49 protein-coding genes (2 of these 49 only partly in view) are annotated in these 57,671 nt (G+C 54.3%); 28 read left to right on the forward strand and 21 right to left on the reverse strand.

Annotated features, from left to right (window positions below):
* From nuoC to nuoN, 11 genes are all read left to right on the forward strand, one after another.
* Positions 1-1,177, forward strand: the 3' portion of a protein-coding gene (gene nuoC, locus F4V72_RS16435; RefSeq protein WP_000247861.1) for an NADH-quinone oxidoreductase subunit C/D. Its footprint begins 626 nt before the window's first position; only the last 1,177 of its 1,803 coding nucleotides appear in the window; its start codon lies off the left edge, out of view; it ends in the stop codon at positions 1,175-1,177.
* A 2-nt stretch (positions 1,178-1,179) separates the two neighbouring features.
* A complete protein-coding gene (gene nuoE / locus F4V72_RS16440) occupies positions 1,180-1,680 on the forward strand; it encodes an NADH-quinone oxidoreductase subunit NuoE (RefSeq protein WP_000545038.1) in 501 nt (166 codons plus the stop codon).
* Positions 1,677-3,014 (forward strand): NADH-quinone oxidoreductase subunit NuoF, encoded by a 1,338-nt coding sequence (gene nuoF / locus F4V72_RS16445; protein ID WP_000800048.1) that lies wholly within the window; start codon positions 1,677-1,679, stop codon positions 3,012-3,014. The genes nuoE and nuoF overlap by 4 nt, the downstream gene beginning before the upstream one ends.
* A 30-nt stretch (positions 3,015-3,044) precedes the next feature.
* Positions 3,045-5,771: an NADH-quinone oxidoreductase subunit NuoG gene (gene nuoG, locus F4V72_RS16450; RefSeq protein WP_063390652.1), complete on the forward strand. Its 2,727-nt coding sequence runs from the start codon at positions 3,045-3,047 to the stop codon at positions 5,769-5,771.
* Complete coding sequence (gene nuoH / locus F4V72_RS16455) at positions 5,768-6,745, forward strand: NADH-quinone oxidoreductase subunit NuoH (RefSeq protein WP_000118518.1); 978 nt, start codon at positions 5,768-5,770, stop codon at positions 6,743-6,745. Before nuoG ends, nuoH begins: the two co-directional genes overlap by 4 nt.
* Positions 6,746-6,759: 14 nt before the next feature.
* A complete protein-coding gene (gene nuoI / locus F4V72_RS16460) occupies positions 6,760-7,302 on the forward strand; it encodes an NADH-quinone oxidoreductase subunit NuoI (RefSeq protein ID WP_000172742.1) in 543 nt (180 codons plus the stop codon).
* Between the two features lie 10 nt (positions 7,303-7,312).
* Positions 7,313-7,867 carry an NADH-quinone oxidoreductase subunit J gene (gene nuoJ / locus F4V72_RS16465; RefSeq protein WP_000393520.1) on the forward strand — a complete coding sequence of 185 codons (555 nt, stop codon included), beginning with the start codon at positions 7,313-7,315 and terminating at the stop codon, positions 7,865-7,867.
* Positions 7,864-8,166: an NADH-quinone oxidoreductase subunit NuoK gene (gene nuoK, locus F4V72_RS16470; RefSeq protein ID WP_000612687.1), complete on the forward strand. Its 303-nt coding sequence runs from the start codon at positions 7,864-7,866 to the stop codon at positions 8,164-8,166. The genes nuoJ and nuoK overlap by 4 nt, the downstream gene beginning before the upstream one ends.
* Complete coding sequence (nuoL, locus tag F4V72_RS16475; protein ID WP_023248507.1) at positions 8,163-10,004, forward strand: NADH-quinone oxidoreductase subunit L; 1,842 nt, start codon at positions 8,163-8,165, stop codon at positions 10,002-10,004. Before nuoK ends, nuoL begins: the two co-directional genes overlap by 4 nt.
* A gap of 313 nt (positions 10,005-10,317) precedes the next feature.
* Positions 10,318-11,847 carry an NADH-quinone oxidoreductase subunit M gene (gene nuoM, locus F4V72_RS16480; RefSeq protein WP_000926430.1) on the forward strand — a complete coding sequence of 510 codons (1,530 nt, stop codon included), beginning with the start codon at positions 10,318-10,320 and terminating at the stop codon, positions 11,845-11,847.
* Positions 11,848-11,853: 6 nt separating this feature from the next.
* Positions 11,854-13,311: an NADH-quinone oxidoreductase subunit NuoN gene (gene nuoN / locus F4V72_RS16485; RefSeq protein WP_000156669.1), complete on the forward strand. Its 1,458-nt coding sequence runs from the start codon at positions 11,854-11,856 to the stop codon at positions 13,309-13,311.
* Positions 13,312-13,451: 140 nt separating this feature from the next.
* Here nuoN and F4V72_RS16490 read toward each other — a convergent pair whose 3' ends face one another.
* Together F4V72_RS16490 and rbn are read right to left on the reverse strand one after the other, a co-directional pair.
* Complete coding sequence (locus F4V72_RS16490; RefSeq protein ID WP_080168477.1) at positions 13,452-14,456, reverse strand: chemotaxis protein; 1,005 nt, start codon at positions 14,454-14,456, stop codon at positions 13,452-13,454.
* Positions 14,457-14,521: 65 nt separating this feature from the next.
* A complete protein-coding gene (gene rbn / locus F4V72_RS16495) occupies positions 14,522-15,439 on the reverse strand; it encodes a ribonuclease BN (RefSeq protein WP_023248505.1) in 918 nt (305 codons plus the stop codon).
* Positions 15,440-15,499: 60 nt separating this feature from the next.
* On the opposite strand from rbn, the gene F4V72_RS16500 reads away from it, so the two are divergent.
* The 9 genes from F4V72_RS16500 (at position 15,500) to pmrD (ending at position 23,782) form a co-directional block, all read left to right on the forward strand.
* Positions 15,500-15,961: a GNAT family N-acetyltransferase gene (locus F4V72_RS16500; RefSeq protein ID WP_023248504.1), complete on the forward strand. Its 462-nt coding sequence runs from the start codon at positions 15,500-15,502 to the stop codon at positions 15,959-15,961.
* 54 nt (positions 15,962-16,015) lie between these two features.
* Complete coding sequence (gene elaB, locus F4V72_RS16505) at positions 16,016-16,321, forward strand: stress response protein ElaB (RefSeq protein WP_001519663.1); 306 nt, start codon at positions 16,016-16,018, stop codon at positions 16,319-16,321.
* A gap of 101 nt (positions 16,322-16,422) precedes the next feature.
* On the forward strand, positions 16,423-17,718 hold the full coding sequence (gene menF / locus F4V72_RS16510) for an isochorismate synthase MenF (protein WP_063390650.1): 1,296 nt from the start codon (positions 16,423-16,425) through the stop codon (positions 17,716-17,718).
* An 85-nt stretch (positions 17,719-17,803) separates the two neighbouring features.
* Positions 17,804-19,474, forward strand: coding sequence for a 2-succinyl-5-enolpyruvyl-6-hydroxy-3-cyclohexene-1-carboxylic-acid synthase (menD, locus tag F4V72_RS16515; protein ID WP_053530047.1), 1,671 nt, complete (start codon positions 17,804-17,806; stop codon positions 19,472-19,474).
* Positions 19,471-20,229, forward strand: coding sequence for a 2-succinyl-6-hydroxy-2,4-cyclohexadiene-1-carboxylate synthase (gene menH, locus F4V72_RS16520; protein ID WP_136058168.1), 759 nt, complete (start codon positions 19,471-19,473; stop codon positions 20,227-20,229). Before menD ends, menH begins: the two co-directional genes overlap by 4 nt.
* Before the next feature lie 14 nt (positions 20,230-20,243).
* Positions 20,244-21,101: a 1,4-dihydroxy-2-naphthoyl-CoA synthase gene (menB, locus tag F4V72_RS16525; protein WP_000640011.1), complete on the forward strand. Its 858-nt coding sequence runs from the start codon at positions 20,244-20,246 to the stop codon at positions 21,099-21,101.
* Positions 21,101-22,063: an o-succinylbenzoate synthase gene (menC, locus tag F4V72_RS16530; protein WP_023248500.1), complete on the forward strand. Its 963-nt coding sequence runs from the start codon at positions 21,101-21,103 to the stop codon at positions 22,061-22,063. The genes menB and menC overlap by 1 nt, the downstream gene beginning before the upstream one ends.
* Entirely contained in the window at positions 22,060-23,427 is a 1,368-nt protein-coding gene (gene menE / locus F4V72_RS16535) for an o-succinylbenzoate--CoA ligase (protein ID WP_150342475.1), read from the forward strand. The genes menC and menE overlap by 4 nt, the downstream gene beginning before the upstream one ends.
* Before the next feature lie 97 nt (positions 23,428-23,524).
* Positions 23,525-23,782 carry a signal transduction protein PmrD gene (gene pmrD / locus F4V72_RS16540; protein ID WP_023248498.1) on the forward strand — a complete coding sequence of 86 codons (258 nt, stop codon included), beginning with the start codon at positions 23,525-23,527 and terminating at the stop codon, positions 23,780-23,782.
* On the opposite strand, the gene arnF is transcribed toward pmrD, so the two are convergent.
* The 7 genes from arnF to arnB are packed head-to-tail and all read right to left on the reverse strand — an operon-like array spanning position 23,777 to position 31,129.
* Positions 23,777-24,154: a 4-amino-4-deoxy-L-arabinose-phosphoundecaprenol flippase subunit ArnF gene (gene arnF / locus F4V72_RS16545; RefSeq protein WP_000538691.1), complete on the reverse strand. Its 378-nt coding sequence runs from the start codon at positions 24,152-24,154 to the stop codon at positions 23,777-23,779. The genes pmrD and arnF overlap by 6 nt on opposite strands.
* A complete protein-coding gene (gene arnE / locus F4V72_RS16550; protein ID WP_023248497.1) occupies positions 24,154-24,489 on the reverse strand; it encodes a 4-amino-4-deoxy-L-arabinose-phosphoundecaprenol flippase subunit ArnE in 336 nt (111 codons plus the stop codon). Before arnE ends, arnF begins: the two co-directional genes overlap by 1 nt.
* Positions 24,486-26,132: a lipid IV(A) 4-amino-4-deoxy-L-arabinosyltransferase gene (gene arnT, locus F4V72_RS16555; RefSeq protein WP_044136404.1), complete on the reverse strand. Its 1,647-nt coding sequence runs from the start codon at positions 26,130-26,132 to the stop codon at positions 24,486-24,488. Before arnT ends, arnE begins: the two co-directional genes overlap by 4 nt.
* The gene (arnD, locus tag F4V72_RS16560; protein ID WP_070802101.1) at positions 26,129-27,028 is read right to left on the reverse strand and encodes a 4-deoxy-4-formamido-L-arabinose-phosphoundecaprenol deformylase; all 900 of its coding nucleotides are present in this window, start codon (positions 27,026-27,028) and stop codon (positions 26,129-26,131) included. Before arnD ends, arnT begins: the two co-directional genes overlap by 4 nt.
* Complete coding sequence (gene arnA / locus F4V72_RS16565) at positions 27,025-29,007, reverse strand: bifunctional UDP-4-amino-4-deoxy-L-arabinose formyltransferase/UDP-glucuronic acid oxidase ArnA (RefSeq protein WP_079796507.1); 1,983 nt, start codon at positions 29,005-29,007, stop codon at positions 27,025-27,027. The genes arnD and arnA overlap by 4 nt, the downstream gene beginning before the upstream one ends.
* Complete coding sequence (gene arnC / locus F4V72_RS16570; protein WP_080070349.1) at positions 29,004-29,987, reverse strand: undecaprenyl-phosphate 4-deoxy-4-formamido-L-arabinose transferase; 984 nt, start codon at positions 29,985-29,987, stop codon at positions 29,004-29,006. Before arnC ends, arnA begins: the two co-directional genes overlap by 4 nt.
* Before the next feature lie 2 nt (positions 29,988-29,989).
* Positions 29,990-31,129 carry a UDP-4-amino-4-deoxy-L-arabinose aminotransferase gene (gene arnB, locus F4V72_RS16575; RefSeq protein WP_053507755.1) on the reverse strand — a complete coding sequence of 380 codons (1,140 nt, stop codon included), beginning with the start codon at positions 31,127-31,129 and terminating at the stop codon, positions 29,990-29,992.
* A 299-nt stretch (positions 31,130-31,428) separates the two neighbouring features.
* On the opposite strand from arnB, the gene pmrG reads away from it, so the two are divergent.
* Positions 31,429-32,034, forward strand: coding sequence for a lipopolysaccharide core heptose(II)-phosphate phosphatase PmrG (pmrG, locus tag F4V72_RS16580; protein WP_023248491.1), 606 nt, complete (start codon positions 31,429-31,431; stop codon positions 32,032-32,034).
* 44 nt (positions 32,035-32,078) lie between these two features.
* Here the strand turns inward: pmrG and nudI are convergent, their stop codons facing one another.
* Positions 32,079-32,504, reverse strand: coding sequence for a nucleoside triphosphatase NudI (gene nudI, locus F4V72_RS16585; protein ID WP_023248490.1), 426 nt, complete (start codon positions 32,502-32,504; stop codon positions 32,079-32,081).
* 278 nt (positions 32,505-32,782) lie between these two features.
* On the opposite strand from nudI, the gene F4V72_RS16590 reads away from it, so the two are divergent.
* Both F4V72_RS16590 and F4V72_RS16595 read left to right on the forward strand, forming a co-directional pair.
* Positions 32,783-33,325: a YfaZ family outer membrane protein gene (locus F4V72_RS16590; protein WP_023248489.1), complete on the forward strand. Its 543-nt coding sequence runs from the start codon at positions 32,783-32,785 to the stop codon at positions 33,323-33,325.
* 114 nt (positions 33,326-33,439) lie between these two features.
* Positions 33,440-34,636 (forward strand): nicotinamide mononucleotide deamidase-related protein YfaY, encoded by a 1,197-nt coding sequence (locus tag F4V72_RS16595; RefSeq protein WP_053530054.1) that lies wholly within the window; start codon positions 33,440-33,442, stop codon positions 34,634-34,636.
* 80 nt (positions 34,637-34,716) lie between these two features.
* Here the strand turns inward: F4V72_RS16595 and F4V72_RS16600 are convergent, their stop codons facing one another.
* The 4 genes from F4V72_RS16600 to glpA all read right to left on the reverse strand — a co-directional run bounded on the left by F4V72_RS16600 (position 34,717) and on the right by glpA (position 39,945).
* On the reverse strand, positions 34,717-35,652 hold the full coding sequence (locus F4V72_RS16600; RefSeq protein ID WP_053507752.1) for an Rpn family recombination-promoting nuclease/putative transposase: 936 nt from the start codon (positions 35,650-35,652) through the stop codon (positions 34,717-34,719).
* Positions 35,653-35,880: 228 nt separating this feature from the next.
* Positions 35,881-37,071, reverse strand: a complete 1,191-nt coding sequence (gene glpC / locus F4V72_RS16605) for an anaerobic glycerol-3-phosphate dehydrogenase subunit GlpC (protein WP_023248486.1) — start codon at positions 37,069-37,071, stop codon at positions 35,881-35,883.
* Complete coding sequence (gene glpB / locus F4V72_RS16610; protein WP_023248485.1) at positions 37,068-38,327, reverse strand: glycerol-3-phosphate dehydrogenase subunit GlpB; 1,260 nt, start codon at positions 38,325-38,327, stop codon at positions 37,068-37,070. Before glpB ends, glpC begins: the two co-directional genes overlap by 4 nt.
* Positions 38,317-39,945, reverse strand: a complete 1,629-nt coding sequence (glpA, locus tag F4V72_RS16615; protein ID WP_136058170.1) for an anaerobic glycerol-3-phosphate dehydrogenase subunit A — start codon at positions 39,943-39,945, stop codon at positions 38,317-38,319. Before glpA ends, glpB begins: the two co-directional genes overlap by 11 nt.
* Positions 39,946-40,217: 272 nt before the next feature.
* On the opposite strand from glpA, the gene glpT reads away from it, so the two are divergent.
* Positions 40,218-41,576 (forward strand): glycerol-3-phosphate transporter, encoded by a 1,359-nt coding sequence (gene glpT / locus F4V72_RS16620; protein WP_000948741.1) that lies wholly within the window; start codon positions 40,218-40,220, stop codon positions 41,574-41,576.
* A gap of 5 nt (positions 41,577-41,581) precedes the next feature.
* The gene (glpQ, locus tag F4V72_RS16625) at positions 41,582-42,652 is read left to right on the forward strand and encodes a glycerophosphodiester phosphodiesterase (protein ID WP_000858946.1); all 1,071 of its coding nucleotides are present in this window, start codon (positions 41,582-41,584) and stop codon (positions 42,650-42,652) included.
* A 115-nt stretch (positions 42,653-42,767) separates the two neighbouring features.
* Here glpQ and F4V72_RS16630 read toward each other — a convergent pair whose 3' ends face one another.
* Positions 42,768-43,646: a LysR family transcriptional regulator gene (locus tag F4V72_RS16630; RefSeq protein ID WP_023248483.1), complete on the reverse strand. Its 879-nt coding sequence runs from the start codon at positions 43,644-43,646 to the stop codon at positions 42,768-42,770.
* A gap of 161 nt (positions 43,647-43,807) precedes the next feature.
* Between F4V72_RS16630 and F4V72_RS16635 the strand changes: the two genes are divergently transcribed.
* Positions 43,808-44,998 carry an MFS transporter gene (locus tag F4V72_RS16635; protein WP_053507749.1) on the forward strand — a complete coding sequence of 397 codons (1,191 nt, stop codon included), beginning with the start codon at positions 43,808-43,810 and terminating at the stop codon, positions 44,996-44,998.
* Between the two features lies 1 nt (position 44,999).
* On the opposite strand, the gene yfaE is transcribed toward F4V72_RS16635, so the two are convergent.
* From yfaE to ubiG, 4 genes are all read right to left on the reverse strand, one after another.
* Positions 45,000-45,254, reverse strand: coding sequence for a ferredoxin-like diferric-tyrosyl radical cofactor maintenance protein YfaE (gene yfaE / locus F4V72_RS16640; protein ID WP_000533921.1), 255 nt, complete (start codon positions 45,252-45,254; stop codon positions 45,000-45,002).
* On the reverse strand, positions 45,254-46,384 hold the full coding sequence (gene nrdB / locus F4V72_RS16645; RefSeq protein ID WP_023248481.1) for a class Ia ribonucleoside-diphosphate reductase subunit beta: 1,131 nt from the start codon (positions 46,382-46,384) through the stop codon (positions 45,254-45,256). The genes yfaE and nrdB overlap by 1 nt, the downstream gene beginning before the upstream one ends.
* A 112-nt stretch (positions 46,385-46,496) precedes the next feature.
* On the reverse strand, positions 46,497-48,782 hold the full coding sequence (nrdA, locus tag F4V72_RS16650) for a class 1a ribonucleoside-diphosphate reductase subunit alpha (protein WP_063390642.1): 2,286 nt from the start codon (positions 48,780-48,782) through the stop codon (positions 46,497-46,499).
* Between the two features lie 355 nt (positions 48,783-49,137).
* Entirely contained in the window at positions 49,138-49,866 is a 729-nt protein-coding gene (gene ubiG / locus F4V72_RS16655; protein ID WP_023248479.1) for a bifunctional 2-polyprenyl-6-hydroxyphenol methylase/3-demethylubiquinol 3-O-methyltransferase UbiG, read from the reverse strand.
* 146 nt (positions 49,867-50,012) lie between these two features.
* Between ubiG and gyrA the strand changes: the two genes are divergently transcribed.
* Together gyrA and rcsC are read left to right on the forward strand one after the other, a co-directional pair.
* On the forward strand, positions 50,013-52,649 hold the full coding sequence (gene gyrA / locus F4V72_RS16660; protein WP_001281275.1) for a DNA topoisomerase (ATP-hydrolyzing) subunit A: 2,637 nt from the start codon (positions 50,013-50,015) through the stop codon (positions 52,647-52,649).
* A 117-nt stretch (positions 52,650-52,766) separates the two neighbouring features.
* The gene (gene rcsC / locus F4V72_RS16665) at positions 52,767-55,613 is read left to right on the forward strand and encodes a two-component system sensor histidine kinase RcsC (protein WP_053530057.1); all 2,847 of its coding nucleotides are present in this window, start codon (positions 52,767-52,769) and stop codon (positions 55,611-55,613) included.
* Positions 55,614-55,716: 103 nt separating this feature from the next.
* On the opposite strand, the gene rcsB is transcribed toward rcsC, so the two are convergent.
* Together rcsB and rcsD are read right to left on the reverse strand one after the other, a co-directional pair.
* The gene (gene rcsB / locus F4V72_RS16670; protein WP_001061919.1) at positions 55,717-56,367 is read right to left on the reverse strand and encodes a response regulator transcription factor RcsB; all 651 of its coding nucleotides are present in this window, start codon (positions 56,365-56,367) and stop codon (positions 55,717-55,719) included.
* 16 nt (positions 56,368-56,383) lie between these two features.
* Positions 56,384-57,671: the 3' portion of a phosphotransferase RcsD gene (gene rcsD / locus F4V72_RS16675; RefSeq protein ID WP_023248477.1), read on the reverse strand. Its footprint extends 1,382 nt past the window's final position; only the last 1,288 of its 2,670 coding nucleotides appear in the window; its start codon lies off the right edge, out of view — the gene reads right to left on this strand; the stop codon is at positions 56,384-56,386.

Here is a 57,671-nt window from a genome sequence, read left to right on the forward strand (position 1 = left end):
GACTGACAACGAGGACTTTATGTTCCTCAACCTCGGCCCGAACCACCCGTCTGCACACGGTGCGTTCCGTATTATCCTGCAACTTGACGGCGAAGAAATCGTCGACTGCGTGCCGGATATCGGCTATCACCATCGCGGCGCCGAAAAAATGGGCGAGCGCCAGTCCTGGCATAGCTACATTCCCTATACCGACCGTATCGAATACCTTGGCGGCTGCGTCAATGAAATGCCGTACGTGCTGGCGGTGGAAAAACTGGCAGGGATCACCGTCCCGGATCGCGTTAACGTCATCCGCGTGATGCTCTCCGAGCTGTTCCGCATTAACAGTCATCTACTGTACATCTCGACCTTTATTCAGGACGTCGGCGCGATGACGCCAGTCTTCTTTGCGTTTACCGACCGGCAGAAGATTTATGACCTGGTGGAGGCGATCACCGGTTTCCGTATGCACCCGGCCTGGTTCCGTATCGGCGGCGTCGCGCACGACTTGCCGCGCGGTTGGGATCGCCTGCTGCGAGAGTTCCTTGAGTGGATGCCGAAGCGTCTGGATTCTTACGAGAAAGCCGCGCTGCGTAACACCATTCTGAAAGGGCGTTCGCAGGGCGTTGCCGCTTACGGCGCGAAAGAGGCGCTGGAGTGGGGCACCACCGGCGCAGGGCTGCGCGCGACCGGGATCGACTTCGACGTACGTAAATGGCGTCCATACTCTGGTTATGAAAACTTTGACTTTGAAGTGCCGGTGGGCGGCGGCGTTTCCGACTGCTATACCCGCGTGATGCTGAAAGTGGAAGAGCTGCGCCAGAGTCTGCGCATTCTTCAGCAGTGCCTTGATAACATGCCGGAAGGCCCGTTCAAAGCGGATCACCCGCTGACCACGCCGCCGCCGAAAGAGCGCACGCTGCAACATATCGAAACCCTGATCACCCACTTCCTGCAGGTCTCCTGGGGCCCGGTGATGCCGGCGCAGGAGTCCTTCCAGATGGTGGAAGCGACTAAAGGGATTAACAGTTACTACCTGACCAGCGACGGCAGCACTATGAGCTACCGTACCCGCGTGCGCACGCCGAGCTTTGCGCACCTGCAGCAGATTCCCTCGGCGATCCGCGGTAGCCTGGTCTCCGACCTGATTGTCTATCTGGGTAGTATCGATTTTGTTATGTCAGATGTGGACCGCTAATTATGCACGAGAATCAACAACCACAAACCGAGGCTTTTGAGCTGAGTGCGGCAGAGCGTGAAGCGATAGAGCACGAGAAGCACCACTACGAAGACCCGCGTGCGGCGTCCATTGAAGCGCTGAAAATCGTTCAGAAGCAGCGTGGCTGGGTGCCGGACGGCGCGATCTACGCTATTGCCGATGTGCTGGGTATTCCGGCGAGCGACGTCGAAGGCGTCGCCACATTCTACAGCCAGATCTTCCGTCAGCCGGTCGGTCGCCACGTGATTCGCTACTGCGACAGCGTGGTGTGCCATATCACCGGCTATCAAGGGATTCAGGCCGCGCTGGAAAAAAATCTCAACATCAAACCGGGGCAGACGACCTTTGATGGTCGCTTTACGCTGCTGCCGACCTGCTGCCTGGGGAATTGCGATAAAGGGCCGAACATGATGATTGATGAGGATACTCACAGCCATCTGACCCCGGAAGCCATTCCTGAACTACTGGAGCGGTATAAATGAAAAACGTTATCCGTACTCCCGAAACCCATCCGCTGACCTGGCGTTTGCGCGATGACAAACAGCCGGTCTGGCTGGACGAATATCGTAGCAAAAACGGCTACGAAGGCGCGCGTAAAGCGTTGACCGGCCTGTCTCCGGATGAAATCGTCAGCCAGGTAAAAGACGCTGGTCTGAAAGGACGCGGCGGCGCGGGCTTTTCCACCGGTCTCAAGTGGAGTCTGATGCCGAAAGACGAATCCATGAACATCCGTTACCTGCTGTGTAACGCTGATGAAATGGAGCCGGGCACTTATAAAGACCGTCTGCTGATGGAACAACTGCCGCACCTGCTGGTGGAAGGGATGCTGATCTCCGCGTTCGCGCTGAAAGCGTATCGTGGTTACATCTTCCTGCGGGGCGAATATATCGAAGCGGCTGTACATCTGCGCCGTGCGATTGCTGAAGCAACCGAGGCCGGGCTGCTTGGCAAAAATATCATGGGCACCGGGTTCGACTTCGAACTGTTTGTCCACACCGGGGCAGGGCGTTACATCTGCGGTGAAGAAACTGCGCTTATCAACTCCCTCGAAGGCCGCCGCGCGAACCCGCGCTCCAAGCCGCCCTTCCCGGCGACCTCCGGCGTATGGGGCAAGCCGACCTGTGTGAACAACGTCGAAACGTTGTGCAACGTCCCGGCAATCCTCGCCAACGGCGTGGAGTGGTACCAGAACATCTCGAAAAGCAAAGATGCGGGTACCAAGCTGATGGGCTTCTCGGGCCGCGTGAAGAATCCGGGCCTCTGGGAATTACCGTTCGGCACTACCGCGCGCGAGATCCTCGAAGATTACGCGGGCGGTATGCGCGATGGCCTGAAATTCAAAGCCTGGCAACCGGGCGGGGCGGGAACCGACTTCCTGACCGAGGCGCATCTTGACCTGCCGATGGAATTCGAAAGCATCGGTAAAGCGGGGAGCCGTCTGGGGACCGCGCTGGCGATGGCGGTAGACCACGAAATCGGCATGGTATCGCTGGTGCGTAACCTGGAAGAGTTCTTTGCCCGCGAATCTTGCGGCTGGTGTACGCCATGCCGCGACGGGCTGCCGTGGAGCGTGAAAATTCTGCGCGCGCTGGAGCGCGGCGAAGGCCAGCCGGGGGATATCGAGACACTTGAGCAACTGTGTCGTTTCCTCGGACCGGGTAAAACCTTTTGCGCACATGCGCCGGGCGCGGTTGAGCCACTGCAAAGCGCAATTAAGTATTTCCGCGAAGAATTCGAAGCTGGCATCAAGCAGCCGTTCAGCAATACCCATTTAATCAATGGTATTCAGCCGAACCTGCTCAAAGAGCGCTGGTGAGTTAACGATTTTTAATTTGGAAGCATGCTAATGGCTACGATTCATGTAGACGGCAAAGAATACGAGGTCAACGGCGCGGACAACCTGCTACAGGCATGTCTGTCCCTCGGCCTTGATATTCCGTATTTTTGCTGGCACCCGGCGCTGGGAAGCGTCGGTGCTTGCCGCCAGTGTGCGGTGAAGCAATACCAAAACGCGGAAGATACGCGTGGTCGCCTGGTGATGTCCTGTATGACGCCAGCCACCGACGGTACTTTTATCTCTATTGACGACGAAGAAGCGAAACAGTTCCGTGAAAGCGTGGTGGAGTGGCTGATGACCAACCACCCGCACGACTGTCCGGTCTGTGAAGAGGGTGGTAACTGCCACCTTCAGGATATGACTGTGATGACGGGTCACAGCTTCCGCCGCTACCGTTTCACCAAACGTACCCATCGCAACCAGGATCTGGGGCCGTTCATCTCTCACGAAATGAACCGCTGCATCGCCTGCTACCGTTGCGTGCGTTACTACAAAGATTATGCCGACGGCACCGATTTGGGCGTCTATGGCGCGCACGACAACGTCTACTTCGGGCGCCCGGAAGACGGCGTGCTGGAAAGCGAATTCTCCGGTAACCTGGTAGAAATTTGCCCGACCGGCGTCTTCACCGATAAAACGCACTCCGAGCGTTACAACCGTAAATGGGACATGCAGTTTGCGCCAAGCATCTGCCAGCAGTGTTCCATCGGTTGTAACATCAGCCCGGGCGAGCGCTATGGCGAATTGCGCCGCATCGAAAACCGTTACAACGGCACCGTTAACCACTACTTTCTCTGTGACCGCGGTCGTTTCGGCTATGGCTATGTGAACCTGAAAGACCGTCCGCGTCAGCCAGTTCAGCGCCGCGGCGATGACTTTATTACTCTCAACGCCGAGCAGGCGATGCAGGGCGCGGCGGATATCCTGCGCCAGTCGAAGAAAGTGATCGGTATCGGTTCGCCACGCGCCAGCATTGAGAGTAACTTTGCGCTACGCGAGCTGGTCGGCGCTGAGAATTTCTACACCGGTATCGCCCAGGGCGAGCAGGAACGTCTGCAACTGGCGCTGAAAGTGCTGCGAGAAGGCGGAATTTACACCCCGGCGTTGCGTGAGATCGAATCTTATGACGCGGTACTGGTATTGGGTGAAGATGTCACTCAGACCGGCGCGCGCGTTGCGCTGGCGGTACGCCAGGCGGTGAAAGGTAAAGCGCGTGAAATGGCGGCGGCGCAGAAAGTGGCCGACTGGCAGATTGCGGCCATCCTTAACATTGGCCAGCGTGCAAAGCATCCGCTGTTTGTCAGCAACGTCGACAGCACCCGTCTGGACGATATCGCCGCCTGGACCTATCGCGCGCCGGTTGAAAATCAGGCGCGCCTGGGGTTTGCGATTGCCCATGCGCTGGACAATACCGCGCCTGCGGTTGACGGCATCGACAGCGATCTGCAAAACAAAATTGATGTCATTGTTCAGGCGTTGGCCGGCGCGAAAAAACCGCTGATTATCTCCGGCACTAACGCCGGTAGCAGTGAGGTGATTCAGGCGGCCGCCAACGTGGCGAAAGCGCTGAAAGGCCGTGGCGCCGACGTCGGTATAACTATGATTGCCCGTTCCGTGAACAGTATGGGCCTGGGCATGATGGGCGGCGGTTCGCTTGACGATGCGCTGACCGAGCTGGAAACCGGCAGGGCGGACGCGGTGGTGGTGCTGGAAAACGATCTCCATCGTCATGCTTCCGCCACCCGCGTGAACGCTGCGCTCTCCAAAGCGCCGCTGGTGATGGTGGTTGACCATCAGCGCACGGCGATTATGGAAAACGCTCATCTGGTGCTTTCCGCGGCGAGCTTTGCTGAAAGCGATGGTACGGTTATCAACAACGAAGGCCGCGCGCAGCGCTTCTTCCAGGTTTATGATCCGGCCTACTACGATAACAAGACGATTATGCTGGAAAGCTGGCGCTGGCTGCATTCGCTGCACAGCACCGTCGAAAACCGCGAAGTGGACTGGACGCAGCTTGACCACGTGATCGATGCGGTCATTGCCGCCATGCCGCAATTTGCCGGCATTAAAGACGCCGCGCCGGATGCGACCTTCCGCATTCGTGGGCAGAAGCTGGCGCGCGAACCGCATCGTTACAGCGGTCGTACGGCGATGCGTGCCAATATCAGCGTGCACGAACCACGTCAGCCGCAGGATAAAGACACCATGTTTGCCTTCTCCATGGAAGGGAATAACCAACCGACTGCTCCGCGATCTGAAATTCCGTTCGCCTGGGCGCCGGGCTGGAACTCCCCGCAGGCGTGGAACAAATTCCAGGATGAAGTGGGCGGCAAACTGCGTCACGGCGATCCGGGCGTGCGTTTGATTGAAGCGACTGAGGGCGGTCTGGATTATTTCACTACCGTTCCGGCAAGCTTCCAGGCGCAGGACGGTCAGTGGCGTATTGCGCCGTACTACCACCTGTTTGGCAGCGACGAATTGTCTCAGCGTTCTCCGGTCTTCCAGAGCCGTATGCCGCAGCCGTATATCAAACTTAACCCGGCGGATGCCGCGAAGTTGGGGGTTAATGCCGGGACGTGCGTTTCCTTTAGCTACGATGGCAATACGGTGACGCTGCCGGTTGAAATCTCTGAAGGGTTAGCGGCAGGGCAGGTAGGGCTGCCGATGGGTATGCCTGGCATCGCGCCGGTTCTGGCTGGCGCGCGTCTTGAGGATCTGCGGGAGGCGCAACAATGAGTTGGATTACACCGGATCTGATTGAGATCCTGCTGAGCATTCTCAAAGCGGTGGTGATTCTGCTGGTGGTCGTCACCTGCGGGGCCTTCATGAGCTTTGGCGAACGTCGTCTGCTGGGTCTGTTCCAGAACCGTTATGGACCAAACCGCGTTGGCTGGGGCGGCTCGCTCCAGTTAGTCGCGGACATGATCAAGATGTTCTTTAAAGAAGACTGGGTGCCGAAATTCTCGGATCGCGTCATCTTTACCCTGGCGCCGATGATCGCGTTTACTTCGCTGCTGCTCTCCTTCGCCATTGTGCCGGTTAGCCCCAACTGGGTGGTGGCCGATTTAAACATCGGGATTCTGTTTTTCCTGATGATGGCGGGTCTGGCGGTGTACGCGGTGCTATTCGCCGGTTGGTCGAGCAACAACAAATACTCGCTGCTGGGCGCGATGCGCGCGTCTGCCCAGACGGTGAGCTACGAAGTGTTCCTTGGTCTTTCCCTGATGGGCGTGGTGGCGCAGGCCGGTTCATTTAATATGACCGACATCGTCAATAACCAGGCACATCTGTGGAACGTGATTCCACAATTCTTTGGGTTTGTTACTTTTGCCATCGCGGGCGTAGCGGTCTGTCACCGTCACCCGTTTGACCAGCCGGAAGCCGAGCAGGAACTGGCGGACGGTTACCACATCGAATATTCCGGTATGAAATTCGGTCTGTTCTTCGTGGGGGAGTACATCGGCATCGTCACCGTTTCCGCGCTGATGGTAACGTTGTTCTTCGGTGGCTGGCATGGCCCGTTCTTACCGCCATTCGTCTGGTTCGCGCTGAAAACCGCGTTCTTTATGATGATGTTCATTTTGATTCGTGCGTCGTTACCGCGTCCGCGTTATGACCAGGTAATGTCCTTCGGCTGGAAAGTCTGCTTGCCGCTGACGCTCATCAACTTGCTGGTAACGGCGGCTGTCATTCTGTGGCAGGCGCAATAAGGGACACAAAGACCATGACCTTAAAAGAATTATTAGTAGGTTTCGGCACTCAGGTACGCAGTATCTGGATGATCGGCCTGCATGCGTTCGCGAAACGCGAAACGCAGATGTATCCGGAAGAGCCGGTCTATTTACCGCCCCGTTACCGTGGCCGTATCGTGCTCACGCGCGACCCGGACGGTGAAGAGCGCTGCGTTGCCTGTAACCTGTGTGCGGTAGCCTGTCCGGTAGGCTGTATCTCTCTGCAAAAAGCGGAGACCAAAGATGGCCGCTGGTATCCGGAATTTTTCCGCATAAACTTCTCACGCTGCATCTTCTGCGGCCTGTGCGAAGAAGCGTGCCCGACCACGGCGATCCAGTTGACCCCGGACTTCGAACTGGGCGAATACAAACGTCAGGATCTGGTGTACGAAAAAGAGGATCTGCTGATTTCCGGTCCGGGCAAATACCCGGAATATAACTTCTACCGGATGGCGGGTATGGCAATCGACGGCAAAGATAAAGGCGAAGCAGAGAACGAAGCCAAGCCTATCGACGTCAAGAGCCTGTTACCGTAAGGAGAGGGCAATGGAATTCGCTTTTTATATCTGTGGCCTGATAGCCATCCTCGCGACCCTGCGAGTGATCACCCATACCAATCCGGTACACGCGCTGTTGTATCTGGTGATATCGCTACTGGCGATTTCCGGGGTGTTCTTTTCGCTGGGCGCTTACTTTGCCGGTGCACTGGAAATTATCGTCTACGCAGGCGCCATCATGGTGCTGTTTGTTTTCGTGGTGATGATGCTCAACCTCGGCGGCAGCGAAATCGAACAGGAACGCCAGTGGTTGAAGCCGCAGGTGTGGATTGGTCCGGCGATTTTGTCGGCCATCATGCTGGCGGTCATTGTGTACGCCATTCTGGGCGTTAACGACCAGGGTATCGACGGCACGCCGATTAGCGCGAAAGCGGTAGGCATTACGCTGTTCGGGCCCTATGTTCTGGCGGTCGAACTGGCGTCTATGCTGCTGCTGGCAGGCCTGGTGGTGGCGTTCCACGTCGGTCGTGAAGAGCGTGCGGGCGAAGTGCTGAGTAATCGCGCCGATGACCGTGCGAAAAGAAAAACGGAGGAGCGCGCATGATCCCTTTAACACATGGACTGATCCTCGCTGCGATTTTATTCGTCCTGGGTTTAACCGGTCTGGTTATCCGCCGCAATCTGCTGTTTATGCTGATCGGGCTGGAAATCATGATTAACGCCTCCGCGCTGGCCTTTGTGGTCGCCGGGAGCTACTGGGGCCAGACCGATGGTCAGGTGATGTACATTCTCGCCATCAGCCTTGCGGCTGCGGAAGCGAGTATTGGACTTGCGCTGTTGCTGCAACTCCATCGCCGTCGCCAGAACCTGAACATCGATTCAGTAAGTGAGATGCGTGGATGAACATGCTTGCCTTAACCATTATTCTGCCATTGATTGGCTTTGTACTGCTGGCGTTCTCTCGCGGACGCTGGTCGGAAAATCTCTCCGCGACCATCGGCGTGGGCTCCGTTGGTCTGGCGGCGCTGGTGACGGCGTTTGTCGGGATGGATTTCTTTGCCAACGGTAAACAGACGTTCAGCCAGCCGCTGTGGACGTGGATGTCGGTCGGTAACTTCAACATCGGTTTTAACCTGGTGCTGGATGGTCTGTCGCTGACCATGCTCTCTGTGGTCACCGGTGTCGGCTTCTTGATCCATATGTTCGCCTCCTGGTACATGCGCGGGGAAGAGGGCTACTCCCGCTTCTTCGCTTATACCAACCTGTTTATCGCCAGCATGGTCGTTCTGGTGCTGTCCGATAACCTGCTGTTGATGTACCTCGGCTGGGAAGGCGTGGGCCTGTGTTCCTATCTGTTGATCGGCTTCTACTACAGCGATCCGAAGAACGGCGCGGCGGCGATGAAAGCGTTTGTCGTCACTCGTGTGGGCGACGTCTTCCTCGCCTTTGCGCTGTTCATTCTGTACAACGAACTGGGCACGCTAAACTTCCGCGAAATGGTGGAGCTGGCGCCAGCGCACTTTGCTGACGGCAACAACATGCTGATGTGGGCGACGCTGATGCTGCTGGGCGGCGCGGTCGGTAAGTCTGCGCAGCTACCGTTGCAGACCTGGCTTGCCGACGCGATGGCTGGTCCGACGCCGGTCTCCGCATTGATCCACGCCGCAACCATGGTGACTGCGGGCGTTTACCTGATCGCCCGTACTCATGGCCTGTTCCTGATGACCCCGGAAATTCTGCATCTGGTGGGCATTATCGGGGCGATTACGCTGGTAATGGCGGGTTTCGCCGCGCTGGTGCAGACCGACATCAAACGCGTGCTGGCCTATTCCACCATGAGTCAGATTGGCTACATGTTCCTGGCGCTGGGCGTGCAGGCGTGGGATGCGGCGATTTTCCATTTGATGACTCACGCCTTCTTTAAAGCGCTACTGTTCCTGGCGTCCGGCTCGGTGATTCTGGCCTGCCATCACGAACAGAACATCTTTAAGATGGGCGGTCTGCGTAAGTCCATTCCGCTGGTGTATGCCTGCTTCCTGGTGGGCGGCGCGGCGCTGTCGGCGCTGCCGCTGGTCACTGCGGGCTTCTTCAGTAAGGATGAGATCCTGGCCGGCGCCATGGCGAACGGTCATATCAATCTGATGGTGGCAGGTTTGGTCGGCGCGTTCATGACCTCCTTGTACACCTTCCGGATGATTTTCATCGTATTCCACGGTAAAGAACAAATTCATGCTCATGCAGGGAAGGGGATTACCCACCATCTGCCGCTGATTGTCCTGATGATCCTGTCCACCTTCATTGGCGCGCTGATTGTGCCGCCATTGCAGGGGGTGCTACCGCAGACAACTGAACTGGCGCATGGTCGTGTGTTGAGCCTGGAAATTACCTCTGGCGTGGTGGCGATTGCGGGCATCCTGATTGCCGCATGGCTGTGGCTGGGCAAACGCACGCTTGTGACGTCGATCGCCAACAGCGCGCCGGGCCGTCTGCTGGGTACCTGGTGGTATAACGCCTGGGGTTTTGACTGGCTGTACGACAAAGTATTCGTCAAGCCATTCCTCGGTATCGCCTGGCTGCTGAAGCGCGACCCGCTTAATGCGTTGATGAACATTCCGGCTATCCTTTCCCGTTTTGCAGGCAAAGGCCTGGTACTGAGCGAGAACGGTTATTTGCGCTGGTATGTGGCATCCATGAGCATCGGCGCGGTTGTGGTGCTGGCGCTGCTGATGGTACTGCGTTGAGTTTGTTGGCTGGATGAACGACTGCCGGATGGCGCAGTGCTTATCCGGCCTACAAACCCAAAAATAATTTTTAGAATTCGTTGAAAATCTGTTCCTGAAGTACAGGCGTCATCGGCGAAGTCAGACCGGATACCGCCAGCGCACAGCAACCGGAGCGTACTGAAGTACGTGAGGATGATTCGCGAAGCTCACCCCTACGGGGCCGTCCTTACGGACGTTCAAAACGCGATGCGTTTTGTGCGAGCACTGGCAGGATTCGGGCTGGCAAGTGAGATAGCCTGAGCAGGAGTAAATATAAGGGACATACTTAGCTATGTTATTACCCTGGTTGATACTAATCCCCTTTATCGGCGGCTTTCTGTGCTGGCAGACCGAACGCTTTGGCGTGAAGGTGCCGCGCTGGATCGCGCTGATTACTATGGGACTGACGCTGGCGCTCGGCCTGCAACTGTGGTTGCAGGGCGGCTATTCACTGACGCAATCTGCCGGTATTCCACAGTGGCAATCTGAATTTGTCCTGCCGTGGATCCCGCGTTTTGGCATCTCTATCCATCTGGCGCTTGACGGACTGTCGCTGCTAATGGTGGTGCTGACCGGCCTGCTCGGCGTTCTGGCGGTACTTTGCTCCTGGCGAGAAATCGAAAAATATCAGGGCTTTTTCCACCTGAACCTGATGTGGATTCTGGGCGGCGTTATCGGCGTGTTCCTGGCCATCGACATGTTCCTGTTCTTTTTCTTCTGGGAAATGATGCTGGTGCCGATGTACTTCCTGATCGCGCTGTGGGGCCACAAAGCCTCTGACGGTAAAACGCGTATCACGGCGGCCACCAAGTTCTTCATCTACACCCAGGCGAGTGGTCTGGTGATGCTGATTGCCATCCTGGCGCTGGTCTTTGTGCATTACAACGCGACCGGCGTCTGGACCTTCAATTACGAAGAACTCTTGAATACGCCGATGTCTCATGGCGTGGAATATCTGCTGATGTTGGGCTTCTTCATCGCTTTTGCGGTGAAAATGCCGGTGGTTCCGCTGCATGGCTGGCTGCCGGATGCGCACTCCCAGGCGCCGACCGCCGGTTCCGTCGACCTGGCCGGTATCTTGCTGAAAACTGCCGCTTACGGTCTGCTGCGTTTCTCCCTGCCGCTGTTCCCGAACGCGTCGGCGGAGTTTGCGCCCATCGCCATGTGGTTGGGCGTCATCGGCATCTTCTACGGCGCGTGGATGGCCTTTACCCAGTACGACATCAAGCGCCTGATCGCTTATACCTCCGTTTCCCACATGGGCTTCGTGCTGATCGCTATCTACACCGGCAGTCAACTAGCGTACCAGGGCGCGGTGATTCAGATGATTGCGCACGGTCTGTCCGCGGCGGGTCTGTTTATTCTGTGTGGCCAGTTGTACGAACGTCTGCATACGCGTGACATGCGTATGATGGGCGGCCTGTGGGGCAAAATGAAATGGTTGCCTGCGCTGTCAATGTTCTTTGCGGTGGCGACGCTCGGGATGCCGGGCACCGGTAATTTTGTCGGCGAATTTATGATTCTGTTCGGCAGCTACCAGGTGGTGCCGGTGATTACCGTTATCTCCACCTTTGGGCTGGTATTCGCTTCTGTATACTCGCTGGCGATGCTGCATCGCGCTTACTTTGGTAAAGCGAAGAGCCAAATTGCCAGCCAGGAACTGCCAGGGATGTCGCTGCGCGAGCTGTTTATCATTCTGTTGCTGGTGGTGCTTCTGGTACTGCTTGGCTTCTATCCGCAGCCGATTCTGGATACCTCGCATTCTGCGATGAGCAACATCCAGCAGTGGTTTGTTAATTCCGTTACTACTACAAGGCCGTAAATCGCCATGACAATAACTCCACAACACCTGATTGCGCTGCTACCGCTGCTGATCGTCGGCTTGACGGTGGTGGTTGTGATGCTCTCCATTGCGTGGCGACGCAATCACTTCCTCAATGCCACGCTGTCGGTCATTGGGCTTAACGCTGCGCTGGTTTCGCTTTGGTTTGTCGGTCAGGCCGGGGCAATGGACGTCACGCCGCTGATGCGCGTTGACGGCTTTGCGATGCTCTACACCGGGCTGGTTCTGCTGGCGAGCCTCGCTACCTGCACCTTTGCCTACCCGTGGCTTGAAGGCTATAACGATAACCAGGAAGAGTTCTACCTGCTGGTGTTAATCGCCAGCCTGGGGGGAATTCTGCTGGCAAACGCCAACCACCTGGCGGCGCTGTTCCTCGGTATTGAACTGATCTCGCTGCCGCTGTTTGGCCTGATTGGTTATGCTTTCCGCCAGAAACGCTCTCTGGAAGCCAGTATCAAATACACCATCCTCTCCGCTGCCGCCTCGTCTTTCCTGCTGTTCGGGATGGCGTTGGTCTATGCGCAGTCCGGCAACTTGTCTTTCGAAGCGCTCGGTAAGAGCCTTGGTGATGGTATGCTGCACGAGCCGTTGCTGCTGGCGGGCTTTGGCCTGATGATTGTCGGTCTGGGCTTTAAACTCTCTCTGGTGCCGTTCCACCTGTGGACGCCAGACGTTTACCAGGGCGCGCCTGCGCCGGTTTCCACCTTCCTGGCGACAGCGAGCAAAATTGCTATCTTCGGCGTGGTGATGCGTCTGTTCCTGTATGCGCCGGTAGGCGACAGCGAAGCGGTACGTGTGGTGCTGGGCATTATCGCCTTTGCCTCTATCATCTTCGGTAACCTGATGGCGCTGAGCCAGACCAACATCAAACGTCTGCTCGGTTACTCTTCTATCTCTCACCTCGGTTATCTGCTGGTGGCGCTGATTGCCCTGCAGAGCGGCGAAATGTCGATGGAAGCGGTAGGCGTTTATCTGGCCGGTTATCTGTTCAGCAGCCTCGGTGCGTTTGGCGTGGTCAGCCTGATGTCCAGCCCGTTCCGTGGCCCGGATGCCGATTCCCTGTACTCTTATCGTGGTCTGTTCTGGCATCGTCCGGTTCTTGCTGCGGTGATGACGGTGATGATGCTGTCGTTGGCAGGTATCCCGATGACGTTGGGCTTTATCGGCAAATTCTACGTGCTGGCGGTTGGCGTTCAGGCCAGCCTGTGGTGGCTGGTCGCCGCGGTGGTGGTCGGTTCCGCGATTGGTTTGTACTACTACCTGCGCGTTGCCGTGAGTCTTTACCTGCACGCGCCGCAGCAACCGGGGCGCGACGCGCCGACAAACTGGCAATACAGCGCAGGCGGTATCGTGGTGCTGATCTCCGCGTTGCTGGTGCTGGTACTGGGCGTCTGGCCGCAGCCGTTGATTAGCCTTGTGCAGTTAGCGACGCCGTTGATGTAAGCAATAAGTAAAAACGAAAAACCCGCTTCACGAAGCGGGTTTTTTATTATCTGATGTAATGCTTTGAAATGACTATGGACTGTAGGTCGGATAAGGCGCTTGCGCCGCCATCCGGCATGTAAGGCCTCAGCGACCGGAATTTAACTTTGCAACTGTCGGCTCACCAGCGGGCCGCTGATGTTTTGCGCCGCGCGTTCCATCACTTCCTGTATCACTGAAGAGAGTTCATTGATTTCAAACTTTGCGACGTAGCCGTCGGCCTTCACCTTACGTACATGATCTTCGTTGGCGCTGCCGGAAAGGGAAGAGTGAATAACGACCGGGATCTTTTTCAGCCGTTCATCGGTTTTAATTTTACGTGTTAACGTAAAGCCATCCATCTCCGGCATCTCAAGATCTGTCAGGACCAGCGCGATTTTTTCGCTAATGGGCTTACCTTCGGTTTCCGCTTCCTGCGCCAGTTGCTGGATTTTCTCCCATGCATCCTTGCCAGTCACATGCATTTGATGCGGAATTTCCATCGCATTCAGCCCTTTTTCCAGCATCGCGCGGGCGACTTTGGAGTCTTCCGCCACAATGGCTACCGCGCCTGGGGTAATAGTAAATTTATTGGTTTTCAGATTAGTAGCGCGAAGATCGTGGCTGGAGGGCACAATATCATAAAGGATCTGTTCGACATCAAGCACCAGCGCCAGATTATTGGTCTCTTTGTCTTCGTCCAGACAGGCGATGCTGGTGATATAACGTCCGTTGACGGCTTTCTCGGCGGTATGCACCTGCTTCCAGTCAAGACGCATAATATTTTCCACCGACTCGACGGCAAATGCCTGTACGCTGCGCGCATATTCGGTGATCAGCAAAATATTCAGTCCGGTTTCCGGCTTGCAGCCCGCTACCGCAGGCAAATCAATTACCGGAATCACCTGATTCCGAATATTGACCATACCCAACAGTGGCGCTTTCATGCCTGCCGGGCGCGTAAAGGCGGGCATCGGTACGATTTCGCGCAGCTTAAATACATTGATGCCGAACAGCTCTGACTTCTGTTCATGCAGCGATGTACCAAGACGGAATAACAGCAGTTCAAAACGGTTGGACAGGGTTAAATTCGCCCTGTCATCAATATCTTTCTGGAAATTGTCCATCCTAACCTCATTATGAAAGCCTGCCTTTTTTAGTGTTATCGGCAATGAGAACAAAAAATGGAGCGCTAAACCGGGAAAACAGAAAAATCGTAAGCCAGTTCCGTCGCCGGGAAAATAGCGCGGCATTCCGCCAGTAATCGCTGACAGCCTTTATCGTCATAGCGTGAGCTAATGTGGGTCATGATCAGTCGACCGACGGCGGCTTCCCGCGCCAGCGTCGCGGTTTGACGTGTGGAGCTGTGTCCGCGAGCGTTGGCTTTCTCCTCCATTGACGCATCCAGCGTGGTTTCATGTACCATCACATCCACACCCTGCGCCAACGCGAGGGCGGCCTCGCAGGGCGCGGTATCGCCGAAAATCGCCACTGATTTCCCGGCCACGGCGGGAGCAAGGTAGTCGGCGCCATTGATCTGCCTTCCATCGGCAAGCGTGACGGTTTTTCCTGCCTTCAACGCCTGAAACAGCGGGCCGGGCGTAACGCCTGCGGCTTTTAACGCCCTGGCATTCAGCGCGCCGGGCTTGTCATGTTCAACAACGCGATATCCGTAGCACTCCAGGGGATGCTCCAGCCTGAACGCGGTCACTTTACGCAGGCCGTCGTCAAGAATATCGCCTGCGCTAATTTCTTCAATTTGCAACGGAAAATCGGTCCATGAACCGCTAAGGCGCAGCGTGGTTGCAATAAACTCACGCACGCCCTGAGGTCCGTATACGGTGAGCGGATGGGGATTACCCGCCATCGACCGGCTGCATAGCAGACCCGGCAGGCCAAACAGATGATCTCCGTGAAGATGGCTGATAAAAATGCGCTCAAGCTTACCGGGATGAAACGCGGTATTAAGCATTTGATGCTGTGTTCCTTCGCCGCAATCAAAAAGCCATACTCCCGGCTGTGTTGGATGTTGCAGATGTAATAAAATTGCCGTTACATTGCGTGAGCGCGTGGGAACGCCTGCGGACGTACCTAAAAAAATGAATTCCATCTTGTCCATACACGTTTGGTTATCGTTTAACCCAAGATTACCACAACACAGGAGCGCATCATGATTCACTGGCAGGATCTTCACCATAGCGAACTTACCGTTCCTCAACTTTACGCGTTACTCAAATTGCGCTGCGCGGTCTTTGTGGTAGAACAGCGCTGTCCTTACCTGGATGTGGATGGCGATGATTTAGTCGGCGACAATCGTCATATTCTGGGCTGGCATCAGGATGAGCTGGTGGCGTATGCGAGGATTCTGAAAAGCGATAACGAATCAGACCCGGTTGTCATTGGCCGGGTGATCGTCAGCGACGCCTGGCGAGGGGCGAAACTGGGCCAGCAATTAATGACGAAAACGCTGGAGTCCTGTGGGCGGTACTGGCCGGATAAGCCGCTATATCTGGGAGCGCAGGCGCATCTGCAACCTTTTTATGCGCGGTTTGGTTTTATTCCGGTCACCGATGTTTATGACGAAGACGGCATTCCGCACCGGGGAATGGCGCGGGAGGTTCATCAGGCATAAACCGAAACCGTTGACTATAGTTAGGAGCAGGTGTTAACACAACGGAGAATGAGAATGTCATATCAATTTGGTGAATCACGCGTTGATGATGATCTGACTTTGCTCAGCGAAACGCTGGAAGAGATTTTACGTTCCTCAGGCGATCCCGCCGATCAAAAATACATTGAGCTGAAAGCCCGCGCGGAACAAGCGCTGGAAGAGGTGAAAAACCGCGTAAGCCATGCGTCGGATAGCTATTATTACCGGGCAAAGCAGGCCGTTTACAAAGCGGATGACTACGTTCATGAAAAACCCTGGCAGGGTATTGGCGTAGGCGCGGCGGTAGGGCTGGTGCTTGGATTGCTGCTGGCGCGGCGCTAAATCCCCCCAACTGAACAGAATCGCAACCCTCCCTAAATGAGGTACTGCTTTTTTAGGGCAGTACCCCGTATAATGTGGGGTTTTTAACAGGGAGGGTCCGCGTGCATTCTATTACTACAGCGCTGGAAAATCTGACGCGTCAGCTATCGCAAGAGATACCGGCGACGCCAGGCCTTTGCGTTTTCGATGCGCCTTTCCCTTTAAACGATGCCTTTGATGCATTGAGCTGGCTGGCCAGCCAGTCATCCTTTCCCCAATTTTATTGGCAACAGCGCAATGGTGACGAAGAAGCTGCCGTTCTCGGAGCAATCACCGTATTTTCATCGCTCGATCTGGCGCAACGGTTTTTACGTCAGCACTCGCAGCCTGACCTGCGTATTTGGGGGCTGAATGCGTTCGAGCCGAAAGAGGGCTACTTATTGCTGCCGAGGCTGGAGTGGCGTCGTAGCGGTGGTACGGCGACCTTACGCTTACATCTGCATAGTGACGTTTCGCTACGCGATGATGCGCGCCAGGCGAAAGCGTTTCTTGCTTCTCTGGTCGGTATTAAGCCTGTTCCGGCGTTGCGCCTTTCGCTAACGGGCGAGCAGCACTGGCCGGATAAAGACGGTTGGGTGAAGCTGATTCAGCAGGCCACCCATACCATTGCGCAAGAGGCGTTTGATAAAGTTGTGCTGGCACGGGCCACCGACTTACAATTCTCCCGTCCGGTCAATGCCGCCGCGATGATGGCGTCCAGTCGTCGTTTAAATCTCAACTGCTACCACTTTTTTATGGCCTTTTCCGCCGATACCGCCTTTCTGGGATCATCGCCGGAACGGCTCTGGCGGCGTCGTGAAACGGCGCTGCGTACCGAAGCGCTGGCCGGGACAGTGGCGAACCATCCGGATAACCATAAAGCCTGGCAGCTTGGCGAATGGTTAATGAAAGACGATAAAAACCAGCGAGAAAATATGCTGGTTGTCGAAGACATCTGCCAGCGACTGCAAAACTGCACCCACTCGCTGGATGTGCTGCCGCCGCAGGTGCTCAGGCTGCGGAAAGTACAGCATTTGCGCCGCTGTATCTGGACGGCGCTTAATCAGGCGGACGACACGCTCTGCCTGCATCAATTACAGCCTACCGCGGCGGTTGCCGGGATCCCTCGTGAACCCGCGCGTTGTTTTATAGAACAACATGAGCCGTTCGAACGTGAATGGTATGCCGGGTCGGCAGGCTATCTCTCCACGCGGCAAAGTGAGTTTTGCGTGACGTTACGTTCAGCTAAAGTGACGGCCAATGTGGTGCGATTGTATGCCGGCGCGGGAATCGTCCGGGGGTCCGATCCGGAACAGGAATGGCAGGAAATAGATAATAAAGCGGCCGGGTTACGTACCTTATTGCAGATGGATGCGTAATGAGTCACATATTCCCGACCCATATCAATAATCCATTTTTGCAGCTCTTTATACTTAGTCCCAATGATTGATACCGGACAAACTCATGTCAGTAAGTGCATTTAACCGGCGCTGGGCGGCGGTCATTCTGGAAGCCTTAACCCGTCATGGTGTCAGGCATGTTTGTATCGCCCCTGGTTCCCGTTCCACGCCGCTCACGTTGGCGGCGGCAGAGAATCCTGCTTTTATTCACCATACGCACTTTGATGAGCGTGGGCTTGGTCATCTGGCGTTAGGTCTGGCGAAAGTCAGCAAACAGCCGGTTGCCGTTATTGTCACTTCGGGTACCGCCGTGGCGAACCTCTATCCGGCGTTGATTGAAGCGGGTCTGACGGGCGAGAAGCTTATTTTACTTACCGCCGATCGTCCGCCGGAGCTGATTGACTGCGGCGCCAACCAGGCGATCCGTCAGGCGGGGATGTTTGCCTCACACCCCTCCCAAACGCTGTCGTTGCCGCGTCCCACGCAGGATATTCCGGCACGCTGGCTGGTGTCGACCATCGACAATGCGTTCGCCATGCTTCATGCGGGCGCGCTGCACATTAACTGTCCTTTTGCCGAACCGCTGTATGGCGATATGAATGATACCGGTCTGGTCTGGCAGCAGCGTCTCGGCGACTGGTGGCAGGATGAAAAACCCTGGCTGCGCGAAGCGCGTCGACGGGAAAGCGACAAACAGCGCGACTGGTTCTTCTGGCGACAAAAACGCGGCGTCGTTGTAGCCGGGCGTATGAGCGCGGAAGAAGGCAAAAAAGTGGCGCAGTGGGCGCAGACTCTGGGCTGGCCATTAATTGGCGACGTATTGTCGCAAACCGGGCAGCCGCTGCCGTGCGCCGACCTGTGGCTCGGTAACGCCAAAGCGGTGACCGAACTGCAACAGGCGCAGATTGTCGTCCAGCTTGGCAGCAGCCTTACCGGAAAACGCTTACTGCAATGGCAGGCAACCTGCGAGCCGGAAGAGTACTGGGTAATCGACAATATTGAAGGTCGTCTGGACCCGGCGCACCATCGTGGGCGCAGACTGGTGGCGAAAATCGCCGACTGGCTGGAACTGCATCCGGCGGAAAAACGTAAACCCTGGTGTGTGGAGATTCCGCGTCTGGCGGAACTGGCGTGGCAACGGGTGGTCGCGCAGCGAGACACCTTTGGCGAAGCGCAGCTGGCGCACCGTATCCGCGACTATCTGCCGGAGCAGGGGCAATTGTTCGTGGGCAATAGTCTGGTGGTACGTCTGATCGACGCGCTGTCACAGTTGCCGGCCGGCTATCCGGTATACAGCAATCGCGGGGCGAGCGGCATTGACGGCCTGCTTTCCACGGCGGCGGGCGTGCAACGCGCCAGCGCCAAATCGACGCTTGCTATCGTCGGTGATTTATCCGCGCTGTACGATCTTAACGCGCTGGCATTACTACGTCAGGTATCCGCGCCGTTTGTGTTGATTGTGGTCAATAATAACGGCGGGCAGATCTTTTCCCTGCTGCCGACGCCGCAAAGCAAACGCGAGCGTTTTTATCTGATGCCGCAAAACGTCCATTTTGACCATGCGGCCGCCATGTTTAACCTACGCTACCATCGCCCGGAAAACTGGGAAGAACTGGAGTCGGCGCTGGCTGGCGCGTGGCGAACCCCCGCGACGACGGTGATTGAGCTGGTGGTAAACGATACGGACGGCGCGCAGACGTTGCAGCAGCTTTTGGCGCAGGTAAGCCATCTATGATTTTGCACGTGCAGAACATGCCCGGACCGTCTGGGGCACCCTGGCTGGTTTTCCTGCACGGTTTTTCTGGCGATTGCCGCGAATGGCAGCCGGTTGGTGAACAGTTTCACGGCTGTTCGCGGCTCTATATTGACTTACCGGGACATGGCGAATCTGCGGCTATTCCGGTCAGCGGATTTGCTGATGTCATCAGATTACTACGCGCCACTTTAATTAGTTACAACATACTAAAATTTTGGCTGGTGGGATACTCTCTTGGCGGCCGGGTGGCGATGATGGCGGCCTGCCAGGGAATACCTGGACTGTGCGGCCTGGTGGTCGAAGGAGGTCATCCGGGGCTGCAAAATGAACAGGCGCGCGCTGAAAGACGCTTGTCCGACGGGCGCTGGGCAGAGCGTTTTCGTCGTGAACCATTGAGTGCGGTTTTTCACGACTGGTATCAGCAGCCGGTGTTCGCCTCGCTGACGGCGCAGCAAAGGCAGGCGCTGACGGCGCTGCGTAGCCAGAATAACGGCGAAACGCTGGCTGCGATGCTGGAGGCGACATCGCTTGCCGTCCAGCCGGATTTACGCGAGGCGCTCAATGCGCTGACATTTCCGTTTTATTATTTATGTGGCGAACGCGACAGCAAATTCCGCGCCCTGGCGCAGGAAGTGGCGGCGACATGCCATATCATTCGTAACGCCGGACACAACGCGCATCGGGAAAATCCCGCTGGCGTAGTAGACAGTCTGGCTCAGATTCTGCGTCTCTGACTAAAGGACACACTATGATCTATCCTGATGAAACAATGCTTTACGCACCGGTAGAATGGCACGACTGCTCGGAGGGTTACACCGACATTCGTTATGAGAAATCCACCGACGGTATTGCAAAAATTACCATTAATCGTCCGCAGGTGCGCAATGCATTTCGTCCGTTGACCGTCAAAGAGATGATTCAGGCGCTGGCGGATGCCCGTTACGACGACAACGTGGGCGTGATTATTCTGACCGGCGAAGGCGATAAAGCGTTTTGTGCGGGCGGCGACCAGAAGGTGCGCGGCGATTACGGCGGATACCAGGATGACTCCGGCGTGCATCACCTGAACGTGCTGGACTTCCAGCGCCAGATTCGCACCTGTCCAAAACCGGTTGTCGCGATGGTCGCGGGTTATTCTATCGGCGGTGGTCATGTGCTGCACATGATGTGCGACCTGACCATCGCGGCGGAAAACGCCATCTTCGGCCAGACCGGTCCGAAAGTCGGCTCCTTTGACGGCGGATGGGGCGCTTCGTATATGGCGCGTATCGTTGGTCAGAAGAAAGCGCGTGAAATCTGGTTCCTGTGCCGCCAGTACGATGCGAAACAGGCGCTGGATATGGGGCTGGTTAATACCGTCGTTCCCCTGGCGGATCTGGAAAAAGAGACCGTGCGCTGGTGCCGCGAAATGTTGCAAAACAGTCCGATGGCGCTGCGTTGCCTGAAAGCGGCGCTGAATGCCGATTGTGACGGTCAGGCCGGGCTGCAGGAGCTGGCGGGCAACGCCACCATGCTGTTCTACATGACGGAAGAAGGGCAGGAAGGCCGTAACGCCTTTAACCAGAAGCGTCAGCCTGACTTCAGCAAATTCAAACGGAACCCATAATGCGTAGCGCGCAGATATACCGCTGGCAGATCCCCATGGACGCGGGGGTGGTTTTGCGCGACAGGCGGTTAAAAACTCGCGACGGGCTGTATGTTTGTCTGCGTGATGGCGAGCGTGAGGGGTGGGGAGAAATCTCCCCGCTTCCGGGGTTCAGTCAGGAAACGTGGGAAGAGGCGCAAACTGCGCTACTGGCATGGGTGAACGACTGGCTTCAGGGGCGCGAGGTATTACCGGAGATGCCTTCGGTCGCGTTTGGCGCAAGCTGCGCGCTGGCGGAACTGACTGGCGTATTGCCGGAGGCGGCGGACTATCGCGCTGCGCCGTTATGTACTGGCGATCCTGACGATTTGGTGCTGCGGCTTGCCGATATGCCCGGCGAGAAAATCGCCAAGGTCAAAGTGGGTCTCTATGAAGCAGTACGTGACGGCATGGTGGTTAATTTGCTGCTGGAGGCGATCCCGGATCTGCATCTGCGTCTGGATGCGAATCGCGCCTGGACGCCGCTAAAAGCCCAACAGTTCGCAAAGTATGTTAATCCGGACTACCGCGCTCGTATCGCCTTTCTCGAAGAGCCGTGTAAGACGCGGGATGATTCCCGAGCTTTTGCCCGTGAAACCGGCATCGCGATTGCCTGGGATGAAAGCCTGCGTGAGCCGGATTTTGTTTTCGAGGCCCAGGCGGGCGTCAGCGCCGTGGTGATTAAACCTATGCTGACCGGATCGCTTGATAAAGTGCGTGAGCAAGTCGCTGCCGCCCATGCGTTGGGACTGACGGCGGTCATCAGCTCTTCGATCGAGTCCAGCCTCGGCCTGACGCAACTGGCGCGGATTGCCGCCTGGCTGACGCCGGGAACGCTGCCCGGACTGGATACTTTGCATCTGATGCAGGCGCAACAGATTCGCCTCTGGCCCGGTAGCGCGTTGCCTTGTCTGAAGCGTGATGAGCTGGAACGACTGTTATGACATTAACGGACTGGCCGTGGCGCCACTGGCGTCAGGTTCGCGCTCAGGCACCCGCTCTGCGCCTGAACGATGAGGTGTTAAGCTGGCGTGTGCTCTGTGAGCGTATTGATGCGCTGGCGGGCGGGTTTGCCGCGCAGGGCGTACGGGAGGGCGACGGTGTCCTGCTGCGCGCCGGGAATCAGCCGCGCACTCTGTTGGCATGGCTTGCGCTGATGCAGTGTGGCGCGCGGGTTCTGCCCGTCAACCCGCAGTTGCCCCAGACATTGCTGGAGGCGCTGGTACCGGATTTAACGCTGCGTTTTGCGCTGACGTTGGAAGGCGAAAACGCATTTTCCGGGTTAACCGCGCTGCAGATGCGGAAAAGTACCGCGGCGTATGCCGTGGCCTGGCAACCGCAGCGCCTGGTTTCCATGACGCTGACATCGGGTTCCACAGGATTGCCAAAAGCTGCCGTACATACGAGTCAGGCACATCTTGCCAGCGCGCAGGGCGTGCTTTCGCTAATGCCGTTTGGCCCCCAGGATGACTGGCTGCTATCGCTGCCGCTGTTTCACGTATCCGGGCAGGGTATTATGTGGCGTTGGCTCTTCGCCGGGGCGCGAATGACGGTACGTGATAAGCAACCGCTGGAGCAGATGCTGGCGGGGTGTACCCATGCTTCGCTGGTGCCGACGCAACTGTGGCGGCTGCTGGCGAATCAGGCGGCGGTGACGCTGAAAGCCGTTTTGCTCGGCGGTGCGGTGATTCCGGTTGAACTCACCGACCAGGCCAGCAAACAAGGGATTCGTTGCTGGTGCGGGTATGGGCTTACAGAGTTCGCTTCTACGGTATGCGCCAGGGAGGCTGATGGTTCGGATGACGTTGGCGCGCCGCTTCCCGGCAGAGAGGTCAGAATCGTCGATAATGAAGTCTGGCTGCGCGCCGCCTGCATGGCGGAAGGCTACTGGCGTGATGGCAAACTGATCCCGTTGGTTAATGACGAGGGCTGGTTTGCCACGCGCGATCGCGGCGAGCTGAACCACGGCAGGTTAACCATCGCCGGGCGGTTGGATAACCTGTTCTTTAGCGGCGGCGAAGGCATTCAGCCGGAGGAAGTCGAACGCGTTATTAACGCGCATCCGCTGGTGCAACAAGCCTTCGTCGTGCCGGTAGAGGATAAAGAGTTTGGTCACCGTCCCGTTGCGGTCGTGGAGTATGCATCGCAGGCTGGAGAAGTGAACCTCGCTGAATGGGTTCGCGATAAGCTGGCGCGTTTTCAGCAGCCGGTTCGCTGGCTGACGTTGCCGGCAGAACTGAAAAACGGAGGGATTAAAATATCTCGCCGTGCGCTCCAGCAGTGGGTGTGTGAGATCTGTAAAAATTAATGTTAGGTTAATATACAACCATTCTATCGCTATTGCCGTTTTGTTTACCCGTTGATGTGTAGCGTGTTATGAATAATCAGCGTGAAACGGGGGCGCTATGGAATGGTTGGTTAAGAAATCGCATTATGTCAAAAAGAGGGCTCGCCATGTTCTGGTGCTGTGCGATAGTGGCGGTTCGCTAAAAATGATCGCCGAGGCGAATTCCATGATATTACTGAGTCCCGGCGATATCCTGTCGCCTTTAAAAGATGCGCAGTATTGTATCAATCGGGAAAAACACCAGACTCTAAAAATCATTGATGCTCGATGTTATTCTTGCGACGAATGGCAGCGATTGACGCGCAAGCCCTCATGATCTGGCGGGCAGAAAAATCAGCATGACCCCCGCCATAATGCACAATACGCCGAGCATCGCTTTTAGGCTGAAAGCCCCTTGCAGACCGGGTAACAGCATTGAGGCTACCCAAACAAGCACATAGCTGAGACTCAGCAGCGCATAGGCTTTGCTTAGCGCGAGCGTGTGTAAGGTTTTATGCCAGCAGAAGACGGAAACCAGATACCCCGCTAAACCGGCGAATAGCGCCAGGGTCGCGGCATTAAATGCGCCCAGCCCGGCAATAAACGCCAGTGGATGCGCTATCGATGGTAGCCGCATCATGGCGAACCCCAAACTCAACTGGGCGAGGGAGGCAATCGCGACGCTTATCAGTCCCCACATTACGCCCATTATGCCGCGCTCCCCAGAATGATAATGCCGCTGATAATCAATGCGACGCCAAACCAGTGGCGGAGCGGAACCTGCTCATGCCAGATTTTCCATGCCGCCAGCGTGACCCAGACAAAATTCAGGCTTAACATTGGGTAAGCAATCCCTACCGGCAGGGTTTGTAGCACCAGCAGCCACAACACCATCGCTGCGCCCATGCATATCAGCGCCAGGCCCAGCCACAGCATCAGGTGGCGGCGGCGTCCGCCCGCCGTCAATGGCCGTGTCGCTTGCTTCTGACAGAGCTGACCGCCAACGCTGAGCAGACTGGCAAGCACCAGAACGACGCCGATCATTTAGGCCGATACTGAATTAACACCAGACGCCCCTGATAATCAATATTGTCCGCAGGGGGAATGTCAAGAGTGCTGATGTCTTCATCTTTGGCTATTGAAAGTACCAGCGTAATAATGCCCTCCTGACGATGTTGGTTGAGCCAGGCGTTAAAATCGTCGGCTTTAACGAATTTATCCTGTACATCAGGATAGCTAAGACCATACCTGAGTTCGCCCGCGTTCCCGTAGAGCATAATATCGTCTCGTTTCAGACTCCAGGCCAGCCCGGCTGCGACGCCGACGCTGTCGGCCAGAATATAGCGGCTTGATGTCAAAGGCGCCCGGGTCATTTCGACAAAAAACTGCGGCTGTTTGGACTCCATGACCCTGTCGGGAATGGAGAAGCCGAACAACAGTGCCAGCCCCAGCGGACAAAACGCGGGTAATATGTATTTTTGGCTATGACAGAGGCTATACCAGCCCACAAACGCCCAAACAGTAAAGAAGCCCCAGACGCAAAAAACTTTATACGTTTCGATATGCGTCCAGATCGGCGATTTCAGCGGTCCCCATGAGGAGACGACAAACGTTGCGACGATCCCGATTAACCCAAACACCAGGTTGATCCCGCCGTTGACACGTAGCGCGGCGACGCCTTCTTTCACGTTATGCAGGACGAAGCGCGCCATTAGTATTGCTATCGGTGCGAAACAGGAAAGAATATAGGTGGGCAGTTTCCCTTTCGCAATACTGAATAAGAGAAACGGCATGATCGTCCATCCGAGCAAATAGAATGCGCCGTTTCGCTCGCGCCAGCCCAGTTTAAGCGCGCCAGGCAGTAACCCCAGCCACGGTAAACTTCCCGCGACTAGTACCGGCAGGTAGTACCAGAAAGGGGATTTATGCTGGGCATCGCTCATAGCAAACCGCTGGATATGCTCCACCCAGAAAAAGTAATGCCAGAAATCGGCTTCGCGTCGGGCAATGGCAAGCGCCCAGGGAAGGACAACCACAAGGCAGCTCAATACCGCCAGCCAGCCGTAAAGCAAAAAGTCTTTCCAGCGTTTCTGAACAATGACCCATGGCAACACGCTCACCACGGGTACGGCCAGGGCGAGGAAGCCTTTGGTTAGCACCCCCAGTCCGCAGGTTACGCCCAGTAACAAAAACATCCCAATCTTGCCCGTTCGGGTCGTGGCCTGCATCCCCTGCCAGAAACAGCACATACCGGCCGTAAGCCAAAGCGCGATCATCGGATCGAGCACCGCATACGTCCCGATGCTGTAAACGGCAAAGAGTGATAGAAAGATAACGGCGGCGAGCAACGCGGTACGTTTATCCCGCCATAAGCGGAACGTCAGCCACGCCACCAGCGCCGCGGCCAGCAATGTCGTTAAAATAGCGCCAGCCCGCACGCCAAAATTGGTGGCGCCAAAAAGCCACTGACCCAGACTGTTTATCCAGTAACCAGCTATCGGTTTTTCAAAATAACGTAATCCCAGAAAATGCGGCACGATCCAGTCGCCAGACGCCAGCATCTCCCGACTTATTTCGGCATAGCGCGTTTCATCCGGCTGCCAGAGCAGGCGGCTGTTGACAGGAATAACATAGTAGAGCGCGATAAACGCGGCGAAAGCCAGATAATAGCGTATCGATTTCATCATGAGACGCTCACTGCCTGTTGACACCCCAGCCAACCTTCACGGCCAGGGATGTGTCCACGTACAATTTGCCCCAACGGCAGAGTCTCAGGCGATGTCGGCAGCAGTTCGCCCAGAGGACAAAAGGTGATCCCCGCGTCGCGTGCGCGAACGAGCAGATCTTCAAACAGCGGTTGATGGACAATGCCTTCGACTTCCGCATGGATGGTGTATACCGGCGTGCCTTTGTCCTGCAACATGCGGGAGATTATCCAGGTATTGAACGACTGCGCCTGAACGGTGGGGCCGATAACCTCATCCCACGTGGGTAAGGTGACGGGGATTTGCGGCGTCCCTGTCTGGCCCGGCATCAGTAGCGGACGGAATAAGGTGGTTCCACGGCAATCGCTGTTATACCGCAGGTTGAACGGCTCCTTCGCGCGAACAACGCGCCCATCCGCTCGCCAGCCGGCTGCGGCTGAGCAGGTGACAGGTTTGCCGATAATGGTTTCAAGCGCCGTCATGCCGCGTGCGATATCTTCTTCAAGCTGGCGGATACTCCAGTGGCCGCTGTGAGTCTGCCACGCATGGTGATCCCAGGCATGTAGTCCCGTCTCATGGTATGTTGCCGCTTCACGAATAATTCCGGCATTGGCGTTGCCGATATTTTTTCCCGGCCAGGCGGTACCGGCCAGCAGGATATCCCAACCGTAGAGCGAGGCGGCGTTTGAACGTAGCATTTTCCATAAAAATCGCGGCCTTATCAGACGCCAAAGATGACGACCCATATTGTCCGGCCCGACGCTGAAGAAAAAGCTGGCCTGAACGCCGTGGCGATGCAATATCGCCAGCAGCCGGGGGACGCCTTCCCGCGTTCCCCGCAAGGTATCAACGTCAATGCGTAAACCGACTTTTGTCATGATGCGCGTTCCGCGATATCTACGCTGCGCAGGAAGAAGTCCAGCGTTTCTTCAACCGTATCACGCATCGCAATAGAGGGTTCCCAATCCAGACAGCGTTTGGCATTGTTGATACTGGGTTTCCGGTGTGCAACGTCCTGATAACCCTTGCCGTAGTAACTGCCACTTTCGACGATCTGGAAACCGGCAAACGGTGGGAAATGGCAGCGCAGCGGATGTTTATCAAAACTGTCGAGCAACAGCGTTGCCAGTTCCTGAATACTGGCTTCGTTGTCAGGATTACCGATATTAATGATTTTTCCATCGCACCGATCGCCATCATTCACAATAATGCGGAATAATGCTTCGATTCCGTCGCGAATATCGGTAAAACAGCGCTTCTGCTGGCCACCGTCGATGAGTTTGATCGGCGACCCCTCCACCAGATTCAGGATCAACTGAGTAATAGCGCGTGAACTGCCGATACGCGCCGCGTTCAGGCTATCCAGCCGCGGCCCCATCCAGTTAAAGGGACGGAAAAGCGTGAAGCGCAGCCCCTCTTTTTCGCCATAAGCCCAAATCACCCGGTCGAGAAGTTGTTTGGAAACGGAGTAAATCCAGCGAGGCTTATTCACCGGCCCGACGATCAGATTCGATTTGTCCTCGTCAAAAGAGGCGTCCGTACACATGCCGTACACTTCAGAGGTAGACGGGAAAACCACGCGTTTACGGTATTTCACGCAGTAACGGATAATCCGCAGGTTCTCTTCAAAATCGAGTTCAAAAACGCGCAGTGGGTTACGGGTATATTCAATCGGGGTAGCAATCGCTACCAGCGGCAGTATTACATCGCATTTTTTGACATGATATTCAATCCATTCTGAGTGGATGCTGATATCACCCTCCACGAAATGAAAGCGTGGGTGGAGCAGGAATCGGCTAATGGCGTTGCTGCCAATATCCATACCGTAGACGTCGTAATTCTCTTCATTCAGTAACCGTTCGGTCAAATGATTGCCGATAAAACCGTTGACGCCGAGGATGAGAACGCGAATGCGACGTTTACCGCTAGCCGCTGATGGACGGTTCAAACGTGCGCCTGCCACCAGACCAAGCGTCTGTGCAAGCTGCGAGCCCTGCACGGTAATGCCGTCTCCGACCTGGCCGGTAATAATCTCCAGCGCGCCATCGGCGCAGGCGACCCGCAGCGGAGAGACTGAAATCACCGAGCCGGGAAGCGCGCCCTGAGCATCCGGACAAATTCGGGAAGACCAGATGGTAAATTTTTGCGAGCCGCTATAGCTGAACGCGCCGGGCCAGGGGGCGGCTACTGCCCGCACCAGGTTATGCACCGTGGAAACCGGTTTGTGCCAGTCGATAAGACCATCTTCCGGCCTGCGGCGACCATAATACGTAGCGTCAGACTCACGCTGGGGAACAGAAGGTATATCGCCACATTTCATGGTGGGCAGGATGCTACCAAGCAATTGGCGCGCGGCCTGGCATAGCTTATGATGCAGGGTAATCGCAACATCGTCCTGCGCAATAGCGACGCGTTGACTGGCGACAATCTCTCCGGCGTCGGCACGTTTGACCATACGATGCAGCGTTACGCCCGTTTCGCTTTCACCGTTAACCAGAACCCAGTTTAGCGGCGCGCAGCCCCGATATTCAGGCAATAGAGAACCGTGCAGATTGAACGCGCCAGTCGGGGCGAGTTGCAGAATTTCTTCGCTTAACAGGTTGCGGTAATAGAACGAAAAAATAATATCCGGCGCAAGTTCAGCGATACGGTCGATCCAGATAGGATGATTTACGTTATCCGGCGCATAAACAGGAATCCCTAATCCTGCCGCCAGCCGGGAGACGGAGCCAAAAAAGGTGTTTTCCGCAGGATTGTCGGCATGAGTGAAAATCGCGGCAATCTCATACCCGGCATCCAGTACGGCCTGCACGCCCTGACATCCCATATCGTGATAGGCAAAAATAACGGCTTTCATTGGTGACTTTCCTCAGTAAACGGCGTGCTTTCCGGATAGATAACCTGTTGAACAAAATAGCGGGGGCGGGCGCGGACATCGTTATAAATACGACCAATATATTCGCCCAGCAGCCCCATACCGATGAATTGCGCGCCGATAAAGGTAAACAGGACGGCAAAGAGCATAAATACGCCTTCCGCCGCCCACTGCGACCCCAGCGCCAGGCGAAGTACAATGAGCAACACCGACAGGCTAAACCCGCCGATGGCGATAACGCTTCCCAGCAGGCTTAACAGGCGCAGCGGCGTCGTCGTCAGGCAGGTCACCAGGTCATACATCAGGTTAATGAGACGCATAAAACTGTATTTAGAGTCGCCAAATTCACGTTCAGCGTGATGCACCGGGATCTCAGTAGCCCGACGAGCGAAAATGTTGGCCAGAATAGGAATAAAGGTGCTGCGTTCATGGCAGCGCAACATGGTATCGATAATAGGGCGGCGATAGGCGCGTAACATACAGCCGTAATCGCCCATCGCTTTGCCCGTCGTGCGCTGGATCAGCAGATTAATGATTTTTGACGCCGATTTGCGAAACAGGCTGTCCTGTCGGTTTTGGCGCACTGTGCCTACCACATCGAACCCTTCATCGGCTTTCGCCACCAGGCGCGGGATCTCTTCCGGCGGATTTTGCAGATCGGCATCCAGCGTAATGATAAGATCGCCGCTTACATGACTAAATCCCGCCATAATCGCTGCATGTTGACCGTAGTTACGGTTGAGTAAAATAGAGATGATATGGCTACCGGCCTCCTGGGACGCCTTAACCATCAGCTCAGCCGAGCTATCGCTGCTACCATCATCTATCAATAAAATCTCCCACGCTTTGCCCAGACTCTCGCAGGCGGCGGTGGTGCGTCTTATCAGTTCCGGCAGGCTTTCCTGTTCGTTATAGACAGGAATAACCACCGAGACTTTTTTTATCGGTGCGGCGTCAAACATGTTTATTGTCCTGCTATCTGATGAAGGGCGCTAATGACCCGATCAAGGTCACTCTCGGTCATGTCGGGGAAGAGCGGCAGTGAGCAGATCCGCTCGCTGTTCCACTCGGTGTCAGGCAGCGTGAGTGTTGGGAAACGCTCGCGATAGTATTTTTGCGTATGCGCGGCGCGGAAATGCAGCCCTGTGCCGATGCCTTTCGTTTTCAGCGATGCCATCAGAGCATCCCGGGTAATGCCGCAGCGGGCTTCATCGATCCGGATAATGAATAAATGCCAGGCGTGGATATGTTCCCACGGAGGAAGGCTCAGAGGCTGAAAAGGCAGGTCTGCCATTGCCTGGTGGTACTGCGCTGCGATGGCGGCGCGACGAGCGTTAAGCGCATCCAGTTTCTGTAACTGAGCAAGCGCGATAGCGGCGTTGAGGTCGGGCAGATTATATTTGTAGCCCGGCGCCAGGACTTCCGCCTGCGGTGCGCGTCCTCCGCTCTGTCGATCCCAGGCATCAACGCCAAGCCCGTGAAACTTGAGACTGCGTAGTTTATCCGCCAATTGCGGGTTATCCGTGACGACGATACCGCCTTCAGCGCAGGTAATATTTTTAATGGCGTGGAAGGAGAAAATCGCGGTTCCCCGGGCACCAATGTGGCGACCTTTGTATCTGGTTCCTGTCGCGTGCGCCGCGTCTTCAATCACCGGAATGCCATAACGCTCGCCAAGAGCGTAAATAGCGTCCAGATCGGCAGGCGCGCCGGCGTAATGGACGGGGATAATGGCTTTGGTTCGTGGCGTAATGGCGGCTTCGATATGTTCAGGCGTGACCATCAGCGTATCGCGATCAACATCGATCATGACGGGTTTCGCGCCGAGTAAAACGATCATATTTAGCGTAGAAACCCACGTCATTGACGGTGTAATGACGTCGTCGCCTTTGCCAAGGCCCAGCGCCATCAAAACGATGTGCATACCGGCGGTGGCTGAACTGACGGCAACGGCATATTGATTGCCTGTTAGCCGACAAAATTCCGCTTCCAGTTCGTGATTTTTTGGGCCGGTTGTTATCCAACCTGAGTCCAGTACGGTCTTAACGGCAGCGAGTTCTTCCGCGCCCATCGCCGGGCGGGAGAACGGCAAAAAGTCCGACATTATTTTTCCTTCAGCCATTGAAAGCCGCTTTTCAAATATTCGGGGAATAGAAAAGGGCTTATTTTTTAACGCATTTAGCTGAACCCTACTGGATGAAGATTAAATTAACATTAAGAAATTAAGGTGAAGTAAAAATATAATTTTTAATGGGGGTATGCTTTGCTTTTGCCGAAACTTTAAGGCATTTTATACGCGCCTGGAAGCTGTTTTTATGTTTCTGGCCTGCGTCTTCCGTCATGGAATTTTATTTTAATCTTATGGCTATTAAGTTAGCTGCTCTGTCTGCCTGAGAGGTTAATGTGTTGGCATTTACCCTACGCTTTATTAAAAACAAACGCTATTTCGCGATCGTGGCGGGGGCGTTGGTTATTATCGCCGGGTTGACCTCGCAACATGCCTGGAGTGGTAACGGTCTGCCGCAGATTAACGGTAAGACGCTGGCGGCGCTGGCGAAGCAGCATCCGGTAGTGGTGTTATTTCGCCATGCCGAGCGGTGCGATCGCTCCGATAACACCTGCTTGTCAGACAGTACGGGGATTACGGTTAACGGCGCGCAGGATGCCAGATCGCTGGGTAAAGCCTTTAGTGCCGATATACAAAATTACAATCTCTATTCCAGTAATACGGTGCGTACCATCCAGTCGGCAACCTGGTTTTCCGCGGGCAGGCCGCTTACAGTGGATAAAAAAATGATGGATTGCGGCAGTGGTATTTATGCTTCAATCAAGACGTTACTGAAAAAGTCGCAGAATAAAAATATAGTTATTTTTACCCATAATCATTGTTTGACATATATTGCAGAAAATAAGCGCGGCGTAAAGTTTGAACCGGACTATCTCAATGCTCTCGTCATGCATGCGGAAAACGGAAAACTTTTTTTAGATGGCGAATTTGTTCCCGGTTAGCTGGGGTGGTAAAAACGTAAAGACAGCCTGGGGGGCTGTCGTCATTATAATAACCCTTTCAATGTTAACGTGTGGCGTGTTGCTACATTCAAATCATACAGCGCAAGTTCTTCTGGCTTGACCCAGGCGTAGTCCTGAAACTCGTCGTTAATACATATATCGCGATTGGCGGAAACACAGTCGAAGATGAGATAAATCATATAAATCTCTTCCTGTCTGCCATCAGCATACGTTTTAACGCGGATATCGTCGCGGAAGGTCCACGGCGTAATATCGCTCAGAATCAGTTGCTCGCCGAGTTCCTCCCGAATTTCCCGACGCAGCGCCTCTTCAATACGTTCGCCTGGCTCGACCCCGCCGCCCGACAGCGCCCACTGACCGGGAAAGACGCCGCGGTTGTCGGCCATTTTGCACAGCAGGTAACAGCCATCATTTTGAATCAATGGGCAAACTATAGTTCGTTGACGCATAAGTCGCTTCCTTAAACAGATAAGTCATTAGCTTAACAAATCATTCTGCGAAATTCTTTGCGAAAAATGGAAGCGATAACGCAGACTGCGTTTTTTGTTAATCTTGTTGTTGCAGGCCTCGCCATGTGATGGCGCAGTGATGCGCCACGGCGAAAGTAGTATTTCGTTACAATATGTTTTTGGAATGGTTTTTTAGTACATTGATTCCTCAGCGTCTGGCAGTACAATTCTGCCGTTTTAGGGAGTTTTTCTTTATGTGCTTGCTGGAAAGGGTAAAAATGAAAAAAAGCATATTGTTAGGTTTTGCCGGAATGCTGTTCGTTTCTGCATCGGCGCAGGCCATAAGTATTAGCGGCCAGGCGGGTGAAGATTACACCAACATTGGCGTGGGTTTCGGTACGGAATCAACGGGACTGGCGCTAAGCGGCAACTGGATGCACAATGATGATGATGGCGACGCCGCGGGCGTTGGTCTGGGGCTGAACATTCCGGTTGGACCGCTGCTGGCGACTGTCGGCGGTAAAGGTATTTATACCAATCCGAAAGACAGCGATGAAGGCTATGCGGCGGCTGTCGGCGGTGGGTTACAATGGAAAATCGGCGACAGCCTCCGTCTGTTCGGCGAGTATTATTACTCACCGGATTCGCTGTCCAGCGGTATCGACAGTTATGAAGAAGCGAACGCAGGCGCGCGCTTCACCATTATGCGCCCGCTGAGCATTGAAGCCGGTTATCGTTACCTGAATCTGGCGGGTAAAGATGGCAATCGTGATAACGCGATTGCTGATGGCCCTTACATTGGCGTCAACGCCAGCTTCTGATGCTAACGGCGCGGCAATCGTCGCGCCATATTCCTCCTTTTCCCATCATTCTTCTTTCTATATCCTGTCCGGCTTTGCGTTATAGTGTTTTCATCATAAGAGCAGGAGAACACGATGCTAAATGTGGAAATGCTATCCACCGGGGATGAGGTGTTGCACGGACAAATCGTTGACACCAATGCCGCCTGGCTGGCTGATTTTTTCTTTCATCAGGGCGTTCCGTTATCACGGCGAAATACGGTGGGCGATAATCTGGACAGTCTGGTCGCTATCTTGCGTGAACGCAGTCAACATGCTGATGTTTTGATTGTTAATGGCGGGTTAGGGCCGACCAGCGATGATTTAAGCGCGCTCGCCGCGGCAACGGCAAAAGGCGAAGAATTGGTAATGCACGAAGCGTGGCTGGCCGAAATGGAACGCTACTTTCAGCAGCGTGGTCGCGTGATGGTGCCGAGCAACCGTAAACAGGCGGAACTGCCTGCCAGCGCGGAGTTTATTAATAATCCGGTCGGCACTGCCTGTGGATTTGCGCTACAGCTCAACCGCTGCCTGATGTTTTTCACCCCCGGCGTACCATCGGAATTTAAGGTTATGGTGGAGCAGGAAATCTTACCGCGGTTACGCGCACGTTTTTCGCTGCCAGAGCCGCCGCTTTGTCTGCGGTTAACGACTTTTGGACGTTCAGAAAGCGACCTGGCGCAGCGCCTCGATTCACTGTCGTTGCCGTCCGGCGTAACGATGGGGTATCGCTCATCAATGCCGATCATTGAACTGAAGTTGACCGGCCCGGCTACGCAGCGGGAGGCGATGCTGGCGTTGTGGCCAGAGGTTAAGCGGGTTGCCGGGCAGAGCCTGATTTTTGAAGGTACGGAAAACCTGCCGGCGCAAATAGCCCGCCGTCTGCAGGAAAGGCAGCTTAGCCTGACATTGAGTGAGCAATACACCGGCGGCTTACTGGCGCTACAGCTTTGCCGTGCCGGGGCACCTGTTCTTGCCAGCGAAGTTGTTCCTTCGCAGGAAGAGACGCTGGCGCAAACGGCGCACTGGACGACAGAACGGCGCAGCAATCATTATGCCGGTCTGGCGCTGGCCGTGTCGGGACTGGAAAACGAACATCTTAATTTCGCGCTGGCGACGCCGGATGGCACCTATGCCTTACGCGTGCGTTTTGGCGCTAACCGTTATAGTCTGGCAATATGTCAGGAAGTCTGTGCGATGATGGCGCTCAATATGCTGCGCCGCTGGCTTAATGGCGAGGACATTACCAGCGAGCATGGCTGGATAGACGTGGTTGAATCATTGACGGCATAACGACTTTATCGCCTGTCGGCGATAAAAACGAAATCGCAGGCCGGATAAGGCTTATCCGGCCTGTATGTCGACATTATTTATCAATGGTTGTTAGCCGCTTCCTCGACGGAAAGCCCGGTAATGGCCAAAATCGCATCGCGATCGATACCTTTTTCCTGCATCATGCGCGCGATACGCAGCGCTTCTTCTCGCGTTCCTTGTTGTCGACCTTGCTGTAGTCCTTGCTGCAATCCTTCCTGTAGCCCATTGTGGTGGCCCTCCTGCCGCAGCCTCTCTGCAATCGTCATCAATCTCTCCTTGTGATGGGGGGAACGTTTAGCAACTTCACGGATAAAATCGCTTGCCCGGGAAGTATCGCCGTATTGTACCAGGTAATTAAACAGCGTTTGCAACTGGCTGTCATTAGCGATATCGGCAATTAAAAGTGAGGTGAGTTTGTCAACCATACTCATCCAGTCACGATCGCGGATATGTTTTTGCATCAGTTCCAGCAACGCGACGCGTCGGTGTTGCATGATTTCATCGTCTGGCGTTACCGTAATATCCACCAGAGGAAAGGTTTGCGAATAAAGTTGCCGCGCGAGCTGTGGAGAGTCAAATTCATCCAGCCAGTTAAGCGAAAATGGATAAGGACTTTGTTCGCCATGATAAAAGAGTATCGGGATGACTAAAGGCAATGTTTTATTTCCGGCATCAAGATGATATTGCATTGCGGCAGTGGCATAACGCATCAGCCGGAATGCCATATGCTGTACTGCCGTGCTCTGATGCTCTATAACACAATAAATATATCCTTCACCTTTATTGGTTTTCAGCGACCACACTATATCGGAATAATAGGCGCGAAGGTCGTCTTCAATAAAGGAGGTTGACTCCAGATTAAGCGTGGTTAAATCGCAAATTGCGCGTAATGGGGCTGGAAGGTGGCTATCAAGAAAATCCCGTGCTACCTCAGGATAAGACATCATTTTTTTAAAAATCGCATCATGGGGCGTTGAAGTGGTCGATTTGGCCATGGTAATCCGTCACCTGCAGCATAAGTTAGCATGACGGTACGCACCTAAAACGCCGGTTGCATGCGCAGAATTTCTTCTTTGCGAAAAACGATGAGAAATAAATACGCCATACTGCAACAGATACAATTTTGCGGAAGGGCATACGCAAAAGAGCGGGACGCAGCTTACGCTTATCGGCGCCTGTGGTCTTTACAGGGCTGATAAGCGTAGGCCGCACCCGGGAATGCTTTAACCCAACGCTTTTGCCAGTAGCGTAATGGGATGTTCGCAGCGTTTGCTTGTAGACATCTCAATCTGCCACTTACAGGTTTCACAATCGGTGACAACAAGGTCGGCGCCGCTCTCTTCAATCTGGCGGAACAGCGGTGCGCCGATGGATTGCGATGTCGGATAGTTTTCCTTTTTAAATCCGTACGTACCGGCAATGCCGCAGCACTGTGAATCAAGTACTGTCAATTCAAGCCCCGGAATTTGACGCAACAGTTCAAGCGTGTAAAGCGTCCAGCCCATTTTTTCCATATGACACGGCGTATGGTAGACCACTTTCAGCGGCAAAGGGTTAAGCGGCAGCGTTTTCCCGGCATCCAGTTTGCGCCATAGCCAGCGGGTGGCCAGCTCGATATGTTCGCGTAGCCCGGCGTTGTCCACGTCCAGCACTTCAGGATATTCATCGCGCAACGCAAACGTACAGGTCGATGACGTGGCGATGACCGGAATACCTTTGACGGCAATCGCCTCGCGTAGCGATTCCACATTGCTGATAGCCTGTTTGCGAGCTTTATCCGTAAAACCGTTAGCGATCAGCGGCACGCCGCAGCACTTCTCTTTACTCAGTAGTTGTACGCCGGTGCCCATTGCGTTCAGCACTTTAATCAGATCTTTTCCAAGTTGCGGATGGTTGTAATTCACAAAACAGCCGTGAAAAAAGGCGACCTGATCTTTGTATGTGGCCTGTTGCGCCGCCACGCTACGATACCAGCGGCGGAAGGTGCCGAAAGAGTATTTTGGTAAGGTGCGGCGATGATCGATTTTTAGCGCATAATCAAGCAACTGGCGCACCGGCTTTAATGCGGTGGCGGTATTGACCACCGGCGCGAACGGCGTTGAAACGCTGCCCATGAGATCGGTATGGCTGAGAATAAAGTTACGCAATGACGGGCGCGTTGTATCGTATTTCGCGCGGGCGCGCTGGATGATATCGCCGATCTTCACGTCCGACGGACAGGCGACCTCACAACGTTTGCAGTTAATGCAATATTTCAGCGCCTCATCATACAGTGTACCGTCTTTCAGACGCAGACGCTCGCCATCCGGTCCGGCCTGTTTAGGACCAGGGTAGCCAGGATTAACGCGGCTGACCGGGCACGCGGTGGTGCACACCGTACATTTAATACAACTTTCAAAACGTGTGTCGCTCATTGCTGTTCTCCTGCACGCTCGGCGATATGGTGCGCGGCGTGGAGGGCGCTGACTGCGCAGACGCCGCCGCCGCATCCCTGGGCTATAGGGTCGAACCCCGCCAGCACAGAACCTATTGCATACAGATTTTCTACCGTGTTACCCGCAAGGGAGGGGCGGAAAGCGTCATCCGTCACGACGCCAAACTGCTGCCAGGGCTGTGGGTCGAAGAAATGTTGTTGATACCATTCGGCGCGGGTGGCCGTTTGTTGTACGTCGAGTCCTAAAATAGGTTCGCGGATCTCTTTACGCTCAGCAACCAGGCCGCTACTAAAGAAGCTACCGCTGGCAAGTACGGCAAAACGCGGACGCAGTGGGATATCGGCATGGTTTCGTGTCCATATTTCGCTCACGATACCGTGACGGCAGGTGACTTTCTTCACTTCATCGCCTGGCATCCAGATGCCGCCCTGACGAGCAAACTGGCGCTGGAGCTGATTGTGCAGACGTATACCGAGCACCGACGGCGGCAGCGTCGGCAACAGCGTGAGCGCGCAGGGCAGGCGTTCGTTAAGCCAGCGCCACAGCCTATCGTTCGCCAGCCCGAAACAGGCGGGCATGATGATCATGTCGCAGTTTGTCGCTATCGGTGATAGCGCGTCGTAAAGCAGTGGCCATTTTTCTTCGTTATCAAGCAGACGCGCGATATTGACCGCACGAAATTCCGTCGGGTTATCACGCAGTACGTCCAGTTCCGGAAGGTCGATTTCTGCGGTTTCGACGTTGAGATCGCGTTGGCGCAGCGACGCTGCCGCAAGGTGCGCCTGGAAATCCAGTAATCCACTAACGCCGACGACGCAAATTCGCTGTGCGGATAACGGCCAGACCGGCACTTCAGGCGAGCTAAGCCAGGTTGAACGCAATGTGCCAAGCGGTGTTACACGCTGGTGCGCCTGCTGTACGTCACCGTATAACTGCGCGCCGCTGGCGTTAAGTAGCGTTTGCGCCTGTTGCGCCAGCGTAAGGACTTTTTGCGTGCCCAAACGCGAATAAGGATGTTCAGGCGCCTGGCGGCGCAGCGCATCAAGCCCGGCGGTAATCTCGGTCACCGGTTGGCCGTCGGGCAGGGCGCTGAGCAGATCCAACGAGCCAGAGGAAAAATGCAGCGCGCTTTGTCCGCGAGTGACAATGGCGCAACGTAATCCATGCTGCTGGAGTTGCAGTCCGCATAGCAAACCGGCGAGACCGCCGCCCATAATAACCGTATCAAATTTCATCCTGGTGCTCCTTCTCCAGACCGCATAATCCCTGATAAACCCAGCGCGTGAATTCGCTTTCGCGCAGTGCGTCTCCCCAGGCGACAGGTTGTACGCCCTTCCAGCGTTCATTCAGAAACTCAGAGAGTTGCGTAATAGATTGCGCCGCGGTCGTCACATTAAAACGCTGCAGCAGCCCGGCTGCGCGGCAGGCGCACAGTTCGCCCTGGCAAGTGCCCATGCCTACGCGGGTGCGACGACGCAGATCCAGCAGGCTATTCACGGTTAAGTTTTCGACGGCATACTGCACTTCACCGGCCGTGACGGCCTCGCATTCACAGACCAGGCTACGGTGTTGGCGGCCTTCACTCAGCCATCCCGGCGTGCGATCGCCATGCCGATAAACCGCCGATCCGCGTAGCGGCGCGGGAAGCGAGATAATGCGTTTCAGCGTATGTTCCGTAGACTCTTTTGAGCCAGGCAACGGCGTATCCGCCGTGATGCAGGGGCGTGTATTGCCCAACTTGCGGCACACGGCGTCGGTGGCCCATTCCGCCATCAGGCGGTAAGTCATTAGCTTCCCGCCGGTAATGGTAATGAAGCCTTCAAGCCCGTCGCGCTCGGCGTGGTCGAACAGCACAATACCGCGGCTGACGTTACGACCGCTGGGATCGTCATCGCTGGCCACCAGCGGGCGGACGCCGGAATAAGCGCGCAGAATACGCGTCTTCGCCATGACAGGGGCCAGTTTTTCCCCTTCACGCAGCAGGATATCTACTTCATCTGCGGTAACGCGGTTGCTGTCTATCTCATTGTAATCAATATGGGTAGAGGTGGTGCCGATCAGTGAAATCGTATCGCCAGGTACCAGAATGTCGGCATCCGATGGTTTCCGGCAGCGGTTAATCACATGCTGGTTGATCCGATGGTCCATGATCAACAGCGACCCTTTTGCCGGGAACATGCGGATACTCAGGTCGGCGTATTCGGCGATCCGTTGTCCCCAGATACCTGCCGCATTGACCACCACCGGCGCATGAAGCGTCTGGGTTTCGCCAGTGAGATGGCTGCGCACATGAACACCGCAGACTGTTGCGCCTTCACGAATGAGCCCGGTTACTTCATGCGCTGTTAACACGATTGCGCCATGTTCTCTGGCATCCAGCATATTGGCGGCGGTAAGGCGGAAAGGGTCCACGGTGCCATCCGGCACTTTTACCGCGCCGATGAGCGCAGGATTAACGGAGGGCTCAATGATGCGCGCCTGCTGCGGATCGATGGCTTCAGCGCGAATGCCTGCCGCTTCACAGGCGTGAATAAAGGTGGCCTGAAACGCAAGATCATCTTCCGGTAACGTAATAAACAGACCATCCGTCGGTTCGACGCAATGGCGGGCGATCCGTTTTAAGATCTGGTTTTCACTAATGCACTCGCGCGCGGATTCCGCGTCAGTAACGGCATAACGAGCGCCGCTGTGCAGCAGCCCGTGGTTACGCCCGGTTGCGCCGGTCGCAATATCATGCCGCTCCACCAGGGTGACACGTAAACCGCGCAACGCGCAGTCGCGTGCGATCCCTGCGCCTGTTGCTCCACCGCCAATGATAATCACGTCACTTGCTTGCGAGTCACGAGTTTTCATTGTTTTTCCTCACAGTTCGTTTTTTATCATTTAGCCATACAAATCATATGGAATGTTTGATTTCGCGCATAATCGCTCATTATTCGAAAATGAAACGTGATTTCGTGCGCTTTTCTGAACATTATTCATAAATCTGTAACAATATGTGCTGTAATTCACATTCATGAGACAGATCTTTACTTAACATCGCGGCCACACTGGGAACAGCGGGGTCGTTTGAACGAACTGCGGTGTTTATCTCTAAATAAAATACGGGCCACGGAGGCTACAATATGTTGAGTATTTTTAAACCAGCGCCGCATAAAGCGCGCTTGCCAGCGGCGGAGATTGATCCGACCTATCGCCGGTTACGCTGGCAGATTTTCCTGGGGATATTCTTTGGCTATGCCGCGTATTATCTGGTGCGCAAGAACTTTGCCCTCGCGATGCCCTATCTGGTAGAGCAGGGTTTTTCGCGCGGCGATCTGGGCTTTGCGCTATCCGGGATTTCCATCGCTTATGGTTTTTCGAAATTTATAATGGGGTCGGTGTCCGATCGCTCGAATCCGCGCGTTTTCCTGCCGGCAGGGTTGATTCTGGCCGCAGCAGTCATGCTGTTTATGGGTTTTGTGCCGTGGGCGACGTCCAGCATCGCCGTGATGTTTGTGTTGTTGTTCCTTTGCGGCTGGTTCCAGGGGATGGGGTGGCCGCCGTGCGGTCGAACGATGGTTCACTGGTGGTCGCAGAAAGAGCGCGGCGGCATTGTGTCAGTCTGGAACTGCGCGCATAACGTCGGCGGCGGGATCCCACCACTGCTGTTTCTGCTGGGGATGGCGTGGTTTAACGACTGGAAAGCGGCGCTCTATATGCCAGCCTTTGGCGCGATTGTGGTGGCGTTGTTCGCTTTCGCAATGATGCGCGATACGCCGCAATCTTGCGGTCTGCCGCCTATCGAAGAGTATAAAAACGACTATCCTGACGACTACAACGAAAAAGCGGAAGAAGAGCTCACCGCGAAGCAAATCTTCATGCAGTACGTATTGCCGAACAAATTACTGTGGTATATCGCTATCGCCAACGTGTTTGTCTACCTGCTGCGCTACGGTATCCTCGACTGGTCGCCAACGTACCTGAAAGAAGTGAAGCATTTCGCTCTGGATAAATCCTCCTGGGCATATTTCCTCTATGAATATGCCGGTATTCCAGGCACCCTGCTGTGCGGCTGGATGTCAGACAAAGTATTCCGCGGCAACCGTGGCGCGACGGGCGTATTCTTTATGACCCTGGTCACTATTGCGACCATCGTTTACTGGATGAACCCGGCTGGCAACCCAACCGTTGATATGATTTGTATGATTGTTATCGGCTTCCTGATTTACGGTCCGGTGATGCTGATTGGTCTTCATGCGCTGGAACTGGCGCCGAAAAAAGCGGCGGGTACGGCGGCGGGCTTTACTGGTCTGTTTGGTTATCTGGGCGGTTCTGTCGCCGCAAGCGCCATTGTGGGTTATACCGTTGACTTCTTCGGTTGGGATGGCGGCTTTATGGTGATGATTGGCGGCAGCATTCTGGCGGTAATCCTGCTGGTGGTCGTGATGATTGGCGAAAAACGCCATCATGATGAGCTGCAGTTAAAACGCAACGGAGGCTAATAAACATGAAAACCACACTGAAAAACCTTAGCGTGGCACTGATGTTGGCAGGAATGGCAATCGGAAGCGGTGCCGTGGCGGCTGAAAAAGTCGTCATTGCCCACCGTGGCGCCAGCGGTTATCTGCCGGAGCATACGCTACCGGCGAAAGCGATGGCGTATGCGCAAGGGGCAGATTACCTGGAACAGGATTTGGTGATGACAAAGGACGACCATCTGGTCGTCCTCCATGACCACTACCTTGATCGGGTGACTGACGTCGCTGACCGTTTTCCGGACCGGGCGCGTAAAGATGGGCGTTATTACGCTATCGATTTTACCCTGGACGAAATTAAATCCCTGAAGTTTACCGAAGGGTTTGATATTGAAAACGGCAAAAAAGTACAAACTTATCCGGGGCGTTTCCCGATGGGAAAATCTGATTTCCGCATTCATACCTTTGAAGAGGAAATTGAATTCGTTCAGGGATTAAATCACTCTACCGGTAAAAATATTGGTATTTATCCGGAAATTAAAGCACCGTGGTTCCATCATCAGGAAGGGAAAGATATTGCCGCGAAAACGCTGGAAGTGCTGAAGAAGTATGGTTATACCGGCAAGCAGGATAATGTCTATTTGCAGTGTTTTGATGTCGCTGAGCTGAAACGTATTAAGAATGAACTGGAACCCAAAATGGGGATGGATCTCAATCTGGTTCAGCTTATTGCGTATACCGACTGGAATGAAACACAGCAGAAACAGCCGGATGGTCGTTGGGTGAATTACAACTACGACTGGATGTTTAAGCCGGGCGCCATGAAGCAGGTGGCGGAATATGCGGACGGTATTGGTCCGGATTACCATATGTTGGTTGCGGAAGGCTCGACGAAAGGGAACATCAAGCTGACTGGAATGGTGCAAGACGCGCATCAGAATAAGATGGTAGTTCATCCTTACACTGTGCGTGCCGATCAATTGCCAGACTATGCCACAGATGTCAATCAGTTGTACGATATCCTGTATAACAAGGCGGGGGTCGACGGGCTGTTCACCGACTTCCCGGATAAGGCGGTCATGTTCCTGCAAAAAAATGATTAAAGGTATGCCATAGTAGAAGTGAAGCGCCGGATGAGGGCATAAACGCCTCATCCGGCCTGGCGCAACGTTCGCCAGCGTAGGTCTGGTAAACGCAATGCCATCAGGCGGTGTTGTTTTATAGCAAGCCCTCATCGGTCAGTGTTTCCATACATTTTTGCAATAAAAATAGCGGACTTCCTTCTACCGGCGGTTCTTTTGCTAACAGGGAAATTTGTCGATAAAAGGTGGGTTCCAGCGCCACGGAACATAATTTTCCTGCCGTGGCTTTTAAGGTTAACTCTGGCAATAAGGCGATGCCTAATCCCTGTCGAATAAAACTCAGCGCAGTATCGGGATGGTTAAATTCATATTTAAATATCGGCTCAATACCCTTTTCTTTAAACAATGCCATAATGCTTAACTCATAACGACCTTTACTGACAATTAGTGGTTCGTCCATCAGTTCTTCGACCGTTACTGTACTGTTAGTCGACAGGGGATGATTTTCAGGCACTACTACGGTGAATTTATCCCGGTAAATGGGGACACAATACATACCGTTGACCGGAAAAGGAACGAAACCGGCATCAATACTTCCGTCCTGCAGCGAATCAATAATAGCCGTACTGTTCTCTTCATAGGGGATAATTTTTACATTTGGATGATGGCTTTCAAAATAGCGAATTACGCCAGGTAAAATACAGGCGCAGGCGCTGGGAAAACAGCCAATCCGTAGCGTACGGGCCGGGTTCTTTTTTTCTTGTTCGGCAATCTCTTTTACCGCGTTGACGTCGCGCTGGATCGCGCGTAAATGCCTGACGATGCGGCTACCGGCGGCGGTAAGCTCAATCTCTTTGCGACGATCACGAATCAATATGCCAACGCCGAGTTCCTCCTCAAGCGCGGAGATAGCCTGGCTGACGGCGGATTGCGTCATGTATAGCCGCTTGCTGGCCTCGGTAAATCCGCCGTACTCCAGCACGGCAAGCAGGGCGTGGATTTGGGTTAATGTCATTAGTAAAACCTAATTAATATAATTAAAACGATTAATTTCTCTAATAGAGTGCGCTTGTTTATACTGACATTCTATCGAATACATCACATTTTGACGCACCTGATAGGTGTTCAGTTGAGCTGAGCGTTGCCTGCGTGCGCCATCTGAACGGGTCGTTAAGAATGAAAGAAAAATTATGGACGAAGGATTTTTGGGCGATAACCCTGGTCAGCTTTATTGTCTTTTTTGTTTTTTACGTACTGCTGACGCTATTACCGATATATATTTCTGACCGCCTGCATGCTTCTGCGGATAAGGCCGGATTATTAGTGACATGTTTCCTGGCTGCGGCAATTGTTATTCGGCCGTTTGCCGGACAGTGGGTGGGAAAATATTCGAATAAAAAGATTCTGATGCTCTCTTCTCTGGCTTTTTTGGTGATTACCGCGCTGTATCCGGTTTGCCATTCCATCGAGTCGCTGCTCTTTATCCGCGTACTTCATGGGATTACGTTTGGTGTTATTACCACGGTAAAAGGAACTATTTCAGCGCGGTTGATTCCGGCCTCCCGACGTGGAGAGGGCATCAGCTTTTTCTCTTTAGCAATGGGCCTGGCGATGGTCGTAGGACCGTGGATCGGTTTGAATATGGCTCGCTGGAACGCGTTCACCGCCGCATTCTGGCTCTGTACCGCTGTAGCGGTATTAGGGATTGTGCTTTCCCTGATTGTGACGGTCCCTCCGGTAATCCATCATGCCGATGGTTCCAGGCCGAATCTGGGTTTTACCGCGATGTTTGACCGCGCCGCCTTGCCTTTTGCGCTGGTCACCTTTTTCATGACCTTCTCCTATGCGGGCGTGTCGGCTTTCCTGGCGCTGTACGCTCGTGAGCTGGATTTAATGGCGGCGGCCAGTAATTTCCTGCTGTGCTACGCTATTTTCCTGATGATATGCCGTACCTTCACCGGGAATATTTGCGATAAAAAAGGTCCGAAATATGTTGTTTACCCATGCCTGTTGGTCTTTACCATCGGCCTGCTGGCGCTGGGCTACACCAATGGCAGCATCATAATGATGATTTCCGGCGGTTTAATCGGTATCGGCTACGGTTCGGTTACGCCGGTTTTCCAGACGCAAATTATCAGCTCGGTTGAACCGCATAAAATCGGTGTAGCGAATTCACTGTTCTTTAACGCGATGGACGCCGGAATGGCGATTGGCGCCTTTATTATGGGAATGATGGTTGAGCCGGTTGGCTATCGTATGATTTATGTTGCTGGCGCGGTGCTGGTGATACTCGCTGGCGCACTGTATGCCGTGCAGATGAAAAAACGTGGCGCGATGCCTTTGGTTTCCACCAGCGAGTTGCACTGAGTTACATCTCGATTTCGATATCGCCTTTTGCCCTGCAGCAGCAGGGCAGAATTTCTCCCGGCTGGATAAACGCTAAAGGTTCCGTAATCCAGTCAACCTGACCGGCAACCAGTCGGGTACGACAGGAGCCGCAATATCCTTCGCGGCACTGATACTCTACCTCAACGTTATGCGATTCCAGCGCGGCCAGCAGAGAAGGGTGTTCATCCTGGCACAGCAGTTGTGTGCCAGTGATGCGCAGCGTGACGCGTCCCATCAGAGCTGGAAATTGCTCAGATCGTCGGTATCGACTTCCGAATCGATTTGTCCGACCAGATAAGAGCTAACTTCCACTTCCTGTGGCGCGACCTGAACGTTATCGGACACCAACCAGGTATTGATCCACGGGATTGGGTTAGAGCGGGTCTGGAACGGCAGATCCAGTCCCACCGCCTGCATACGAATGTTAGTAATATATTCAACGTATTGACACAAAATATCTTTATTCAGGCCGATCATCGAACCGTCGCGGAACAGATAGTCCGCCCACTCTTTTTCCTGCTGCGCCGCCTGTACGAACAGGTCATAACATTCCTGTTTACACTCTTCGGCGATTTCCGCCATCTCCGGATCGTCCACGCCGCTACGCAGCAGGTTCAGCATGTGTTGCGTGCCGGTCAGATGTAGAGCTTCGTCACGGGCGATCAGACGGATAATTTTGGCGTTACCTTCCATCAGTTCACGCTCGGCAAATGCGAAAGAGCAGGCGAAGCTGACGTAGAAGCGGATGGCTTCCAGCGCATTGACGCTCATCAGGCACAGGTAGAGCTTCTTCTTGAGTTCACGCAGGCTCACGGTAATGGTTTTGCCGTTCACCGTGTGCCTGCCTTCGCCCAGCAGATGCCAGTAACTGGTCATCTCGATAAGTTCGTCATAGTAGGCAGAGATACCTTCGGCGCGCTTCTGAATTTGCTCATTAGTCACGATATCGTCAAAAACAACCGCCGGATCGTTGACGATATTACGAATAATATGGGTGTAAGAGCGCGAGTGAATCGTCTCGGAAAACGCCCAGGTTTCTACCCACGTCTCCAGCTCCGGGATAGAAATGAGCGGCAGCAGGGCTACGTTCGGGCTACGTCCCTGAATGGAATCCAGCAGCGTCTGGTATTTGAGGTTGCTGATGAAGATATGTTTTTCGTGCTCCGGCAACGCCTGATAGTCGATACGGTCGCGGGAGACGTCGACTTCCTCCGGACGCCAGAAGAAAGAGAGCTGTTTTTCGATCAGTTTTTCGAAGATGTCATATTTCTGCTGGTCATAGCGTGCAACGTTGACCGGCTGGCCAAAGAACATGGGTTCTTTGAGCTGATCGTTTTTCGTCTGTGAAAAAGTGGTGTATGCCATTGAAGTGAATCCTTTATGGGATGAGCGCCGGATGGCGGCGCAAGCGCCTTATCCGGCCTACAAACCGTACAATCGTAGGCCGGGTAAGCATCGCGCTACCCGGCACTATTCATCAGATCTTACAAGCGCCGCTTTCGCAGCCATCGTCCTGAATAGAAGGCGCCAGATCGTCCTGCGCATCTTCCGCGCCGTCGCGGGTATTTTGATAGTACAGAGTTTTCACGCCAAACTTATATGCGGTGAGCAAATCTTTCAGCAGTTGCTGCATCGGCACTTTTCCTGACGGGAAACGCGACGGATCGTAGTTGGTATTGGCGGAAATCGACTGGTCGATAAACTTCTGCATAATACCGACAAGTTGCAGATAACCGTCGTTGTTCGGCATCTCCCACAATAGCTCGTAAGCGTCTTTCAGATGCTCATAATCCGGCACGACCTGACGCAAAATACCGTCTTTCGAGGCCTTGATGCTGACGTAGCCGCGCGGTGGTTCGATACCGTTGGTGGCGTTGGAGATCTGGGACGACGTTTCCGACGGCATTAGCGCCGATAGCGTGGAGTTACGCAGACCGTGGGTTTTGATCGATTCACGCAACTGTTCCCAGTCGTAGTGCAGCGGCTCGTTGACGATCGCATCCAGATCTTTTTTGTAGGTGTCGATCGGCAGAATGCCTTTTGCATAAGTGGTTTCGTTGAACCACGGGCAGGCGCCTTGCTCTTTCGCCAGTTCGTTGGACGCTTTAAGCAGATAGTACTGAATCGCTTCGAAGGTTTTATGCGTCAGATTATTGGCGCTGCCGTCGGAATAACGTTTACCGTTTTTCGCCAGCCAGTAGGCGAAGTTAATCACGCCAATGCCCAGCGTACGGCGGCCCATTGCGCCGCGTTTGGCGGCCGGAATCGGGTAATCCTGATAATCGAGTAGCGCATCCAAAGCGCGTACTGCCAGAATAGCCAGTTCTTCCAGCTCGTCCAGGGTTTTAATGGCACCCAGGTTGAATGCAGACAGCGTACACAATGCAATTTCGCCGTTTTCATCGTTGACATCGTGTAGCGGTTTAGTCGGCAGGGCAATCTCCAGACACAGGTTAGACTGGCGTACCGGGGCGACAACCGGATCGAACGGACTGTGAGTATTGCAGTGGTCAACGTTCTGGATATAGATACGGCCGGTAGAGGCGCGTTCCTGCATCATCAGCGAGAACAGTTCGACCGCTTTCACACGCTGTTTGCGGATGCTGTCGTCGTTTTCATATTTCACGTACAGGCGTTCGAACTCCTCCTGGTCGGCGAAGAATGCATCGTACAGCCCAGGCACGTCGGAGGGACTGAACAGCGTAATGTCGCCGCCTTTCAGCAGACGGGTGTACATCAGTTTGTTGATCTGTACGCCGTAATCCATGTGACGTACGCGGTTGCCTTCCACGCCGCGGTTGTTTTTCAGCACCAGCAGGCTTTCAACTTCCAGATGCCACATCGGGTAGAAGAGCGTTGCCGCACCGCCGCGCACGCCGCCCTGCGAGCAGGATTTCACCGCCGTCTGGAAGTGTTTGTAGAACGGGATGCAGCCGGTGTGGAAGGCTTCGCCGCCGCGAATCGGGCTACCCAGCGCACGGATGCGGCCCGCGTTGATACCGATACCGGCACGCTGGGAAACATATTTCACAATGGCGCTGGAGGTGGCGTTGATGGAATCCAGACTGTCGCCGCACTCGATCAGTACGCAAGAGCTAAACTGACGGGTCGGGGTACGCACGCCGGACATGATGGGCGTCGGCAGCGAGATTTTGAACGTAGAGACCGCATCATAAAAACGTTTTACATAGTCAAGACGCGTTTCACGCGGATAGTTCGAGAACAGGCAAGCGGCCACCAGGATATAAAGGAACTGAGCGCTTTCATAGATTTCGCCGGTCACGCGGTTCTGCACCAGATATTTACCTTCCAGTTGCTTAACGGCAGCATAGGAGAAGGTCATATCGCGATCGTGAACGATAAACGAATCCATCTGCTTGAACTCTTCTTCCGTGTAGTCTTCCAGCAGATGATTGTCGTATTTGCCAAGCTCAACCATTTTTACCACATGGTGGTAAAGCGCGGGCGGCTCAAACTGGCCGAAGGCTTTCTTACGCAGGTGGAAAATCGCCAGGCGCGCGGCCAGATATTGATAATCCGGCGCATCGCGAGAGATCAGATCTGCGGCGGCCTTAATAATAGTTTCATGGATATCGGAGGTCTTAATCCCATCATAAAACTGAATATGCGAGCGTAGCTCGACCTGAGAAACCGATACGTTGTTCAGTCCTTCTGCCGCCCAATCAAGAACGCGATGAATTTTGTCGAGATTGATGCGCTCAGTACGGCCGTCACGCTTTGTCACCAGCAGACTCTGATTCATGTGGTTTTCTACCTGTTTACCTGTCCGTGAAAGAAATAATATCCCCCGCTTATCCACAACGCCACATTGTGACTAACTCTGTGGATAAATACTATATATAGGGGGTGATCGATAAATGAAACGCTATATGGTGAGTATTCTAGTAGGGATTCTTTTGAGTACAAGAGTTGATTTTGGCGTTAAATTGCGGTTGCAAAAGAGTAAGAATCGCTAAATGCGCGTCTGATAAGGCCTGGAGAGGATGTCAACAATTCATAAAAAAAAATCAAAATTTGATCGAGTGCTGATTTCTTCATCGAAGAGAAAGATTGCGCCCGATGATCTGACGCAACCTTCATAAGAAAATTCTTTGACGTCACGCTTTTTTGGCGCGGGTATGCAACATGTAGTTAACGTCTACCCCGGGGCCGAGTTTAAAAGTATTGGTAATCGGGTTGTAGTGCAGCCCGGTGATATGTTGCTCCTTCAGGACGGTCTCATCTACCCAGCCTAACAGTTCAGCGGGCTTAATGAATTTCTTCACGTCGTGGGTGCCTTTTGGCACCATGCGCAGAATATACTCAGCGCCGACGACCGCCATCAGCCAGGATTTTCCGTTGCGGTTCAACGTTGAGAAAAACACCTCGCCGCCGGGTTTAACCAGTTGGGCGCAGGCGTGGACGACCGATTGCGGATCGGGAACGTGCTCCAGCATTTCCATACAGGTGACGACGTCGTACTGCTGAGCGTGTTTTGCCGCATGCTCCTCAACCGTCTCCTGCACGTACTCTACCTTGATACCGCTTTCCAGCGCATGCAGTTTGGCGACCTGCAAAGGCTCAAAGCCCATATCCAGCCCGGTAACGGTAGCGCCTTCGCGCGCCATGCTCTCCGCCAGAATACCGCCGCCGCAGCCGACATCGAGCACCTTTTTACCGAACAGGCCGCCGGAACGTTCGGCAATGTAGCCCAGACGCAGCGGGTTAATACGGTGCAGCGGCTTAAATTCGCCTTCCAGATCCCACCAGCGTGACGCGACTGCTTCAAATTTGGCAATTTCTTCATGGTCAACGTTATGGCGTTCCGGCGCTTTTTCGGCATTCATAGGGGCTTCTACTCCTTATTTAGCAAGACGAATAAGTATATCAGGCATTCCCGGCGAATAAACGGTATTGGTTTACCTCAATCAACGCGGTTGTGTTATAATTTGCGACCTTTGAATCCGGGATACAGTAGAGGGATAGCGGTTAGATGAGCGACCTTGCGAGAGAAATTACACCGGTCAACATTGAGGAAGAGCTGAAGAGCTCCTATCTGGATTATGCGATGTCGGTCATTGTTGGCCGTGCGCTGCCGGATGTCCGAGATGGCCTGAAGCCGGTACACCGTCGCGTACTTTACGCCATGAACGTATTGGGCAATGACTGGAACAAAGCCTATAAAAAATCTGCCCGTGTCGTTGGTGACGTAATCGGTAAATACCATCCCCACGGCGATTCCGCAGTGTATGACACCATCGTTCGTATGGCGCAGCCATTCTCGCTGCGTTACATGCTGGTGGATGGTCAGGGTAACTTCGGTTCTATTGACGGCGACTCCGCGGCGGCAATGCGTTATACGGAGATCCGTCTGGCGAAAATCGCCCACGAACTGATGGCCGATCTCGAAAAAGAGACGGTGGATTTCGTGGATAACTATGACGGCACGGAAAAAATTCCGGACGTCATGCCGACCAAAATTCCGAATCTGCTGGTCAACGGTTCGTCCGGTATCGCAGTAGGTATGGCGACGAATATCCCGCCGCACAACCTGACGGAAGTGATTAACGGCTGCCTGGCGTATATCGACAACGAAGACATCAGCATTGAAGGGCTGATGGAACATATTCCGGGGCCAGATTTCCCGACGGCGGCCATTATCAACGGTCGTCGCGGTATCGAAGAGGCCTACCGCACCGGTCGCGGTAAAGTGTACATCCGCGCCCGTGCGGAAGTTGAAGCTGACGCGAAAACGGGCCGTGAAACCATCATCGTGCACGAAATTCCCTATCAGGTGAACAAAGCGCGCCTGATCGAGAAAATCGCCGAGCTGGTGAAAGATAAACGCGTGGAAGGCATCAGCGCGCTGCGTGACGAATCCGACAAAGACGGGATGCGCATCGTGATTGAAGTGAAACGCGATGCGGTGGGCGAGGTGGTGCTTAACAATCTCTACTCCCAGACCCAGCTACAGGTTTCCTTCGGTATTAACATGGTGGCGCTGCATCACGGCCAGCCGAAGATCATGAACCTGAAAGATATCATTTCAGCGTTCGTGCGCCACCGCCGTGAAGTGGTGACGCGTCGTACTATTTTTGAACTGCGTAAAGCCCGTGACCGTGCGCATATCCTTGAAGCTCTGGCGATTGCGCTGGCGAACATCGACCCGATCATTGAGATGATCCGTCGTGCGCCAACGCCGGCGGAAGCGAAAGCGGCGCTGATCTCGCGTCCGTGGGATCTGGGCAACGTCGCTGCAATGCTGGAACGCGCCGGTGATGACGCGGCGCGTCCGGAATGGCTGGAGCCAGAATTTGGCGTGCGTGACGGTCAGTACTACCTGACTGAACAGCAGGCGCAGGCGATTCTGGATCTGCGTTTGCAGAAACTGACCGGCCTGGAGCATGAGAAACTGCTCGACGAATACAAAGAGTTGCTGGAGCAGATTGCTGAACTGCTGCACATTCTGGGCAGTGCCGATCGCCTGATGGAAGTGATCCGCGAAGAGATGGAGTTAATTCGCGAGCAGTTCGGCGATGAGCGCCGTACCGAAATCACCGCCAATAGCGCCGATATTAATATCGAAGATCTGATTAGCCAGGAAGATGTTGTCGTGACGCTGTCTCACCAGGGTTACGTCAAATATCAACCGCTGACGGATTACGAAGCGCAACGTCGCGGCGGGAAAGGTAAATCTGCCGCGCGTATTAAAGAAGAAGACTTTATCGATCGTTTGCTGGTGGCCAACACCCATGACACCATCCTCTGCTTCTCCAGCCGGGGCCGTCTGTACTGGATGAAGGTCTATCAGTTGCCGGAAGCCAGCCGTGGCGCGCGCGGTCGTCCGATTGTCAACCTGCTGCCGCTGGAAGCCAACGAACGTATCACCGCGATTCTGCCGGTTCGTGAGTACGAAGAAGGCGTGAACGTCTTTATGGCGACCGCCAGCGGTACCGTGAAGAAAACGGCGCTGACCGAATTCAGCCGTCCGCGTTCCGCCGGTATTATCGCGGTGAACCTCAACGACGGCGACGAACTGATTGGCGTTGACCTGACTTCTGGTTCTGACGAAGTCATGCTGTTCTCGGCCGCGGGTAAAGTGGTGCGCTTCAAAGAAGACGCCGTCCGTGCGATGGGGCGTACTGCGACCGGTGTGCGCGGTATTAAGCTGGCGGGAGACGATAAAGTGGTCTCTCTGATCATCCCACGCGGCGAAGGCGCTATTCTGACCGTAACGCAAAACGGCTACGGGAAGCGTACCGCAGCGGACGAGTACCCGACCAAGTCTCGTGCGACGCAGGGCGTTATCTCTATCAAAGTGACTGAGCGCAACGGTTCCGTTGTCGGCGCGGTACAGGTAGACGATTGCGACCAGATCATGATGATCACGGATGCCGGTACTCTGGTGCGTACCCGTGTGTCCGAGATCAGCGTAGTCGGACGTAATACCCAGGGCGTTATCCTTATCCGCACGGCGGAAGATGAAAACGTGGTGGGTCTGCAACGCGTTGCTGAACCGGTAGATGACGAAGAACTCGACGCCATCGACGGCAGCGTGGCGGAAGGGGATGAGGATATTGCCCCGGAAGCGGAAAGCGATGACGACGTTGCGGATGACGCTGACGAGTAATGTTATTGCTGTGCGAGGGCCGGATATCCGGCCCTTTTTCTTTGCCGTTGCGGGCTACGTCATTTACCGCTACCTTAGTCACACTCTATTTACATCCTGAGGCGGAGCTTCGCCCCTTTGAAATACCTTGCTTCCTTTCGAACCACGCTGAAGGTCTCACGCTACTTATTCAGAGCGTTGGCGTTACTCATTTGGCTCTTAATCGCCTTTGTTTCGGTGTTTTACATCGTCAATGCCCTGCACCAGCGGGAGTCTGAAATTCGTCAGGAGTTCAACCTTAGCTCCGATCAGGCGCAGCGTTTTATCCAGCGCACGTCGGACGTGATGAAAGAGCTCAAATATATCGCCGAGAACCGTTTAACGGCGGAAAACGGCGTCATGTCGTCGCGTGCGCGTGATGACAAAATGGTGGTGCCGGATTTTGAACCGCTATTCGCCGACTCTGACTGTGCGGCAATGGGCTCCGCCTGGCGCGGTTCGCTGGAGTCACTGGCCTGGTTTATGCGTTACTGGCGCGACAACTTTTCTGCGGCGTATGATCTTAACCGCGTTTTCCTGATTGGCAGCGATAATCTCTGCATGGCGAATTTCGGCCTGCGTGAAATGCCCGTGGAGCGCGATGATGCGTTAAAAGCGCTGCATGAGCGGATTATGAAATACCGCAACGCGCCGCAGGAAGAAAGTGGGAATAACCTTTTCTGGATAAGCCAGGGCTCGCGTCAGGGCGTGGGCTATTTTTATGCGCTGACGCCGGTGTATCTGGCCAACCGTCTGCAGGCGCTGCTGGGCGTCGAGCAGTCCATCCGCATGGAAAATTTTTTCACGCCGGGCAGTTTGCCGATGGGCGTCACCATTATTGATGAGAACGGCCATTCGCTGATTTCATTGACCGGTCCTGATGGCAATATTAAAGCGGAACCGCGCTGGATGCAGGAGCGTTCCTGGTTTGGTTATACGCCGGGTTTTCACGAACTGGTTCTTAAAAAAAGCCTGCCGCCATCCTCGCTGAGTATTGTCTATTCTGTGCCGGTAGATTTAGTCCTGGAGCGTATTCGTATTCTTATCCTGAACGCTATCCTGCTGAACGTGCTGGTGGGCGCAGGGCTGTTTACGCTTGCGCGGATGTATGAGCGGCGCATTTTTATTCCGGCGGAGAGCGATGCTCAGCGTCTGGAAGAGCATGAACAGTTCAACCGTAAAATCGTTGCCTCTGCGCCGGTGGGGATCTGTATTCTGCGCACTATTGATGGTGTCAATATTCTGAGTAACGAACTGGCGCACACCTATCTGAACATGCTCACGCATGAAGACAGACAGCGCCTGACGCAAATCATTTGCGGCCAGCAGGTCAACTTCGTTGATGTATTGACCAGTAATAATACCAATTTGCAAATTAGCTTCGTACATTCCCGCTATCGCAATGAAAACGTTGCGATTTGCGTGTTGGTAGACGTGAGCACACGCGTCAAAATGGAAGAGTCGCTGCAGGAGATGGCGCAGGCGGCGGAGCAGGCGAGCCAGTCTAAATCCATGTTCCTTGCGACCGTCAGTCATGAATTACGCACGCCGCTGTACGGTATCATCGGTAATCTCGATCTGCTCCAAACCAAAGAGCTGCCAAAAGGCGTGGATCGTCTGGTCACAGCGATGAATAACTCCTCCAGTCTGTTGTTGAAAATTATCAGCGACATTCTCGACTTCTCGAAAATCGAGTCGGAACAGCTAAAGATTGAGCCACGCGAATTTTCACCACGAGAGGTAATGAATCATATCACCGCCAATTATCTGCCGCTGGTGGTGCGTAAGCAGCTCGGCCTGTATTGTTTTATTGAGCCTGACGTGCCGGTATCGCTGAACGGCGACCCGATGCGTTTACAGCAGGTCATTTCAAACCTGTTGAGCAACGCCATTAAGTTTACCGATATTGGCTGCATCGTGCTGCATGTGCGCTGTGACGGCGATTATCTCAGCATTCGCGTGAGGGATACCGGCGTCGGTATTCCGGCGAAAGAGGTGGTTCGCCTGTTCGATCCCTTCTTCCAGGTGGGCACCGGCGTACAGCGTAACTTTCAGGGGACCGGTCTGGGGCTGGCGATTTGCGAAAAATTGATCAGCATGATGGACGGCGATATTTCCGTCGATTCAGAGCCCGGCATGGGAAGCCAGTTTACGCTGCGCATCCCGCTTTATGGCGCGCAATACCCTGTGAAAAAGGGTGTGGAAGGACTCGCCGGAACCTGCTGTTGGCTGGCGGTGCGCAATACTTCTTTGTGCCAGTTTATTGAGACCAGTCTGGCGCGTAGCGGCGTTCATACGCAGCGTTATGAAGGACAAGAACCCGCCGCGGACGATATTTTGATTGTCGATGATGCGCTGGAGCATACCTGGCAGGGGAGGGCGGCGGTCGTCTTTTGCCGCCGTCATATCGGGATTCCGTTGGAAAGAGCGCCGGGCGAGTGGGTGCATAGTGTAGCGTCGGTGCATGAGTTGCCCGCGCTGTTGGCGCGTATCTATAGTATTGAGCTGGATAGTGAAGCGCTTTCCAGCGCATTGCCGACGGCGGATAAAACCGCAGATTCAAATGACGACATGATGATTCTGGTCGTTGACGATCATCCGATCAATCGCCGTTTGCTGGCCGATCAACTGGGATCACTGGGGTATCAGTGTAAGACAGCCAATGATGGCGTGGACGCCCTGAATGTGCTGAGTAAAAATTCTATCGATATTGTTCTGAGCGATGTGAACATGCCGAACATGGACGGCTACCGCCTGACGCAGCGTATCCGTCAGCTTGGGCTGACGCTGCCGGTAGTCGGCGTGACGGCGAACGCGCTGGCGGAAGAGAAACAACGTTGCCTGGAGTCCGGTATGGATAGCTGTTTGTCGAAGCCTGTGACGCTGGATGTGTTGAAACAGACGCTGGCGGTATATGCCGAGCGGGTACGTAAAACGCGGGTATAAAAAATGCCGGATGGCGGCGTTGCCTGATCCGGCCTACAAAAGATGCATCAATTGGTAGGCCTGATAAGCACAGCGCCATCAGGCATAGTAACCTGAAAGCGATTTATTCTTTGTCTGTCGGACTCAGAGTGACGGAAGAGAGATAGTTGAGCAGCGCGATATCATTCTCTACGCCCAGTTTCATCATCGCCGATTTCTTCTGGCTGCTGATGGTCTTAATACTGCGGTTGAGCTTCTTGGCGATTTCGGTGACCAGGAAACCCTCGGCGAACAGGCGTAATACTTCGCTCTCTTTTGGCGACAGGCGTTTATCCCCGTAACCGCCAGCGCTGATTTTCTCCAGCAGACGAGAAACGCTTTCCGGGGTGAATTTTTTGCCTTTTTGCAGCGCGGCCAGCGCCTTAGGCAGATCGGTCGGCGCACCCTGTTTGAGTACAATCCCTTCAATATCGAGATCCAACACGGCGCTCAGAATCGCCGGATTGTTGTTCATGGTCAGAACGATAATAGACAGGCTCGGAAAATGACGCTTGATGTACTTGATCAAGGTGATCCCATCGCCGTATTTATCTCCCGGCATGGAGAGGTCCGTGATCAATACATGCGCATCTAATTTCGGCAAGTTATTGATCAATGCTGTGGAATCTTCAAATTCGCCGACAACATTCACCCACTCGATTTGTTCAAGTGATTTGCGAATACCGAACAGTACAATCGGGTGGTCATCGGCAATAATTACGTTCATATTGTTCATGTATTGGGCTACCTTGCTACAGCAAGCTTTTGACGTAGGCGTCAATGTCGCTGATATATTTTTCTATACCTGGAGCATCTTTCTCACGAATCAGATGTTCCAGCGTTTCACATAACTGCTTGCCGGGTACCAGATTAAGCATGGCAAACACCCCTTTCAGGCGGTGGGCCGTTTGGGCCAGCGCAGCGAAATCGCTGGTTGCCGCCTCAGTATACAACCTCTTAACATCATCCGGTACTGTGTCTACAAATAGCGCATAATAACCGCTGGCATGAAGCTCGGCATTTTCATCTCCGCCGAGCGGGGAGGCGGGAATCTCTTCCTGCGCCAGTTGCTCTTCGATAAGTTGTAGTACAGCTTCCTGCATAGCATTGCTCATATTAAAGTTGACGCGCAACTGGCCCGGGCCAATTTTCCGCACGCCTGACTCATCATCGCTTAAAAGCAAGCCGGAGGCAGTAAGATTAGACGGATTATCCGTTAAAAAGAGATCATATTCTTGACTTATCTGCCGTTCATCCGGCGTGATGCAGGTGGCGCCCCAGTTTTCTAACTGACGCAGCACAATCGCGCGGACCTCGTTGGATGTCACATCGACCATCACGCTGACGTCGTCCAGCAGGCGCTCTTCGACCTGAGTATGCTGATCGTGAGGAAGCATTTTGACATGAACGGTATAGCGCGTGCCTAGCGTTTCTCGCGCTTTAATGTTGAGATGACCGCCCAGTTTGCGTGCCAGTTGATTGCATAGCCAGAACGTGAGCGGATTCGCTTTGCCGTAACGATCGCCCTGAGTTTCATTCATATACGGGAAATGCAGATTATCAATCTCGTTTAACGTTACGCCTTCGCCCGTATCCAGAATACGGAAAGTCAGACGCTCCGTGATAGATTCATCCTGCTCAACTTCAAGCGTAATCTTACCCATAGCGGTCGTTGTAACGGCGTACTGAATCAACAATAGCAAAATCCGGCGCAGGGCATCGCGATCCCCCCAGCGCTCATCGTTACCGCTAAGGTGGTTATTAATCAGCAGTTGCAGCCCTTTACGCTTTATGGCGGGCAGCACTTCCGGCACGACTTCGTCAATAAGATCCTGAAGGGAGAACAGCGTTGCTTCGCTTTTCCATGCGTCATTTTCCAGCATATTCGCCAGTTGGATTTCATCGATCATACGTACCAAAACATCCGCTTGATCCACCAGTTTCAGGCTTTCCGGCGTGGTGGCCGCTGCGGCGTTAACCGCCAGTTGGCGTACGGGCTCTTTAAGTGTGTTGCTGATATTTTGCATAAAGGCGGCGCGC

It is taken from the genome of Salmonella enterica subsp. diarizonae, assembly GCF_008692785.1.
Lineage (GTDB): Bacteria > Pseudomonadota > Gammaproteobacteria > Enterobacterales > Enterobacteriaceae > Salmonella > Salmonella diarizonae.

Coding starts and splice junctions, on each gene's coding strand:
- nuoF (WP_000800048.1), top strand. CDS start 1,677: ATGAAAAACGTTATCCGTACTCCCGAAACCCATCCGCTGACCTGGCGT.
- arnT (WP_044136404.1), bottom strand. CDS start 26,132: ATGATGAAATCGATACGCTATTATCTGGCTTTCGCCGCGTTTATCGCG.
- menB (WP_000640011.1), top strand. CDS start 20,244: ATGATCTATCCTGATGAAACAATGCTTTACGCACCGGTAGAATGGCAC.
- gyrA (WP_001281275.1), top strand. CDS start 50,013: ATGAGCGACCTTGCGAGAGAAATTACACCGGTCAACATTGAGGAAGAG.
- ubiG (WP_023248479.1), bottom strand. CDS start 49,866: ATGAATGCCGAAAAAGCGCCGGAACGCCATAACGTTGACCATGAAGAA.
- F4V72_RS16600 (WP_053507752.1), bottom strand. CDS start 35,652: ATGGCCAAATCGACCACTTCAACGCCCCATGATGCGATTTTTAAAAAA.
- arnA (WP_079796507.1), bottom strand. CDS start 29,007: ATGAAAGCCGTTATTTTTGCCTATCACGATATGGGATGTCAGGGCGTG.
- glpQ (WP_000858946.1), top strand. CDS start 41,582: ATGAAAACCACACTGAAAAACCTTAGCGTGGCACTGATGTTGGCAGGA.
- F4V72_RS16590 (WP_023248489.1), top strand. CDS start 32,783: ATGAAAAAAAGCATATTGTTAGGTTTTGCCGGAATGCTGTTCGTTTCT.
- elaB (WP_001519663.1), top strand. CDS start 16,016: ATGTCATATCAATTTGGTGAATCACGCGTTGATGATGATCTGACTTTG.
- rcsB (WP_001061919.1), bottom strand. CDS start 56,367: ATGAACAATATGAACGTAATTATTGCCGATGACCACCCGATTGTACTG.
- arnE (WP_023248497.1), bottom strand. CDS start 24,489: ATGATCGGCGTCGTTCTGGTGCTTGCCAGTCTGCTCAGCGTTGGCGGT.
- F4V72_RS16635 (WP_053507749.1), top strand. CDS start 43,808: ATGAAAGAAAAATTATGGACGAAGGATTTTTGGGCGATAACCCTGGTC.
- glpB (WP_023248485.1), bottom strand. CDS start 38,327: ATGAAATTTGATACGGTTATTATGGGCGGCGGTCTCGCCGGTTTGCTA.
- nrdA (WP_063390642.1), bottom strand. CDS start 48,782: ATGAATCAGAGTCTGCTGGTGACAAAGCGTGACGGCCGTACTGAGCGC.
- nuoK (WP_000612687.1), top strand. CDS start 7,864: ATGATCCCTTTAACACATGGACTGATCCTCGCTGCGATTTTATTCGTC.
- glpA (WP_136058170.1), bottom strand. CDS start 39,945: ATGAAAACTCGTGACTCGCAAGCAAGTGACGTGATTATCATTGGCGGT.
- menE (WP_150342475.1), top strand. CDS start 22,060: ATGACATTAACGGACTGGCCGTGGCGCCACTGGCGTCAGGTTCGCGCT.
- nuoN (WP_000156669.1), top strand. CDS start 11,854: ATGACAATAACTCCACAACACCTGATTGCGCTGCTACCGCTGCTGATC.
- nuoJ (WP_000393520.1), top strand. CDS start 7,313: ATGGAATTCGCTTTTTATATCTGTGGCCTGATAGCCATCCTCGCGACC.
- F4V72_RS16630 (WP_023248483.1), bottom strand. CDS start 43,646: ATGACATTAACCCAAATCCACGCCCTGCTTGCCGTGCTGGAGTACGGC.
- menC (WP_023248500.1), top strand. CDS start 21,101: ATGCGTAGCGCGCAGATATACCGCTGGCAGATCCCCATGGACGCGGGG.
- nuoE (WP_000545038.1), top strand. CDS start 1,180: ATGCACGAGAATCAACAACCACAAACCGAGGCTTTTGAGCTGAGTGCG.
- pmrD (WP_023248498.1), top strand. CDS start 23,525: ATGGAATGGTTGGTTAAGAAATCGCATTATGTCAAAAAGAGGGCTCGC.
- glpC (WP_023248486.1), bottom strand. CDS start 37,071: ATGAGCGACACACGTTTTGAAAGTTGTATTAAATGTACGGTGTGCACC.
- nuoL (WP_023248507.1), top strand. CDS start 8,163: ATGAACATGCTTGCCTTAACCATTATTCTGCCATTGATTGGCTTTGTA.
- nuoM (WP_000926430.1), top strand. CDS start 10,318: ATGTTATTACCCTGGTTGATACTAATCCCCTTTATCGGCGGCTTTCTG.
- arnD (WP_070802101.1), bottom strand. CDS start 27,028: ATGACAAAAGTCGGTTTACGCATTGACGTTGATACCTTGCGGGGAACG.
- nuoH (WP_000118518.1), top strand. CDS start 5,768: ATGAGTTGGATTACACCGGATCTGATTGAGATCCTGCTGAGCATTCTC.
- nuoG (WP_063390652.1), top strand. CDS start 3,045: ATGGCTACGATTCATGTAGACGGCAAAGAATACGAGGTCAACGGCGCG.
- F4V72_RS16500 (WP_023248504.1), top strand. CDS start 15,500: ATGATTCACTGGCAGGATCTTCACCATAGCGAACTTACCGTTCCTCAA.
- nudI (WP_023248490.1), bottom strand. CDS start 32,504: ATGCGTCAACGAACTATAGTTTGCCCATTGATTCAAAATGATGGCTGT.
- yfaE (WP_000533921.1), bottom strand. CDS start 45,254: ATGGGACGCGTCACGCTGCGCATCACTGGCACACAACTGCTGTGCCAG.
- menD (WP_053530047.1), top strand. CDS start 17,804: ATGTCAGTAAGTGCATTTAACCGGCGCTGGGCGGCGGTCATTCTGGAA.
- F4V72_RS16595 (WP_053530054.1), top strand. CDS start 33,440: ATGCTAAATGTGGAAATGCTATCCACCGGGGATGAGGTGTTGCACGGA.
- rbn (WP_023248505.1), bottom strand. CDS start 15,439: ATGGAATTCATTTTTTTAGGTACGTCCGCAGGCGTTCCCACGCGCTCA.
- nrdB (WP_023248481.1), bottom strand. CDS start 46,384: ATGGCATACACCACTTTTTCACAGACGAAAAACGATCAGCTCAAAGAA.
- F4V72_RS16490 (WP_080168477.1), bottom strand. CDS start 14,456: ATGGACAATTTCCAGAAAGATATTGATGACAGGGCGAATTTAACCCTG.
- arnF (WP_000538691.1), bottom strand. CDS start 24,154: ATGGGCGTAATGTGGGGACTGATAAGCGTCGCGATTGCCTCCCTCGCC.
- menH (WP_136058168.1), top strand. CDS start 19,471: ATGATTTTGCACGTGCAGAACATGCCCGGACCGTCTGGGGCACCCTGG.
- arnB (WP_053507755.1), bottom strand. CDS start 31,129: ATGTCGGACTTTTTGCCGTTCTCCCGCCCGGCGATGGGCGCGGAAGAA.
- glpT (WP_000948741.1), top strand. CDS start 40,218: ATGTTGAGTATTTTTAAACCAGCGCCGCATAAAGCGCGCTTGCCAGCG.
- nuoI (WP_000172742.1), top strand. CDS start 6,760: ATGACCTTAAAAGAATTATTAGTAGGTTTCGGCACTCAGGTACGCAGT.
- arnC (WP_080070349.1), bottom strand. CDS start 29,987: ATGTTTGACGCCGCACCGATAAAAAAAGTCTCGGTGGTTATTCCTGTC.